General features: G+C 33.6%; 48 protein-coding genes. 16 read left to right on the top strand and 32 right to left on the bottom strand.

All coding sequences use genetic code 11. The features are described 5' to 3' along the window. Window positions 1-38: 38 nt before the first annotated feature. The gene (locus J7K39_10510; GenBank protein ID MCD6180322.1) at window positions 39-830 is read left to right on the top strand and encodes a Fic family protein; all 792 of its coding nucleotides are present in this window, start codon (window positions 39-41) and stop codon (window positions 828-830) included. 119 nt (window positions 831-949) lie between these two features. Beyond that, the gene (locus J7K39_10515) at window positions 950-1,537 is read left to right on the top strand and encodes a methyltransferase domain-containing protein (protein ID MCD6180323.1); all 588 of its coding nucleotides are present in this window, start codon (window positions 950-952) and stop codon (window positions 1,535-1,537) included. Window positions 1,538-1,569: 32 nt separating this feature from the next. On the opposite strand, the gene ispG is transcribed toward J7K39_10515, so the two are convergent. The 13 genes from ispG to J7K39_10580 all read right to left on the bottom strand — a co-directional run bounded on the left by ispG (window position 1,570) and on the right by J7K39_10580 (window position 17,607). Next, on the bottom strand, window positions 1,570-3,450 hold the full coding sequence (ispG, locus tag J7K39_10520) for a (E)-4-hydroxy-3-methylbut-2-enyl-diphosphate synthase (GenBank protein ID MCD6180324.1): 1,881 nt from the start codon (window positions 3,448-3,450) through the stop codon (window positions 1,570-1,572). Window positions 3,451-3,460: 10 nt separating this feature from the next. Further along, window positions 3,461-4,225 carry a hypothetical protein gene (locus J7K39_10525; protein ID MCD6180325.1) on the bottom strand — a complete coding sequence of 255 codons (765 nt, stop codon included), beginning with the start codon at window positions 4,223-4,225 and terminating at the stop codon, window positions 3,461-3,463. Window positions 4,226-4,469: 244 nt separating this feature from the next. Continuing rightward, complete coding sequence (locus J7K39_10530; GenBank protein MCD6180326.1) at window positions 4,470-4,907, bottom strand: hypothetical protein; 438 nt, start codon at window positions 4,905-4,907, stop codon at window positions 4,470-4,472. Further along, entirely contained in the window at window positions 4,907-5,461 is a 555-nt protein-coding gene (locus J7K39_10535; GenBank protein ID MCD6180327.1) for a YceI family protein, read from the bottom strand. The genes J7K39_10530 and J7K39_10535 overlap by 1 nt, the downstream gene beginning before the upstream one ends. Window positions 5,462-5,483: 22 nt before the next feature. After that, a complete protein-coding gene (locus J7K39_10540; GenBank protein ID MCD6180328.1) occupies window positions 5,484-6,383 on the bottom strand; it encodes a hypothetical protein in 900 nt (299 codons plus the stop codon). Window positions 6,384-6,398: 15 nt separating this feature from the next. Continuing rightward, window positions 6,399-6,782 (bottom strand): hypothetical protein, encoded by a 384-nt coding sequence (locus J7K39_10545; protein MCD6180329.1) that lies wholly within the window; start codon window positions 6,780-6,782, stop codon window positions 6,399-6,401. Between the two features lie 106 nt (window positions 6,783-6,888). Continuing rightward, window positions 6,889-8,112 carry a hypothetical protein gene (locus J7K39_10550; GenBank protein MCD6180330.1) on the bottom strand — a complete coding sequence of 408 codons (1,224 nt, stop codon included), beginning with the start codon at window positions 8,110-8,112 and terminating at the stop codon, window positions 6,889-6,891. Window positions 8,113-8,360: 248 nt separating this feature from the next. Next, window positions 8,361-9,701, bottom strand: coding sequence for a sigma-54-dependent Fis family transcriptional regulator (locus J7K39_10555; GenBank protein ID MCD6180331.1), 1,341 nt, complete (start codon window positions 9,699-9,701; stop codon window positions 8,361-8,363). Then, window positions 9,698-11,209: a hypothetical protein gene (locus tag J7K39_10560; GenBank protein MCD6180332.1), complete on the bottom strand. Its 1,512-nt coding sequence runs from the start codon at window positions 11,207-11,209 to the stop codon at window positions 9,698-9,700. The genes J7K39_10555 and J7K39_10560 overlap by 4 nt, the downstream gene beginning before the upstream one ends. Continuing rightward, entirely contained in the window at window positions 11,193-12,110 is a 918-nt protein-coding gene (gene phnD / locus J7K39_10565; GenBank protein ID MCD6180333.1) for a phosphate/phosphite/phosphonate ABC transporter substrate-binding protein, read from the bottom strand. The genes J7K39_10560 and phnD overlap by 17 nt, the downstream gene beginning before the upstream one ends. Before the next feature lie 169 nt (window positions 12,111-12,279). Then, entirely contained in the window at window positions 12,280-13,662 is a 1,383-nt protein-coding gene (locus J7K39_10570; protein ID MCD6180334.1) for an MFS transporter, read from the bottom strand. Window positions 13,663-13,665: 3 nt separating this feature from the next. Next, window positions 13,666-16,452, bottom strand: coding sequence for a DNA polymerase I (gene polA / locus J7K39_10575; GenBank protein ID MCD6180335.1), 2,787 nt, complete (start codon window positions 16,450-16,452; stop codon window positions 13,666-13,668). A 36-nt stretch (window positions 16,453-16,488) separates the two neighbouring features. Further along, the gene (locus J7K39_10580) at window positions 16,489-17,607 is read right to left on the bottom strand and encodes a hypothetical protein (protein ID MCD6180336.1); all 1,119 of its coding nucleotides are present in this window, start codon (window positions 17,605-17,607) and stop codon (window positions 16,489-16,491) included. Between the two features lie 242 nt (window positions 17,608-17,849). Between J7K39_10580 and J7K39_10585 the strand changes: the two genes are divergently transcribed. From J7K39_10585 to J7K39_10600, 4 genes are all read left to right on the top strand, one after another. After that, window positions 17,850-19,400 carry a formylglycine-generating enzyme family protein gene (locus J7K39_10585; protein ID MCD6180337.1) on the top strand — a complete coding sequence of 517 codons (1,551 nt, stop codon included), beginning with the start codon at window positions 17,850-17,852 and terminating at the stop codon, window positions 19,398-19,400. 9 nt (window positions 19,401-19,409) lie between these two features. Then, window positions 19,410-19,997: a thioredoxin family protein gene (locus tag J7K39_10590; protein MCD6180338.1), complete on the top strand. Its 588-nt coding sequence runs from the start codon at window positions 19,410-19,412 to the stop codon at window positions 19,995-19,997. A gap of 360 nt (window positions 19,998-20,357) precedes the next feature. Further along, window positions 20,358-21,320: a tetratricopeptide repeat protein gene (locus J7K39_10595; GenBank protein ID MCD6180339.1), complete on the top strand. Its 963-nt coding sequence runs from the start codon at window positions 20,358-20,360 to the stop codon at window positions 21,318-21,320. A gap of 138 nt (window positions 21,321-21,458) precedes the next feature. Continuing rightward, window positions 21,459-22,061, top strand: coding sequence for a DUF308 domain-containing protein (locus tag J7K39_10600; protein MCD6180340.1), 603 nt, complete (start codon window positions 21,459-21,461; stop codon window positions 22,059-22,061). On the opposite strand, the gene recJ is transcribed toward J7K39_10600, so the two are convergent. Next, a complete protein-coding gene (gene recJ / locus J7K39_10605; GenBank protein ID MCD6180341.1) occupies window positions 22,051-23,844 on the bottom strand; it encodes a single-stranded-DNA-specific exonuclease RecJ in 1,794 nt (597 codons plus the stop codon). The two genes, J7K39_10600 and recJ, sit on opposite strands and share 11 nt — an antisense overlap. A 147-nt stretch (window positions 23,845-23,991) precedes the next feature. Here recJ and J7K39_10610 point away from each other — a divergent pair, with 147 nt between their 5' ends. Next, complete coding sequence (locus tag J7K39_10610) at window positions 23,992-25,080, top strand: bifunctional 3-deoxy-7-phosphoheptulonate synthase/chorismate mutase type II (GenBank protein ID MCD6180342.1); 1,089 nt, start codon at window positions 23,992-23,994, stop codon at window positions 25,078-25,080. A gap of 10 nt (window positions 25,081-25,090) precedes the next feature. On the opposite strand, the gene J7K39_10615 is transcribed toward J7K39_10610, so the two are convergent. The 4 genes from J7K39_10615 to J7K39_10630 all read right to left on the bottom strand — a co-directional run bounded on the left by J7K39_10615 (window position 25,091) and on the right by J7K39_10630 (window position 27,508). Further along, window positions 25,091-25,813: a YdcF family protein gene (locus J7K39_10615; GenBank protein MCD6180343.1), complete on the bottom strand. Its 723-nt coding sequence runs from the start codon at window positions 25,811-25,813 to the stop codon at window positions 25,091-25,093. 58 nt (window positions 25,814-25,871) lie between these two features. Continuing rightward, on the bottom strand, window positions 25,872-26,597 hold the full coding sequence (gene recO / locus J7K39_10620) for a DNA repair protein RecO (protein MCD6180344.1): 726 nt from the start codon (window positions 26,595-26,597) through the stop codon (window positions 25,872-25,874). Between the two features lie 190 nt (window positions 26,598-26,787). Further along, complete coding sequence (gene rpmF, locus J7K39_10625; protein MCD6180345.1) at window positions 26,788-26,973, bottom strand: 50S ribosomal protein L32; 186 nt, start codon at window positions 26,971-26,973, stop codon at window positions 26,788-26,790. Window positions 26,974-26,992: 19 nt separating this feature from the next. Next, on the bottom strand, window positions 26,993-27,508 hold the full coding sequence (locus J7K39_10630; GenBank protein MCD6180346.1) for a DUF177 domain-containing protein: 516 nt from the start codon (window positions 27,506-27,508) through the stop codon (window positions 26,993-26,995). A 194-nt stretch (window positions 27,509-27,702) separates the two neighbouring features. Between J7K39_10630 and J7K39_10635 the strand changes: the two genes are divergently transcribed. The 3 genes from J7K39_10635 (at window position 27,703) to J7K39_10645 (ending at window position 32,644) form a co-directional block, all read left to right on the top strand. Next, window positions 27,703-29,823 (top strand): peptidylprolyl isomerase, encoded by a 2,121-nt coding sequence (locus tag J7K39_10635; protein ID MCD6180347.1) that lies wholly within the window; start codon window positions 27,703-27,705, stop codon window positions 29,821-29,823. 157 nt (window positions 29,824-29,980) lie between these two features. Then, window positions 29,981-31,693 carry a lysine--tRNA ligase gene (lysS, locus tag J7K39_10640; protein MCD6180348.1) on the top strand — a complete coding sequence of 571 codons (1,713 nt, stop codon included), beginning with the start codon at window positions 29,981-29,983 and terminating at the stop codon, window positions 31,691-31,693. 3 nt (window positions 31,694-31,696) lie between these two features. Beyond that, a complete protein-coding gene (locus J7K39_10645; protein ID MCD6180349.1) occupies window positions 31,697-32,644 on the top strand; it encodes a calcium/sodium antiporter in 948 nt (315 codons plus the stop codon). On the opposite strand, the gene J7K39_10650 is transcribed toward J7K39_10645, so the two are convergent. The 4 genes from J7K39_10650 to J7K39_10665 all read right to left on the bottom strand — a co-directional run bounded on the left by J7K39_10650 (window position 32,620) and on the right by J7K39_10665 (window position 36,369). Next, window positions 32,620-33,417 carry an MBL fold metallo-hydrolase gene (locus tag J7K39_10650; protein ID MCD6180350.1) on the bottom strand — a complete coding sequence of 266 codons (798 nt, stop codon included), beginning with the start codon at window positions 33,415-33,417 and terminating at the stop codon, window positions 32,620-32,622. The two genes, J7K39_10645 and J7K39_10650, sit on opposite strands and share 25 nt — an antisense overlap. 7 nt (window positions 33,418-33,424) lie before the next feature. After that, window positions 33,425-34,348, bottom strand: coding sequence for a hypothetical protein (locus J7K39_10655; GenBank protein MCD6180351.1), 924 nt, complete (start codon window positions 34,346-34,348; stop codon window positions 33,425-33,427). A gap of 14 nt (window positions 34,349-34,362) precedes the next feature. Further along, window positions 34,363-34,986 (bottom strand): redox-sensing transcriptional repressor Rex, encoded by a 624-nt coding sequence (locus J7K39_10660; GenBank protein ID MCD6180352.1) that lies wholly within the window; start codon window positions 34,984-34,986, stop codon window positions 34,363-34,365. Between the two features lie 150 nt (window positions 34,987-35,136). Continuing rightward, on the bottom strand, window positions 35,137-36,369 hold the full coding sequence (locus J7K39_10665; GenBank protein ID MCD6180353.1) for a hypothetical protein: 1,233 nt from the start codon (window positions 36,367-36,369) through the stop codon (window positions 35,137-35,139). Window positions 36,370-36,425: 56 nt separating this feature from the next. Between J7K39_10665 and J7K39_10670 the strand changes: the two genes are divergently transcribed. From J7K39_10670 to J7K39_10680, 3 genes are all read left to right on the top strand, one after another. Next, on the top strand, window positions 36,426-36,674 hold the full coding sequence (locus J7K39_10670; protein MCD6180354.1) for a hypothetical protein: 249 nt from the start codon (window positions 36,426-36,428) through the stop codon (window positions 36,672-36,674). Window positions 36,675-36,682: 8 nt separating this feature from the next. Continuing rightward, the gene (locus tag J7K39_10675) at window positions 36,683-37,906 is read left to right on the top strand and encodes an S-adenosylmethionine:tRNA ribosyltransferase-isomerase (protein ID MCD6180355.1); all 1,224 of its coding nucleotides are present in this window, start codon (window positions 36,683-36,685) and stop codon (window positions 37,904-37,906) included. A 128-nt stretch (window positions 37,907-38,034) separates the two neighbouring features. Next, window positions 38,035-38,946: a proline dehydrogenase family protein gene (locus J7K39_10680; protein ID MCD6180356.1), complete on the top strand. Its 912-nt coding sequence runs from the start codon at window positions 38,035-38,037 to the stop codon at window positions 38,944-38,946. A 42-nt stretch (window positions 38,947-38,988) separates the two neighbouring features. Here the strand turns inward: J7K39_10680 and J7K39_10685 are convergent, their stop codons facing one another. The 6 genes from J7K39_10685 to glmS all read right to left on the bottom strand — a co-directional run bounded on the left by J7K39_10685 (window position 38,989) and on the right by glmS (window position 46,323). Continuing rightward, on the bottom strand, window positions 38,989-40,527 hold the full coding sequence (locus J7K39_10685) for a YifB family Mg chelatase-like AAA ATPase (protein ID MCD6180357.1): 1,539 nt from the start codon (window positions 40,525-40,527) through the stop codon (window positions 38,989-38,991). A gap of 64 nt (window positions 40,528-40,591) precedes the next feature. Continuing rightward, on the bottom strand, window positions 40,592-41,728 hold the full coding sequence (locus J7K39_10690) for a response regulator (GenBank protein MCD6180358.1): 1,137 nt from the start codon (window positions 41,726-41,728) through the stop codon (window positions 40,592-40,594). 100 nt (window positions 41,729-41,828) lie between these two features. Further along, window positions 41,829-42,659 (bottom strand): lysophospholipid acyltransferase family protein, encoded by an 831-nt coding sequence (locus tag J7K39_10695; protein ID MCD6180359.1) that lies wholly within the window; start codon window positions 42,657-42,659, stop codon window positions 41,829-41,831. Between the two features lie 50 nt (window positions 42,660-42,709). After that, window positions 42,710-43,669, bottom strand: a complete 960-nt coding sequence (locus J7K39_10700) for an NAD-dependent epimerase/dehydratase family protein (GenBank protein ID MCD6180360.1) — start codon at window positions 43,667-43,669, stop codon at window positions 42,710-42,712. A gap of 27 nt (window positions 43,670-43,696) precedes the next feature. Continuing rightward, on the bottom strand, window positions 43,697-44,158 hold the full coding sequence (locus J7K39_10705) for a pyridoxamine 5'-phosphate oxidase family protein (protein ID MCD6180361.1): 462 nt from the start codon (window positions 44,156-44,158) through the stop codon (window positions 43,697-43,699). Window positions 44,159-44,484: 326 nt separating this feature from the next. Further along, window positions 44,485-46,323: a glutamine--fructose-6-phosphate transaminase (isomerizing) gene (gene glmS / locus J7K39_10710; GenBank protein ID MCD6180362.1), complete on the bottom strand. Its 1,839-nt coding sequence runs from the start codon at window positions 46,321-46,323 to the stop codon at window positions 44,485-44,487. Between the two features lie 256 nt (window positions 46,324-46,579). Here glmS and J7K39_10715 point away from each other — a divergent pair, with 256 nt between their 5' ends. After that, window positions 46,580-47,587 carry a radical SAM protein gene (locus J7K39_10715; GenBank protein MCD6180363.1) on the top strand — a complete coding sequence of 336 codons (1,008 nt, stop codon included), beginning with the start codon at window positions 46,580-46,582 and terminating at the stop codon, window positions 47,585-47,587. Next, entirely contained in the window at window positions 47,571-48,260 is a 690-nt protein-coding gene (locus tag J7K39_10720; protein ID MCD6180364.1) for a hypothetical protein, read from the top strand. Before J7K39_10715 ends, J7K39_10720 begins: the two co-directional genes overlap by 17 nt. Window positions 48,261-48,262: 2 nt before the next feature. On the opposite strand, the gene J7K39_10725 is transcribed toward J7K39_10720, so the two are convergent. The 3 genes from J7K39_10725 to J7K39_10735 form a co-directional block, all read right to left on the bottom strand. Continuing rightward, window positions 48,263-48,661, bottom strand: coding sequence for a GtrA family protein (locus J7K39_10725; GenBank protein MCD6180365.1), 399 nt, complete (start codon window positions 48,659-48,661; stop codon window positions 48,263-48,265). A gap of 34 nt (window positions 48,662-48,695) precedes the next feature. Then, window positions 48,696-50,465: a M20/M25/M40 family metallo-hydrolase gene (locus tag J7K39_10730; protein ID MCD6180366.1), complete on the bottom strand. Its 1,770-nt coding sequence runs from the start codon at window positions 50,463-50,465 to the stop codon at window positions 48,696-48,698. A gap of 135 nt (window positions 50,466-50,600) precedes the next feature. Next, entirely contained in the window at window positions 50,601-50,984 is a 384-nt protein-coding gene (locus tag J7K39_10735) for a hypothetical protein (GenBank protein MCD6180367.1), read from the bottom strand. A gap of 205 nt (window positions 50,985-51,189) precedes the next feature. On the opposite strand from J7K39_10735, the gene truA reads away from it, so the two are divergent. Then, window positions 51,190-51,954: a tRNA pseudouridine(38-40) synthase TruA gene (truA, locus tag J7K39_10740; protein MCD6180368.1), complete on the top strand. Its 765-nt coding sequence runs from the start codon at window positions 51,190-51,192 to the stop codon at window positions 51,952-51,954. Window positions 51,955-51,978: 24 nt separating this feature from the next. Here the strand turns inward: truA and J7K39_10745 are convergent. Continuing rightward, window positions 51,979-54,033 (bottom strand): carbohydrate binding family 9 domain-containing protein (locus J7K39_10745; GenBank protein ID MCD6180369.1); only part of this gene is annotated, 2,055 nt, incomplete at its 5' end.

Below are 54,033 nucleotides of genomic sequence, written 5' to 3' on the forward strand. Positions count from 1 at the left end.
CTGTTTGGGACGAAAAGAACTCCAAGTGGTGGTTCTCGGTGTTGGATATTGTTGCTGTGCTTACCGACCAAAATGATTATACTAAAACCCGCAACTATTGGAAATACCTTAAAGCCAAGTTGAAGAAAGAAAATAGTCAGTTGGTTAGTGTTACTACCCAACTGAAATTAACTGCGGCAGACGGCAAACAGTATAAATCCGATATGTTGGATTACAACGGCATTATTGCCTTAGGCAAAATATTTCCCGGAACAAAAGCCAACCGGTTTATCGAATGGTTTACTTTTAGCGACGAAAGCATTGACGGAAAAAGTAAGACAAAAGCGTATGCCTTATTTGAAAGTTCATTTATCAATAGTATTGAAATTGGCACAATTAGAGGCTTACAACAAATTCACGCTTATTTATTTGGTGGCTTGTATGATTTTGCAGGGCAAATTAGACAAAAAAACATTTCAAAAGGCGGTTTCCAATTTGCTGTATCACGCTTTTTGGGCGAAACATTAAAGCAAATAGAAGCAATGCCCGAAACAACATTTGATAATATTATAGATAAATATGTAGAAATGAATATTGCACATCCGTTTATGGAAGGTAACGGCAGAAGTACCCGAATATGGTTGGATTTGATATTAAAAAAACGCTTGGAAAAATGCGTTGATTGGAGTAAAATAAGCAAAAGAGATTATATGAGCGCAATGATGCAAAGTCCAACAAACAGCAATGTTCTAAAAAGCTTGTTGAAAAATGCTTTAACCAACAAGATAAACGACCGTGAAATGTTTATGAAAGGGATTGACTATTCGTATTACTATGAAGAAAATGACTAAAATTTTGTCGGAATTTGACGCAAAGTTGTTTGCATATTTAATTGTTTGATATTCAAGTAAATATAAAGTTTTTTTAAGATAATGAACGACTTTTTTATAAATGTATAATAGGTTAATTTATGTTTAAACTCTCACCTGAATATTGGGATAAGACTTACGAGACTAATCAAACGGGCTGGGATATTGGATATGTTTCTACACCATTAAAGGAGTATTTTGATCAGTTAAGCGATAAATCTACGCGCATTTTGATTCCCGGAGCAGGTAATGCTTATGAAGCAGAATATCTTTGGAAGCAAGGCTTTGAAAATGTATTTGTACTCGACTTTTCCAGAGCAGCAATACATAGTTTTTTGTCTCGCTTTCCGGATTTTCCAAAATCAAATATTTTGGATGAGGATTTTTTTAAGCATAAAGGAAAATATGACTTGATTATTGAACAGACTTTTTTTACTTCGATATTTCCATCTCAACGAAAAGAATACGTACAAAAAACCGCCGATTTATTAAAGTCGGGAGGAAAATTAGTGGGTTTAGTTTTTAATCATCCGTTTAATTTTGAAGGACCACCATATAGCGGAACGCCCGAAGAATATCGGCAGCTTTTCACCCCTTATTATCATTTAAACATTTTTGAAACGGCTTATAACTCTATCAAACCTCGCAGAAACAGAGAGTTATTTTTTATATTAGAAAAAATTTCTTAGCAGGCGATAATCATATTTGTAAGAGTAGATTATTAAATATCAACCCAATCGCCCTCGGATTTTATTAAAGATACTAAAGCGTTTGAAGCTTCTTTTTCAGGAATATTTTTACGCATTAGGGTTTTAGCTTTATACAGATTTACCTTCGCTTTTCCACTTCCAACATAACCGTAATCAGCATCTGCCATTTCGCCCAAACCATTTACAATACAGCCCATAATAGCAATTTTAAGATGCTTTAAATGCTTTGTTTTTTCGCGAATTTCTTCCAGCCTATCTTCAATATTAAATAGCGTTCTACCGCAGGATGGACAAGCAATATAATCGGTATGTGTTAAGCGAAGTCTACAACTTTGCAATATTCCAAAAGAAACTTGTTTAAGTGTTTCAATATGAATATTTCCTTTGTCTTGCAACCAAATTCCATCACCAAAACCATCGAGTAAAAGAGCTGAATACACTTTTGTGCTTTCCAACAAAAAGGCTTCGTTTTGATCTAGATTAAACAATCGATGCAAAACAACAGGATTTTTCATTTGCTCTTTTTGCAAATAATAAAATGCTTTTCTCCATTCGGTAATTGGATTTTCCGTTTCCGCAGTGAGTACTATAATTGCATTTGATTGATTTTTAATAGCACTTAAATATTTTATTGAGCTTAAATCATCAAGCGAAAGCTTAACATAAACATCTTGATTATCCGCAAAGGAGTTTTCCAAAAGCTCTTTTCCACTCAACAGAGGATAACAATTTGTATGTTCGTTTTCCCAAGCAGCAAAATCCTGAATATATGTCTTATCCGAAGGCAAGAAAATGGGTTTATCACTTCCGAGATATAAAATATCTGGCGGAGGCGTATCAATTTCTTGCATAGGTTTTTTCACTTTACAACTGTTTCGCTGGGCGGCTGTAGAGATAACTAAAGGAGAATTATTCCCGCCAATAATGCCGATGGAAGAAGAAACTCTTTTGCGAAAAGTAAAAGGATTAAACCAAGGTTTTTGTGATTCAAAACCAGAATGTGCTAATTGTATTTTAAACGATTCTCGTAAAGCGAGAGCAACAGGAATTTCATTTTCTGGAGCTTCCGTTAAGGAAACTCGAATAGTATCTCCTATCCCATCATTCAACAAAGTCGCCATACCTGCTATAGATTTTTGTCGACCTTCCAAACCATTCCCCGCTTCGGTTACTCCTAAATGTATGGGATAAACGTGCTTATTTTCTTGCATTCGGGCAGCCAATAAACGGTTGGCATAAACCATGGTTAAAACATGACTCGATTTAAGCGAAATAATCAAATCGTAAAATTCAGCATCCTCAAAAAATTTCACAAATTCCATTGCCGATTCCACCATTCCTTCAGCCGTATTTCCATATTTGCTCATAATCCGGTTGGATAAAGAACCGTGATTTACACCAATGCGAATGGCTGTTTTATGCTTTTTACAAATCGTAATTAAAGGCTTTAATTTTTCAGCAGTGTTAATTAGCGCTTGCTGATATTCATCTTCAGAATAATCTTCTTTTGCGTTTTTCTCCGCATAATTGCCGGGATTAATTCTAACTTTTTCAACATATTGAGCAGCTACTTCAGCCACTTTAGGATTAAAATGAATATCGGCAGCCAAAGGTGTATTATAGCCTTTTGTTATAAGTTCAGACTTAATATTTTTAAGATTTTCTGCTTCAGAAATTCCCTGTACCGTTAAACGAATTAGTTCTCCTCCTGCCTCAATAATTCGCGTGCATTGCTTAACTGTTGCTTTGGTATCCAATGTGTTAGTGTTACACATAGACTGAATAACAATAGGATTTGCAGCTCCTAAAATAATACTCCCTACCCTTACTTCTCGTGTTTTTAAACGTTTATAAGAAAAATAATCAGTTGTATATTTATTTTCAGAATGCATTTCCTTCTTTCTATTTCCAATCAAATTCTGCCATGAGAATTATTTTCTCGTCGTTTTTACGCTGCATTTTATAGCGGACTTTTCCTTGATTTTCTACATTATCTGCATAGATTTCTATTTCATCACCAAAACGAGTTTCTTGTAAAAAATTTACTAAGACTTCATTTAAAGGATGGTTTTTCAGTTGTTCAGGTATATACAAATCGTTTATCCACGCTATATATTTGGCATTATTTACATGACCGTATAAATCTATATCGCTGGCTTTTACGGTATACGTATTTAATAAAAAAGGGAATTCACCTCTGGGTTTTAAACGCGAGATATAATTTATAGGATTTTCAACAAAACGCAAAGAGTCAAAAACATGGTCTAAACGCAGAGGTCTACGGGCTTCGATATCAATCACAACCCAGTTGGATGATCCAACAGCTATCAACTCATTTTTCTCATTTAACATCCTATAATCGCGATTAGCAAATAAGCCGGTAATACCTTTTGGCTGTGTTTGAATAATTAACTTTTCTTGCCAACCCGGTAAGCTTTTGAGTATTTTTATTCGCATTCCAAACAAAACCCAAGCTAATTTAGCCTCGCTCATTTTTTTAAAACCAAAATTCAGTTCCTCTGAATGCTTCCAGGCCGTTTCCTGAGCAAAATTAAAGAGAGAATGTAAACTCAAAAAGCCACTAAAATCAACATCGTGCCAAGAAACAAAATTAGTAGTCTTTAGTTGTGGTATATCAGTTGGAAAAGGAGAAATTAAACGATTCATAGTAATGGGAGTATTAAATGGTAAATTTTAAATGTGTGTTAAATTTTAAATGATTTGTATTAAGTGATAAAATTACAAATCCTTTTCGTTTTTCAAAGTGTTTATATTTTACTAAAAACAAATAAGCGATATCTCCAGTTTGTACAACTAGAGAATACCGCTTATTCAAAGAATTATGAGACAAATTTTTATAAAATGGGGTTTACTAACCTAAGTTCAGTATAAATTTACATTTTAATGATATTTAATTCAATATATAACAACGTGTTAGAACCACACCCATAATCATATCAAAGCCATCGCATTTTCCCTTGAGTGAAACTTGATCTCCTATTTTCAAGTCACTAAGAAATGCTTGATTATGAACTACACTAAGGCTATCTATAGCGCAGTTTACAGCTTCCATTTCATCATTTAAAACAATGGATACCTCAAAGCCGTTGGTTGTAATATCAACGATCTCTCCTTGAACTTGAACTACTTGATTAGCAAATTTTATATTTCCAGCTTCTTCGTCAGAATTATATTCATTAAAAAATGCTTTTGCCGTTAAACTATAGGCGGGTGTCTCGTGCTCAATATCACGATGGGGCATATTAAAAACGTAATATACTGTCGCTAAACCGCCCACTAAACCAATTGCAGCAACAATCAAAAATATTTTCAGGTTCTTTTTCATCATTACTTATTATAAGGTTTATAGTCGAATTTTATCTTTAGCAGAATTTCATCTTTAATGGCTTTCTTATACGACTTTTCTACTTTTACTTTATAATTTTCAAGTGAAATATGGAATTCTGATTCCGCAGATATAAGACCATCTTTTACTGTGATTATCCCTTTTTCTTCAATATCTCTTGTTTCTCCGTGGATGGTAAATTTTCCTTGAAATAGGACATCATAAGAACCATCAATGGAAAAGTTAGCAACATCGAAATTGATTATTTTTCCTTTGAATACCGATTTTGTAAACTTATGAGATTCGATATAATTTTCGTTAAAATGTTCTTCTACTAGGGCTTCTTCAAACTTGAATGAACGCACCAAAGTTGAGGCTACAATATCACCTGTTTCCGTATTTAATATACTGGCTACCTTTTTGTTTATCCCATCAATGGTAAACAAAGGGGTTTCAGAAAAAATCTCAACAGTGCCCGTCTTGGTTATCTGTTTTTGTGCCTGAGCAGTTACGGCTAAGAAACTAATCAAGATTATTAAAAGGAATTTATTTTTCATTATTATATTTTTTAGTTTGTTTTTAATGGCCTGATTTTATGGCGAAAACTCTTGAGATATTGAAACCAAAATAGATTCCTCCATTGAGCCAGTCTCCTGTTGTTTCGCCAATAAAACCATCCTCAACCATAGCCTTTGAATTTGTTGCAAATATTTGAAATACATGGCCTCCTGTTTCAATATCGAATCCTATAGCAAGAGGATTAAAATATGCATTATCCGATTTTGCATGGTTTGTATAGAAGTACTCGAAAGTAACGGCTACTCTACGTATAAATTTATAGCGACCACCAATTCCCATGGCCAAAATATCGTTTTTTTCACCTTCAATGACAAAGTTTCTATGTACAAAAGTTGGGGAGAGCTGTAAAGATAAAGCTTCATTAAATTTATGGGCAATTAACAATTGATGAGTAAATCCCATTCTCGACATATAATCATCAAAAACACCATCTCTCATATCAGGAAGATCTAAATAACCTCTAAGTGTTTTAAGAGATACATCTCCATAATAAGATATAGAAACGGGCATTACTCTTTTTCCTTTTGATTGACGGATTATTGTAAGTTTAAGAGAGCCATCGTAGGTTTTTTTGTTTGTTCCTCGACGTAAACCAAGCATTAACCAATCGTTAATACCATATTCAAAAGAGAAATTGATAAGGGCATTATCTAATCCCCAAAGTTGGTAAGCACCACTATTCAATTGTCCAAAGCGGTGGTTAATCCTAAAATCGAGCTGACCTTTTTGCATTCTTTCAATAGAATGACCGTTAATAATTCTTGTAGATTTGAATGTATAGGCAGTATATTCTATTTCTTCTTCAACTTCATCGTCTAACATATTCATCAAATCATCTTGAGCATATGACTGTGAGAAAAAGAACACAAAAGCTATCGTTAGTAAATACAGTTTTTTCATGATTTTATAATTTATCTAATTATTATTTGCACCTTCTCTAATCCATACTAGCACCTTATCGGTTTGAGTTTTAGATAATATTCCTGAAAGAGGCATTGGACTCTGCAGATCTATCATACGCATATAAAGCTTGCTGTTTTCTGGAGTATCTAAATCTAACTGACCGCCTGTAGTTATTGCTTCAAAGGCATTTCCTTCTGATAAATCTGGCCAGATTCCGTTTACATTATGGCATCCAATAGCATTACAGCTTTGGTTGAAAATAGGAATTAGCTCTGTTTGGAAACTTACGTTCTGAGGTAATTCATCAGGTAGTTCTATTTGTTCGTATTTGCAGGAACTAAAAATTACAGTTAGCAGCATTAGAATTGCAAATCTATTTAGTGTTGATTGAGTCATAATATTTTGAATTGTTAATTAATATTATTGAATCTGAAATATTGAGAATGTAGCAGCTATTTTTAAAGTTTTAAAGACAGCTGCCACATTCATTATGTGTTAATTATTATTCAAACTTCAAGATTAGGTTAGGCTTGATTGCATGTGCAATTGCTGCATTATTAAATATAGCCAAGCCAAAAGCCAATTCTTCTGTCACATCAAATACAACATCATCTGCATCATTTGTATTTAGTTTACGTGTGAACTCGCAAATCCAACCAGTACCTGTGTGTACAGCGGAGATAGAAATATCACCTCTACCTAAAGTAAAAGCTCTAGTTGTAACACTTGGAAAACGTTTGTTGCCTGTAGCATGTTCGTATCCACCATCAGCAGGATCAATTGTTCCGCCATTGTAAGTAAGCACACCATTAGCATCTACTGCTGTTATTAGCTTAGCTGTGCCGTTGTCAATTTCGTCTTGACTAATCCAGTAATAATCTGTTCTGTTAGGAATAATATACAGCGGAACACTCACGTCAGCATTACCATTATTTAAAGTTTGAGAGTTATTTGAATATCCTCCTTCACCTGTTGAATCACCATGTCTTCCATTTGTTCCAGACATTTTAGAAGGATCATCATAAGTCATCATTTGATCATCAACCTGACCGGCATAAGTACCTCTAACACGTTTCCAGTGCCACATATCAATTTTCTCTCCGTCCGTGGTTAAATAATGTCTAGTATGTTTGTCTTTAGCATTTACAATAGTTAGATTTTGATGGCAAGTAGCATAGCACGTTGAAGAACTAAATCCACTTACGTCTCCTATTGGAAATAAGAAAGCAAACTTATCTTCATAGAATTTATCAGAAGCGGTATTCGCATACTTATGCTCACTTTTCCAGAGTTTATCACTTGGATCAAAATACCAAGACTGTCTGTCTTTACTGTCATCTGAATCATCCCATTCTAATAAGAAATAAATATCATTTCCGAAATAACCTGAGCGCATCGTAAATGGATATTTTTCACCAGTATAAGGAGCAAATAAGCCTAGGCCTTCCTCTGTACCTTCACCATCACTATTTAAATACGTTCCTCTGGCAGATAAATTAGGAACTTCTGTGGTTCCAACTAATCTTTGGGCTGTTCCCCACATTTCATCAACGATACCATCTAAAGTAGGTGCCGAAGTAAATTTTTTCACGAGAAGTTCTGATGTACTTTCTCCCGGATCAACAATTGGGTCATCTCCTCCTGTATCATCTTTTTTACAACTGTTTAATGATAGCATTGATCCTAAAAGGAGCAGACTTGCGAAATACTTAAAATACTTTTTCATTTTTTTATAGAATTATGTTCAATTAATTGATTATTGATTAGGCTTTATCCCATTGCAATTAATAGTCCCGTTCTATAATGCAGAAGACAATTATTTATTCGCTTAACTGTATATTTCTGAGTATTAGGGGCAAATTGTTCAGAAAAAAATTAAAAATTATTTTCGGGCAGAAAAAAAAAGAAAAAAAACGACGGGTTCTCGTCGATAAAGACGAAAAACGGTCGCTTAAAATTTTATAAATACAGGGCTTACAGCTTGAATTTTATAACCTTTGATTTTAGAGTAGATGCTGGAAGTCCTAATAGTTCTGCAGCCTTTGCTTTGTTACCATGTGATTTATCCAAAGCGGTAATGACTGCATTTTTCTCAACCTCTTCAAGGATTTCATTTAGCGTTTTATTATCGAAAGTAAAGCAGCTTCGTTTAAAATCGGGAAATTTTATTTCGTAAGGAATGATTTCTGTATCTATCTTGTTATCAGCACTCAACAGTGTTAGTCGTTCCGAAAGGTTTTTTAATTCTCTAACATTTCCAGGAAACGGATATTTTTTTAAAATATCAAATACCTCACTGTCAATTTGCTTTTCGCCATCCTCAGAATAAATCGAAACAAAATGCTTGGTTAAACGAACAATATCTTCAGGTTTTTCTCTTAAAGAAGGCAACTGAATTGGAAATACATTTAGACGATAGAAGAGATCTTCTCTAAACTTTCCCTCGTCTACCATTTTTCTCAAATCTTTTTTGGTGGAAGCAATAAGACGAATGTCAACCTTAATTATTTTACTTCCGCCAACTCTTTCTATTTCTCTCTCTTCAAGTGCTCTTAATAACTTTACCTGCATGTCGAGCGGAATATCATCAATGTCATCCAAATAAAGAGTGCCACCAGAGGCCATTTCAAACCGTCCTATTTTTTCTGAGATGGCTCCAGTAAAAGCTCCTTTTTCATGTCCAAAAAGTTCGGATTCAAATATTTCACGATTCAATATTGCACAACTAACCTTAATCAATGGTTTTTTACTTCGACTACTGTTATAATGAATGATGTTAGTTAACAACTCTTTCCCCGTTCCTGTTTCACCTACAAGCAAAACAGAAGTTGATTTTTGCGCAACGATTTTTACCAAGTTGAAAATTTCATTTACCCTAGCACTTTCGCCTACATAAGACGAAAAATTGTAATTCTGTTTTAATTTTATTTTTAGTTCTTTATTCTCATCCTTAACTTGTTTAAGTTCGATAATACGCTCGATAATAAGAAGTATTTTTTCGTTATCGAAAGGTTTTTCGACATAATCATAGGCGCCTAATTTCATAGCTTCTACTGCTGTGGAAACAGTAGAATATGCTGTCATTAGAACAACAAAAATAGCCGGATTTATTTTTTTTATTCTCTCTAAGAATTCAATGCCATTAATGTCTGGCATTTTTAGATCGGTGATTACAATATCAGGGGTGATGGTTTTCATTTGTTTCAATGCAGAACCGGCATGAGCAAATTCAAAAACCTCATAACCGGCATCTTTTAATTCGTCGGCAAGAGAAACCCGAATTATGCGTTCATCATCTACAACATATATTTTCATAGTTTATTTTTTTTAGAACAAGGCAATTCAATAATAAATTCGGTTCCCACACCCACAGTAGAGCTAAAGGATATTGTTCCTTGATGTTCTTTAATCAAATTAAAAGAAACAGACAGCCCCAATCCGGTTCCTTTCCCTACTTTTTTAAGCGTAAAGAAAGGATCGAAAATCTTATCTTGGCTCGGCTTAGGAATACCAATACCATTGTCCTTTAAATGAATATATACTTTATCATCAATTGGATTGGCGGTTATTTCTATTTCTCCTACCAGTTGAGGCTCATTCTCTTTTCGTTCAAGAATAGCATCGTAACTGTTTAGAATTAGGTTTACAAATATTTGTTCCAAATGATTGGCACTAGCATTTACAAAGTGATCTCTTTGGAATTTACGTTTTACAATTATCCGTTGGTCTGAGAGCTTGTGGCTGGTTAGTTTAATTGCATTTTCGATAACGGTATTCAATTTTGTTTTCTGTAGCAAGATATCTTGCTTGCGACTAAAATTTAACAAATGTTGAACTACATTTTCTATGCGTGTAGTTGCTTCTTGTATCAAAAGAATGTATTTGGTATTTTGCTCAATATTTGCAGGATCTTTAGTGATTCTCTTTGTGCAATTTCTAATTCCTGAGATGGGATTGTTTATTTCGTGGGCAACACCTGCCGAAAGGGTTCCTAAAGAAGCTAGCTTTTCAGCCTGAACCAATGCGCCTTGTGTTTTTTTTAACTCCTGATAACTGTTTTCAAGTCGAACCAACATTTCTGAAAATTTTGTTTCAAGTACATCTAGCTCATCATTGATTTGGAGGTTTAAAAAACGTCTGAATTTACGTTTTGTTACACTATAGTCTTTCTCTAGACCAGTTTTATTTAAATCAAAAATTTGTGCTTTCCGGCTGATGTTTTTAATGGGAGAGGTAATGATGTAAGAGAAGAATAACGCACCGACTAAGCCGAGAATAAAGAAAATGATAATCATTAATATCAAATTTCGAGTTGCCTCCGTAATTTCTTGTTGGATGTGTTCCTCTACAATGCCAAGGCGAACCGTTCCTATATTTCCATTTAGTATAGGATAAGCAATATCTCGGATAACAGGATATTTATAATTATTTGTATTGATAACCAGTATGTTATAGTCCTCTGAATTTAGCTGGTTTATGTTTAGTAATCCCGGTGGGATATTGATATCGTAGGTTTGAGCAACAAGCTTATTCTGACTATTCAATAAAAATATATAGGCTATGCTAGGATCACTTTGTTTTACTTCGTCAAGTATATTATAAAGGCTTAAAGCGTCTTCGTAAACTAATGGTGTCAGTGCTTTTTCTGCAACTATACCGGCAAGTACCTTACAACGCTTGTCTATTTCTTTTTCAAAAGAAGTATAAACAGATGTCCATAAAAGATAAATATTAGTAAGACCAAAGATGAGGACTACAAAAGTAGAAACGATGGCAAATTTCCAAAATAAAGGGAGCCTGATTATTTTATTTTGAAGCTGCATTATTAATCAATTCTTTTAATTGAAAAACACTAGTATATATTGAATCATCTACTCGAACAAATTTGTCGATATTGAGTTTATCGAGCAAGCTTTTTCCTATACTATCAGTATGTAGGTTTAAGAAAATGTCTTGATACTTTTTAAAGCATTTTTCCGACAGCGACGAAGGAACCACCACGGGTGGTATGCCAAAAAATTCTGACTTTTCAATAATTTTGATATTTTCAATTCGTTCTGGATGATGCATTGCAATATAATCATAGATAAGGCCGTGTACCGAAGCGCCATCAACAATACCCCTGTTTACCATCTGGATAGAAATGTCATGCCCATACGTATAAATTGTCTTTTGAAAGAAATTTTCTTCCTCAACGGAAAGTTGTACTAACTCTTTAAACGGATATAATCTTCCCGTATTTGAAAGCGGGTCTGTAAAAGCAAATTGTTTGTTTTCAAAATCTTTAAAAGTGTTGATTTCTGAGTCTTTTTGAGTAATAATGTAAGCTTGGTATGAGGTCTTTTGATCGATTTGTGGAGCTACCAATAATCTTATTTTTCCGCTCGAATATTCCTCAACAAAAGCTCCCGAACATATAAATGCAAAATCTACCTCTGCATTTTCTAAGAGCAGATTAACTTCTTCGTAAGATTTTTTTTGCTTAATAAAAATGGGGTGACCCGATTTTTTTGAGATATAATTTATCAAATCATTATAATAACTGTAGGTTTCTTTGGGCGAAGTCATAGACGCAATAGCAATATACACGGCGTCCGTTTCGCTAGTATTTACGCTTGATTTCTGATTCGAAGTATCGGCAAAATTAACCTGAGCATTTTTATTATTCGTGTTTGTGCAAGCAAAGGTTAAAAACAAAAAGAATAGTGTTGCAATTCGTTTCATATCTACTTATTTAAGTATTTGTAAAGTAAATCAATTTTATAATGAATTTGGAGAAAAATATTGATCTGTTTAATTTTATTTTATCCTTGGTTCTGCTATTGCATAAACTGCACCAAAAAGAAATTGATGTATTTGATATGATTAAAATTTAAACGGATACTTTTTTTGGTTATTCGGAAGATTTTAGGTCATTCTGAAAGAAAAACGAAAATAGAAGTCCGACAAATGCAAGCCCAGCAGCAAAACGGAAAACACTTTGAACGGCTTGAATTTCATTCAAGAACAACACGTTTTCGAACCTTAAATTGAGGTTTTGAAAGAAATAACTAAACAACAAGGCAAAAACCAAAACGCCAATCAATTTACCCATACTTTTTGAAGTGGCAATGGCAGCCGATCCCATACCGTAATTTTTGCGAGGCAAATTTAACATCCCAATTGTTGTTGCGGCCGGATAAAACAAACCCATTCCAATTCCGAGGAGTATCATTGAGAAAACAATAAATAAAAGGCTGCTTTGTTGACTCCAAAAGCTAAAGAAAAGCATAGAAACAAACAAAAAGAAATTGCCTAAAAGCACCACTTTCTTTGTGCTTAAAATGCGCTGAAAATAATCAGTAAATGGTGCGAGAAGAACCATTATTGCGGGCGATATTACCATCAACAAACCCGATAGTTCTGTGTCAAAACCTCTTCCTTCTTCAAAATAAAAGGGGCGCAAAAAGCGCGATCCAACATTCACCACAAAAAATAAAAAGAAACCTAGACTCGCCAACCAAAAGTTTCGTAAACGGAATAAACTCAATTCCAAAATTGGAAAAGAGCATTTTTTCTGTCGATAAAGGAAAATTAAAAATAAAAAGAGGGAAATAAGCAGAAATGGCCAAGCTCCAGACCATCCATAATTCCTTCCTATATTAACTCCAGCGATAAGGCTGGCGAGAAAGGCGAAACTTAAAAAAGCACCCAAAATATCAAATTTTTCTCTTTTTGTTTTATCTGCTTTGAGTCGGAGTTTAAAACTAAACCATAAACCCATAATTACCAAAGGAATATTTATAAAAAACACTGCTTGCCAAGAGAATAAACTTATTAAATAACCGCCAATCAAAGGTCCAACACTTATTCCTATTCCGGTACTCATCATCCATTGGCCATAAGCACTTGCTTGTTTTTCTTCTGAAATATATCTTTTAATTAAGGCTGGACCAATAACATATAAAGCCGCCTCAGCAAATCCCTGAAAAAAGCGCAAGCCAAGTAAAAAATTAAAATCAGTAGTGATGCCACTTAAGAAAGTAGTGAGACCAAAAATTGCAAAACCAGAGATTAGGATTTTTTTAGGTGATGCAATTTGACTTATCTTTCCCATAATCAATGCTGAGCTTGTTGCTGTGAGCATAGAAATCATTAAAACCATAGAAATAAGCGAAACGCTAAATTGAAAATACGAGCGCATTTCGGGCAAAGCAATATTTACTGCCGACAAATCCATTAAAACGACCAAAGCCGCACTATTTATTGCCCAGCGTATTGCTTTTTCGTTAGACATAATTTAATGGGCTTCTAACCAGTTTTTACCGGTATTCATATCTACAACAATGGGGACATTTAGAGAAATAGCTTCTCGCATTTCTTTTTCAACCAAGATTTTTAGTTCTTCAACTTCATCTAAATGCGCATCAAAAACCAATTCATCGTGCACTTGCAAAATCATTTTCGATTGCATGTTTTTTTCTAGCATTCGTTTTTGAACATTAATCATAGCCACTTTTATCATATCGGCCGAAGAACCCTGGATAGGTGCATTAATTGCATTTCGCTCGGCAAAACCACGCACAATGGCATTGGAAGAATTGATATCTTTTAAATAGCGGCGGCGACCTTTTATGGTTTCTACATAACCCTTTTCTCTTGCAAAAATTTTGGTTTGCTCCATATAGTTTTTAATAGCAGGATAACTCTCAAAATAAGTGGCAATAATCTCAGCCGCTTCTTTCCTCGAAATTCCAATATTCTCTGCAAGTCCAAAAGCAGAAATTCCATAAATAATCCCAAAGTTCACACCTTTAGCATTACGACGCATATCTTTGTCAACCTCTTCAATAGGTACATTATACACTTTAGAAGCTGTGGCAGTATGTATATCGATACCATCTTTAAATGCTTGTATCATAGCTTTATCGCCGCTTAGGCTGGCGATAATTCGTAATTCAATTTGAGAATAATCTGCCGCTAAAAGAATATAATTGGCATTGCGCGGAACAAAAGCTTTACGTATTTCGCGCCCTTTTTCCGTTCGGATAGGAATATTTTGAAGGTTGGGATTCGTGGAGCTTAAACGACCAGTAGCTGCTACTGTTTGGTTGTAGCTTGTATGTATTCTTCTTGTTCGCGGATTAACCAATAAAGGTAAGGCATCAACGTAAGTTGACTTTAATTTAGTTAAAGAGCGATAATCTAAAATTGCGCGAATGATAGGATGTTTGTTTTCTAATTTACGAAGTATATCTTCGCCTGTTGAATATTGTCCCGATTTGGTTTTTTTAGCTTTTTCAACAATTTTCATATGTCCAAAAAGAATTTCGCCCAACTGCTTTGGCGATGATACATTAAACTGAACACCTGCCATTTCTTGTATCTGCTTGTTTAGTTTAACAATCTCTTTTCCAAGCTCAAGAGAAAAATCATTTAAAGCCTCTGAATCTAAATTTACACCCTCGCCTTCCATAGAAGCCAAGACTGAAATTAAAGGAATTTCAATTTCATTAAATAAATTAAGTAATCCTGCTTCTTGTAATTTTGGCTCAAAAATATCTTTTAGTTGAAGTGTAATATCAGCATCCTCGCAAGCATATTCTTTTAGTAAATCCAAAGGAACATCGCGCATAGTTTTTTGGTTTTTTCCTTTTTTACCAATCAAATCTGCTATAGGCATGGGCTTATAATCCAAATAGTTTTCGGCTAATATGTCCATAGAGTGTCGCATATCGGGTTGTAAAAGATAATGCGCTATCATAGTATCAAATAAACGTCCTTTTACTTCAATACCATACCATTTTAGGAATGAAATATCAAATTTTAAGTTTTGACCTATTTTCCCAATACTTTCATTTTCAAAAACAGCTTTAAACTCTTGCATCACAGCTTCAGCTTCGGCAAAATTTTCGGGTAAGCAAACATAAAAACCTGAATGATGACCATACGAAAACGACAAACCAACCAATTCATCTGTATTTGGGTTTAAGCCGGTTGTTTCTGTATCAAAACAAAAAGCCATAGATGAAGATAGAGTCTTAATAAGTTTTTCGCGCTTTTCAAATGTATCTACTAATTCGTAATTATGTGTTTGTGTTTCAAGTGTTTTATATTCGCTTTCAGTAGGTATTTCTATGCCGGCAGATCCAAATAAGTCGGCTTGACCACTTTCTGTATTTAATCCTTTTTCAGATAAGGAATTCATTTGTTTTAAAACCCTTGAAGCAAATGTTCTAAACTCTAATTCTGTTGTAATTTCTTTTAATGCTTTAGCGTTGGGCTCTTTTCTTTCAAAGCTTTTTAAATCAAAAGTTACCGGAGCATTAATATCTATGGTTGCTAATTTTTTCGACATTAAAGCATCTTCTTTTGCCGCCTTAACTTTATCACGAAGTTTAGGGTTTTTTATCTCGTCGATACGTTTAAGCATTTCTTCCACACTTCCAAATTGTGCAATAAGTTTTTTAGCTGTTACGGGACCAACACCGGCAATGCCGGGAATATTATCCGAAACATCTCCACTTAAACCAAGAAAATCTATGACTTGTTCGGGGCGTTCCACTCCAAATTTTTCACAAACCTCATCTACACCTAAAATTTCAGCCTTATTACCCATACGAGCAGGTTTGTACATTTTAATATTTTCACTAACCAACTGCCCGAAGTCTTTATCGGGAGTCATCATAAAAGTGAGCAAATTTTCTTTTTCAGCTTTTTTAGCCAAAGTTCCAATTACATCGTCGGCTTCATAATTCTCAACTAAAACAACAGGAATATTAAAGGCTTGAATAAGTTGCTTAATATAGGGAATTGATATGCTAATATCTTCGGGAGTTTTTTCACGATTGGCTTTATAGGCCGGATAAAATTCGTTACGAAACGATCCTCCTTTAGGATCAAAAACAACTGCAATATAATCCGGATTTTCATTAGAGAGTACTTCCCAAAGAGTATTGGCAAAACCTAAAATGGCGGATGTGTTTAAACCTTTGGAGTTAATACGTGGGTTACGATTAAGTGCATAATAAGCTCTGTAAATCAATGCATAAGCATCAAGGAGAAAAAGTTTTTTCTGTTCAGGCATAACTAAAATTATAAGATGACTTGATGATTAAAAAGGCTAAATAGTTTTAATAAAACAACGTCTTCGTTTATGCTGAATAGAGTCGAAATTTTTCCAATTACTAATTACATTATGATTGGTTTCAAAAATACCTGTTGTTTCCATAAACTTAATTCCCTGCTTATGCATTTCACCTAATATTTCATCAAAAAGGACCACGGCAACACCCGCTCTGTCAAATTCAGGCATTACGCCAATTAAAAACAGATCGAGCACTTCGGGCTTTTTCATAGCTTGCAAAATATGATAAAATCCAAAAGGATAAATACTTCCTTTTGCTTTTTGCATAGCTACGGATAAAGAAGGAACAGCAATCATAAAAGCAACAACTGCATCGTCTTTTTTGATAATCCTGACAAACTTAGGGTTGATTATCTTAAAATACTTTTGGGTATACAAATCAACCATTTTATCATTAAAAGAAGTAACAAACGGCAGTTTTTGGAAAGCTTCGTTTAGCACCTTAAACATAGGTTTAACATAAGGCAAAAAATCTTTTGTTTTTTCAAACTTCACGACTTCAAATCCATAACGTTTTTTTACGATAGCAGCACCACGTTTGGCTTTATTCAATGCGTGTTCACCCAAGGTAAGACGAAATTCTATCCAATCTATTTCTTTTTCGAAACCATAAGCATCGAGATGAGTTTTATAGTAAGGCATATGATAAACAGATGCTACAGAAGGTAGATGATCAAAACCTTCAATAAGCATTCCTTGAGTATCTAAATTAGAATAGCCTAATGGTCCGTGAACGATCTCCATTCCGCGTTCTTTTACCCAAGCAACAGCAGTATCCATCAATAGTAGAAAAACTTCTTTATCGTCAATAAATTCGAGCCGGGAAAAACGACCATACTTCTTTCCGGTTTTTTTATTGTATTTTGAATTTATTATCGCACTAATTCTTCCCACAGCTTTGCCATCGCGATATGCTAACCAAAATTCCGACTCGCTATATTCAATAGCAGGATTATATTCAGGGTCTATTGCTTTTAATTCATCTGCTTTAATAGGCGGAACCCATAAGGGTGTGTTTTTATATATCTCAAATTGTAGGTTTACAAAAGCTTTTTTTTGATTTTTACTACGAACGACTTCTATTGTTAATGCCATAATTTTATTTTTTTATATAAACAAATCTACGGAAAAAATACGAAAACAAAGCTGCTTTTAGGTAAATCACAAAAATGAGAAAGTGATAATTTTTACTTTAACAGAACAATATATTTTGTAACTTGCAAACAACTTTTAAATAAGTTTCTTTTCCTATAGCAAGAAAGGTAATATAAGTTTTAATCCGAATAGTATTTTGTAAAAACCGCTTCTTTATTTCATACAATTAAATTTATTGTCAGATGAAAAAATTATTCCTTCTCCTTTTCATATTTATTACAATACAATTAGTGGCAGACGAGTTTACCGTTAAGTTTTTTACTTATAACCCAAATAGCCATATTGCAAGTCGCTATCCGCGTTTAGATCAAAACAAACAAAATTGTGCTTTAATATTAATAGAAACACGTTTGCGTAATATTATTTTTGAGGCTGATCAAGGAATTGTAGGAGATATTAAGCTTAAACAAGGTAAGTTTTATCTTTATGTTCCTACCTCTGTTACCACCTTGAAATTCTCTAAAGAAGGCTTTGATAGCTTTGAATACACGCTTCCTTTAAGTGTTCGTTCATTTGGAGTTTATAATTTGAATTTGGATGCTATTATAACAGAGAAACCGGTTAAAGAAGAAATTGTCGCCGTGCAAGAAGATACGCCACCAATATCGGAACAGACAAAAGTTGAAGAAGAAATATTGCCAGAGGTAGAAAATAAACAAGTAGAACAGCAGCTAAATACATTGGAACCAACTGTTTCTGAAGAGTTGCCAATAGAAAAAAAGGAAAATATAACAGAAGAAAAACAAGAAATTAAGGTAAATGAACAGTCTATAACAAAAGAAGAAGTTATAGAAGAAACTGTTGTAGAAAAATCCGAACCAAAAGAAGAAACTATAAATCAAGAATCTGTAGAAACAGTTGAGCCGAAACAAGAAGGAACTCAAGTAGAGAAAGTCCCCGAACAAATAGTAAAAGAAGTTGTTGAAGAAATACCGGAAGAGCCTGTTGAGGATGTAATGTTAATAAACGATATTCCTTTAAAAGCAGCTCCTGAAATTGAAAATATGATTTTTGTTCAAGGGGGATGTTTTAACATGGGTAGTCATTTTGGAGGAAAAGATGAGCTCCCTGTTCATAAGGTTTGCCTCGACGATTTTTATATTGGAAAATATGAAGTTACCATAGAAGAATATGTCGAATTTTTAAACGGTATAGCTTGTGATTCTACGGGTATACAAGATAATTTAAAGCTGATATCTATAGGTACTGAAATACGATATGAAAACGGTATTTTTGTTTTTGATTCAAAAAATGCACAATTGCCTGTATCAACGGTAACCTGGTATGGTGCAAAAGCATATGCCGAATGGGCGAATGCTCGTTTGCTTACCGAAGCCGAATGGGAATTTGCTGCTCGTGGAGGATTAAAAATGAAACAAACACTTTATGCCGGTAGCGACAGTATTTACGATGTTTGTATGTATGCCAAAAGCAGTGGTAACCACTTACATGCTGTGGGTTCAAAAGATCCTAACGAATTGGGTATTTTTGATATGAGCGGAAATGTTTACGAATGGGTAGAGGACAGATATCATAAAAGTTATTATGCTAAAAGTCCGGAAAAAAATCCGCAAGGATCTCCTTTTGGGCAGTTACGGGTTATGCGGGGTGGTTCGTTTGGTGATAAAGCAGCAGACTGTCGTGTAGCCAATAGACGCAAATATATGCCGGCAAATTCTATGTACTATTTTGGCTTTCGTATTGCTAAATCTTTACCGGTAGCTGAAGAATAAACTATAATTATGTCTCAAACATTTACTATTAAAACTAAACTTGGATTTAAAGCTCCTAACTTTCTACTACCCGATACTGTAACTGGTAAATCATTTGATTATAAGTCGGTTAAAGGTGAAAAAGGAACTCTAATTATGTTTATTTGTAATCATTGTCCCTACGTTTTACACGTAATGGATGAGTTGGTTGAAATAGGTAAAGAATATTTGCCAAAAGGAATTGGCTTTGTGGCTATAAGTGCAAATGATGTAGAAAATTATCCCGAAGATTCTCCTGAATTGATGAAGCAATTCGCTGTTAATCGTGGTTTTCCCTTCCCTTATCTTTACGATGAATCACAAGAAACGGCAAAAGCTTACCAAGCTGCTTGCACTCCTGATTACAATTTATTTGATGCAAATGACAGATGTGTTTATCGTGGTCAACTTGATGGTTCACGACCTCAGAATAATATCCCAATTGATGGAAGAGACTTACGAGATGCTCTGAATAAAGTAATTGCAGGAAAAAAACCCGATGAAAATCAATTGCCCAGTTCGGGTTGTAATATTAAATGGAAAATTCAAGACAAAAATCCTTTAAAACCCTTGCTTTAATTTTAATCGACATTAATCGTTAAATAGAAAATCAATCAAAGTAATTCCAAAGAGAAGTAATCGTTTATAAGGTATTTTTAAATTCGTAATTATACTTTTTTGTTATTTCTAATTTAGGTATAAAACATCTTTATAAACGAAACAGAAGTATAGCGTATTTTATACGGATAAGCCTGTTTCTTAAAAAATTGTTAAGTTTTTATTTGCTCTACAAGCTTAAAAATAAATTATTTTAAACTGTTGATGGTTTAATTTTTACACACTATATTGATTAATAAATTTTTATCTTGCTTCTTTTCATCTGATTTTTATATATTTGCCGCTAAAAATTGTGCAAACCCAAAAGATTGGAAATTAAAAATGAAAAAAATTAGATTAACTTTAATCGCTCTTTTTGTCGGAATGGTATCTTTAACATACGCTCAAGATATTAATGAAGCAGGAGCAAAATTTAACGAAGGTTTAGAATTAGATAAAGCCAAAAATTATGGTGGTGCTATTGAAGCATGGGAAGAAGCTATTTCCGTATGTGATGATATTGGATTTGATGCAGAAGAATTAAAAGCTAATATTCAAAAGAAATTGGGATACACATATTTTAAACAAGGTATTACTCAGTATAAAAAGAAAAAATTCGATGTTGCTATTGATGCATTAAAAAACGCAAAAGAAATCGCAAGTGAAATTAACGATGCTAAAACGGCAAAATCAGCTTCCATATACATCCCTAAAATATATTCTACTAAGGGATTAACATTAATGGCTAAAAAGAATTATGACGAAGCTTTAAGTATTTTTGACGAAGCATTAAAATATAACTCTAAATGTGTTGATGCTTTTTACGGAAAAGGTATGACTTATAAAGCATTGAATAAATTAGATTTAGCTGCCGAAGCTTTTGATAAAGTAATAGCCTTAGGTGTAGGAAAAAAATCAGCAGCAAAAAAAGTAGCAAGCTCTACCATTGCTGCTCAAAAAATGTTTGAAGCAAAAGCAGCATCTGAATTACAGATTGAGCATAGTGCAGTTGCTGTTGACTTATTAAACAAGGCTCTTAAATACTCTCAAAGCTCTCCTAATACTTTTTATTTATTGGCTTTAGCTAATAATAAACTTAAAAAATGGGATGCTACTATTGATGCTGCTCAAAAAGCATTGGCTCTTGAGGGTGTGGATGCTTCTGCCGTAAATTTTGAATTAGGAAAAGCTTTTGAAGGAAAAGGAAGTGCTGCTAATGCTTGCGCTGCCTATAAAAAAGTTATTGACGGACCTAATGTTGAAGCTGCAAAGTTTCAAATCAAAGAGGTTCTTAAATGTAAATAGAAGCTATAAACTTATCTATAATTGAGAAGGCAGCCTTTTGGGCTGCCTTTTTTTATCTATCCTTCAGCAAGACTATTTTTTATTTAGCTTTGCATTATACGGTTTGTTTAAGTATTGCTAATTTAAAAAACAGAAATAATGAAGATGCTTTCTAAGAAATGGGTTTTGATACTAATCAATGCTATACTTGTTATTAGTTTTGGAATAATGCTAATATTTGTTCCCGTCGAAATTTTAAAAAGTCTTGTTTTTATTATAGGAACAGTAATTGCCTTTGTTGGATTAATATTAATATTTGGGGCTTTTAATTATACCAAAGAGAATAAAAATATGATTTTTTGGTTGTTTCAAGGCCTGTTTAATATGGTTGTTGGTGGTATTGTTATGTTTTTTCCCGAAGCCTCTATAAAATTTTTATTAATATTAGCTGGGATATGGGCTATTGTTTTAGGTGTTTATCAATTTTCCGTGAGCTTATTACCTCAAATAGAAATTAATGGAAAAATATGGCATAAGATAAATGGATTATTGGCAGTAATAATAGGGATACTTCTCATCTTTGCTCCTGAAATAATTACGGGTATTGTGTTGGGTGTCTTTGGTTTTTTATTGCTAATAATTGGTTGTGGAATGCTTTATTTTTCGATTTTACTTAAACATCTTGGAGAAATTGAAGAAGTGGAAGAGGAGATTTATACTCAAGATATTGATGATACAATTGATGATGATATTACTCTTTAAAAGCTTTTATGTCTTTTACATTTAATTGTAAATTTTTAGCCCCATTCCATTCATTTTCTTCTAAAGTAAAGCACAAATTAAATACAGTTTGTTTGTCAGAACTACCATGTTTATAATAATCACTACCCGATTTTATTAATCCAAATTTATCAGACTGTTGAAAAGCAATGCCGGCAAAAGGATAGGCTGATGTGTTTTTAGGTATGACTTCTAACTTAATGTGTTTATCTCCTACTATACGTGATTTTCCGGTATCAATAAGCTCACGCACCATAAAAACAGGAAGCATATTTCCGGGACCAAAAGGAGCTAATTGTTTTAAAATACGGTAAAATTTTTGATTAATATCATTTAAACATAGTTCTAAGTCAATTTTTATTTGTGGTTGTAAAGAAGCTTCTGTAATATTTTCTTGTACATATTTTTCAAAACAAGAGGTGAAAGCATCTAAATTTTCCGGTTTTATCGAAAGTCCTGCAGCATATGTATGTCCGCCAAAATGTTCTAAGACAGAGCTGCAATGTTCAATAGCATCATAAATATCAAAGCCGTGTACAGATCGGCAGGAGGCGGTAAGCAAACCATTAGATTTTGTAAAAACAATAGATGGTTTATAATAATGTTCAATAAGTCTTGATGCCACAATTCCTATAACTCCCTTAGACCAATTGGGTTTATAAACAATATTTGCTTTTTTATTTTTTTGTTCCGGGTCGTTTTCGATTATAGCAAGAGCCTCTTCAGTAATTTTGCTGTCCAAATTTCTTCGTTCTGTATTCAAATCGTTAATTTGATCGGCAATAATATCTGCTTCTTCTTGGGTTTTACTAATTAATAAACGTACCGATTCTTTGCCGCTTTCTATACGACCCGCAGCATTTATTCGTGGTCCTAACTGAAAAACTAAATCGCTAACTCCTAATGGTTTGCTAAAAACCTCGCGTGCTTTATTTAGATTGCGCGAACGTGCTTTACGAACACTTGTATATTTTAAAATTGCTTCTATTCCTTTACGAGGTGCATTATTAATTCTTTCTAAACCAAAATATGCCAATACGCGATTTTCTCCGGTAATAGGAACTATATCAGCAGCAATGCTGATAGCAACTAAATCGAGATATTCTTCTAGTTTTTTAAAAGGTATTTGTTTGTTTTTTGCTATGGCTTGTATAAGCTTAAAGCCAACACCGCAACCAGATAATTCTTTATAAGGATAGTCGCAGTCTTCGCGTTTAGCATCTAAAACAGCAACAGCATCGGGAAGTTTATCTCCGGGACGATGGTGGTCGCCAATAATAAATTCTACGCCTTTAGTTTTGGCATATTCTATTTTATCAACTGCTTTAATGCCGCAATCCAAGGCAATAACTAATTTGAAATTATTTTCTGCTGCAAAGTCAATTCCTTGAATAGAAATACCATAACCCTCGGCATAACGATCGGGGATATAGAAATCTATATTAGCATCAATTTTTTTCAGAAAAGAATATACTAAAGAAACGGCCGTAGTCCCGTCAACATCATAGTCGCCATAAACTAAAATCTTTTCTTTCTGACGTATAGCTTTAAGGATTCTACTTACGGCTTTATCCATATCTTTCATCAGAAACGGATCGTGGATTTGATCGTAACTAGGACGGAAAAATGCTTTTGCTTCCTCAAAAGTTTTAACACCACGCTGAACTAATAAATTTGCCAGATGCTTGTTTATATCAAGCTCTTGAGCCAAAGTATTTATAAGTTGCTCATCGCCTTTTTTCTTTATTACCCAACGTTTTTCCATCTTTATTTTATTCAAACAAATGTACGGCTTTTAAATGATACTGATGTTTTTATTGAAGCTTTTTCATTTTCATATTTTATTGAATGAAAAGTTTGGTGTTTTAACATTTTAAAGCTAACAACCAAGCTAAATTTGTACTTTTGTAAGATGAGTAATAAGCTTATAGTTAACCCTCTAGATTCGTGGATTAAAACGGATAATCAAGCCTTAATAATTAGTGGTCCTTGCAGTGCCGAATCGGAAAAGCAGGTACTCGAAACAGCTCAAGAATTAGCAAAGATTGATGCGGTAAAATTATTTAGAGCGGGTATTTGGAAACCACGAACACGACCAAATACATTTGAAGGGCATGGTGAGAAAGCGTTAAAATGGCTTCAAAAGGCACGACAAGAAACGGGTTTGAAAGTAACTATAGAAGTTGCAAACCCAAAACATGTTGAACTTGCTTTAAAATATAATATTGATGTGCTTTGGATAGGAGCGCGTACCGTTGTAAATCCTTTTTCGGTTCAGGAAATAGCCAACGCTTTGAAAGGTGTTGATATTCCCGTTATGGTAAAGAACCCGTTAAACCCTGATTTATCACTTTGGATAGGAGCATTAGAAAGAATTAATGAAGTTGGAATACATAATTTAGCAGCCATTCATCGCGGCTTCGATTTTTTCAAGAAATCTACTTTCCGCAATGCACCTATGTGGGAAATTCCTATCGAATTAAAACGTTTATATCCTTCTTTACCAATTATTACCGATCCCAGTCATATTAGCGGCAAAAGTAGTTTGCTTGCCGAAATAGCACAAAAGTCTTTTGATTTAGAGATGGACGGCTTGATGATTGAAACTCATTGTAATCCTAAAGAGGCACTCACCGATGCCAAGCAACAGATTACACCTTCTGATCTGAATGATTTACTAAATAATTTAGTCGTTCGAGAAAGAAGTGGCGATTTTGCTTTTGAAACTAAACTGGAAGAATATCGCTCGGAAATAGATCGTTTAGATGCAGAGATGATAGATATTTTAGCTCGACGTTTAGATATTATTGATTTGATTGGGAAATATAAAAAAGAAAATAATATTACTATCCTTCAACTTAAACGCTGGTCGAATATTTTACGAGAACGTTTGGAAAACGGTAAAAATCTTGGAATGGATGCGGAATTTTTAGTGAAAATCCTCGAACTTGTTCATAAAGAATCTATTGCTAGACAAGCTCGTATTTATGAAGAAGAATAAATTTTGGTATTTATATCCAACCTTTAAGTTTATAATACGATAAAGCTGCATATTCGCGTAACACCAATAATTCTTTTTGTAGTCCCGCCCACAAACTATAACGAATACCCGGTTGTTTGTCGATATTTGGAATATACTTATTTCCTCCAATTTTTTCCGGACTAAAAGAGGCGTCTTTATTATTTGCTTTTTCGTAAGCAGGAAAACCTCCAACAGTTTCAAAACCTACTTTTTCAAAAACCGAAACAGCTCTTAGCATATGATAGGGAGAACTTACAATTAGTAATTTTGCTTTTAAATTATCCTTAAAAAACTTTTCTTCAATATTAATTGCTTGAGAACGAGTATTAGTGCCTTTATCTTCAAATAAAAATCTGGCCTTATTAACGCCTCTCATTTCCAACTCTTTAGCCATAAGATGTATGGAGCTTGTACTATCGGAAATATCGCTTGGCAAAGCAATTATAACTTTTGCTTCAGGAAACATTTTAGCAGCATAGGCTGCATGATAAGTTCTAATTAATGAAGATTCGCTGGGAATACCGCCGCCGCCAAGAAGTATAACATACTCTGTGTCGGGAGGTGTAAAACGCTTTGCTGCTGCTAATCGAGCTTCTAAACGATAAGGCCAAACGGTATAACTAAAGGTGATTGCAATAAAAAGCAAAACACCACCAAAGATAAAAATACCGAGAATTATTTTTTTTAATAATGTGAAAATTTGTTTTAGCATAAAAAATATGGCTGACTTATTTGAAAGGCAGATATTAACAGAGTAAAATTAATAAAAATCACGATAAAACCGTTTCTAATATTTCCGGAGATTGAGGATGCTTAAAATTGGGTAAGTGAAGTTGATAATAGTTTAAAATATGATATAACATTGTTTTTCGCATAGGCTTAGTAAAAGGTATTTGTTTAAACTCATCAAAGCTTAAAGCAGAAGCATGATAGAAAAATAAACTTTCATTTTCTGTTAATTTATAAAGCCCAAGTCGTTGATTATAATGAAATTTCCCATCAGCCAAATCAAATAAAGAGCTGGTTTTAAAACCGGTATCGGCAGGTCCAAAGCCTAAATACTTACTTAACTGAATAGCAAAATGTAAATGAAAGCCGGAGAAATTACTATCAAGCAAATCTAATAATTGTATGGCATTAAATAAATAATGGAATAAGGCCGCATTAGCTTCTTCTTCGTGTATTGAATTATAAATTAATTCATTTAAAAAAACAGCTATGGAGCTTTTGCTGATATTGTAGGGTAAGCTTTGAAATATATAAGCTTTTTTTAATTCTTTAATATATTGTAAATCTTTGTTTTCTCTATTATACACCTCCATATCTAAAAGAGAAAGTAACTGAAGATTATTAGCTTTTGTTTTTGCTTTACGCTTTCTAACCCCATGAATAAGATAAGATTTTAAGCCAAATTGTTCGGTATATATTTTAGCTATAATACTGGTTTCGCTATAATTAGTTGTCTTTAAGACTATACCTTTAGTTTTTGCAAGCATTGTTCAAAGATATAAAATAGATGGCAAATTTATTTTTATTGTTTGAAAATGCCCGCTACAAATATTAAACCTGATCAGTTTTGTTATGAGTTGTTTAATAATTAATACAGCTCTTATATATTTAAAACACGAAAACCCCGATAGGTAAGTAAGAACCTAATCGAGGTTGTGTTTTTTTAATGAGAAAAAACTATTCTGGTTTAGGAACTATTATTTTTCCTTTATAATAAAGATCACCTTCTACATAATATGCTCTATGGTAGATATGAGCTTCACCGGTAGTTGGACAAATTGCTAACTGTGGAGCAGTAGCCTTATAATGAGTCCTTCTTTTATCTCTTCTTGTTTTCGAAATTTTTCGCTTTGGATGTGCCATTATTTCTATTTATTAAATTTTATTTTAACTTTTTTAATGCATCCCAACGAGGATCCATTTCATTTTCTTGTTCTAACGAATATTTAAATTTATCCAAAACATTAATTTGACAACTAGGGTTGCCATTTTCATCTTCAGGATGTGTAAGTCGCATTGGCAAGGCCAAATTTATATATTCGTAAATAAGCTGAGTCAGCTTTATTTCGTAAGCAGAGTTTGGAAGAAAAATAACCTCATCGTTATCTTCTAGTTCTTTATCACTAAATTTTACTATTAAATTCTCGGTAAAATTTAAAGGATAATCAAAGTCTTCGCCACAACTGTCACAACTTACAGTTACATTACCTTTAAAATTAAGATTGAGTTTTAGCATATTTTCCGCCTTATTCAATATCACTTTTAAAGATAATTCTCCTTTTTCTGTTCTGGAGTATTCAAATGATTCAAAGAACGAATCCGAAATTTGAAAATCAAATTCGTGATCCCCAATTTTTAAACCGCGAAAGGAAATAACATAATCTCTAATATTATCCATTGCTTTTTAGTTTAAAAATTCGGGCTGCAAAAGTAAATATTAATATTTTGAATAACAAATCTTTTACATTGTATTATTTACGATAAAATTTAATTTTACGAAAGCTAAGCTGCTCAACAAAATACAAAAAAAACATTTTTAAATTTCCTAATCTATTGTACATTTGCAGCTTGTTTAAATTTAGATAAAACATCATGGCCGCAATAGGAGAAATTAGAAAACATTATGGACTATTAGTTGCAATTATCGCTATTGCTCTTGGAGCATTTATTTTAGGCGATTTTGCAAAAGGGAATTCACGGACACCAAATAATATTGGTGTTGTTGAAGGAGATGAAATTTCATATAAAGATTTTAGTATAAAAGTTGAAAAAGCAGTAGAAGCTCAAAAGAAAAACAGTGGTAAGAATCAAATAACATCACAAGAATCTTTTAACATTAAACTTAGTGTCTGGAATCAAATGGTTCGTCAAATAATTATGCAAGGAGAATTTGATGAATTAGGACTTAAGGTAACATCTCCCGATTTGTTTGATCAAGTACAAGGAGCAAATCCTCATCGTTATATATTACAATATTTTTCCGATCCCGCTACAGGTAAGTATAATTCTCAAATGGTTTTAAATTATTTACAAAACCTCGATAAAATGCCTCGCGAAAATCAACTGCAATGGTTTGAATTTGAAAAAGCTATTAAAGATGATTACCAAATGATTAAATATAATAATTTGGTTTCAAAAGCATATTACTTACCAAATGCTTTTGCGAAAAAGCTTAACGAAATGACAAACACGCAAGCTAATATTGATTTTGTAGCTTATCCCTACACTTCTATTTCAAACGATGAGGTTACTGTTACTGATGCGGATTTTAAAGCCTATTATGACGAAAATAAAGAAGACTTTAAACAAGAAGAAACGCGTAATGTTCAGTATGTTGTTTTTAATGTTAAGCCTTCGGCAGACGATAGGAAACAACAAAAAACTCTTTTTGATGAATATTACGATGAGTTTAAAAATATTGATATTGCCGAGGCACCATTATTTGCAAATTCAGTATCGGATAAAAAATATGTAGATAAATGGTATACTCAAGGCGAACTACCGGTACAAATAGATTTAACAATGTTTGATGGCGAAATTGGGACAACCGTTGAGCCTTATATGTTCAATAATGCCTATCATACCGCTCGATTATTAGACTCGCAAATGCGTCCTAATGAAATGAAGGCAAGCCATATATTAATTGCTTATGCCGGAGCTATGCGTGCTGCTCCTGAAGTTACCCGTTTAAAAGTAGATGCAAAAGCATTAGCCGATAGTCTATATAAAGTAGTTAGAAAAAACAGAAATAAAATTGAAGAATTAGCAATTGAGTTTTCTGACGATGGTGGTGTTGTAGAAAATAAAGGCCATTATGATTGGTTTCCTGACGGACAGATGGTTCCTGAATTTAACGAAGCTATTGTAAACGGTAAAAAGAACGATGTTGTTTTGGTTGAAACTTCTTTTGGTTTTCACATTATTCGTATAGACGGTAAACGAGATATTACGAAAAAGGTCAAAGTAGCTATGATTGAACGTAGTATCGATCCAAGTAATACAACATTTCAAGAAGTTTATGTAAAAGCTAACGAATTTGCCAGTAAAGGAACATCTCTTGACGCTTTTGAAGCTGCTGTTGAAGAAATGGGACTCACGGCTCGTATAGGCGATAACCTTAGCTCTATGCAAAGTGCTATCCCCGGTTTAAATGAAAGTCGTCAAGTTATTATGTGGGCGTTTAATGATAATACACAGCTTGAGGAAATTAAATTATTTGATAATGGTAATAATTATATTGTTGCTGTCTTATCTAAAATAAATGAAGAAGGTTATAAGAGTTTAGATGAGGTAAAACCAATAATTACGGCTGCGGTTACTAATCGTAAAAAAGCCGCTATGATGGTCGAAAAATTAAATGCTTCATCAAACAGTAAAGATTTAAATAAATTAGCTTCAGAGTTTGAATTAAAAGTTGAAAATTTAGCAAATCTCACATTCGATAGTCGTGGATTTGGAAGTTACGGTCCTGAACCTGAGGTTTTAGGTGCTGTTTTTGCCTTAAATGAAGGAGATGTTTCATCTCCAATTATGGGTAAAAAAGCTGTATACGTTGTTAACTTAAAAAGTAAAATTACAGCTCAAACTACAGATGATTATGCGGCATTTATTTCACAGATGCAAAATCGTTTTGAAGCTCAAGTAAATTATAGCTTATACCGTGATTTAGAAAAAAATACAGAAATAGAAAACAACTGTTATAAATTTTTCTAAACACTAATTTTAAAATATTTAAAAGCCTTCATTCTTTGAGTGAAGGCTTTTTATATAGGTAGATAGGGCCTCATTTTAAGTTAAACACGAACTTTTTATTAGGTTAGAAAAACATATCTTTGCAAAAAAATTAAGAAGAAATAAACACTATAATAAAATGGCACTTAGCGAACAAGAATTAGTAAGAAGGAACTCGCTTAATGAATTAAGAAAATTAGGAATTGACCCTTATCCTGCCCAGGGATATGAAGTAAATGTTACTGCTAAGGAAATAAAAGAAAAGTTTCCTCAAGATAACAGCCTTTTTCAGGAAGTTAGTATTGCCGGTAGAATTATGAGTCGGCGCATTATGGGAGCTGCATCTTTTGCCGAGATGAAAGACCCAACAGCAAGAATACAATTGTATTTTAAACGCGATGATATTTGTCCGGATGAGGATAAAACAATGTATAATATTGTGTTTAAACGTTTACTTGATATTGGTGATTTTATTGGAGTTAAAGGCTATGTTTTTATTACTAAAATGGGTGAAATAAGTATACACGTCAGCTCTTTTCGTTTGCTTTCTAAAGCTTTGCGCCCTCTTCCTGTTGTTAAGGAAAAAGACGATAAAACCTTTGATGCTTTTACCGATCCCGAATTACGCTATCGTAGAAGATATGTTGATTTAATTGTTAACGATCCCGTAAAAGAGATTTTTATCAAACGCTCAAAAATAATTAATTCTATGCGTTCTTTTCTAAATAACCACGGTTATTTAGAAGTTGAAACGCCCATTTTACAAGCAATCCCGGGAGGTGCTTCTGCGCGACCATTTATAACACATCATAATTCATTGGATATTCCAATGTATTTACGTATTGCAAATGAATTGTATTTAAAACGATTGATTGTTGGTGGATTTGAAGGTGTTTATGAATTCGCAAAAGATTTTCGTAACGAAGGAATGGATCGCACACATAATCCTGAGTTTACCCAAATGGAAATATATGTTGCTTATAAAGACTATAACTGGATGATGGGTTTTACTGAGTCTATGTTGGAAAAAATAGCTATGGATGTTCACGGTAAAACCGATGTTGTTTTTGGTGAGAATGAAATTAGCTTTAAAGCCCCATTTAAACGTGTTCCAATTTTACAAGCAATTCAAGATTTTACCGGTTACGATTTAAACGGAAAAAGTACAAATGAAATTTTTGAAGTTGCTAAATCCCTAAATATAGATGTTGATGAGAGCATGGGAAAAGGTAAGCTTATTGATGAAATTTTTGGAGAAAAATGTGAAGCTAATTACATTCAGCCAACCTTTATTACCGATTATCCTGTTGAAATGTCGCCATTATGTAAGCGTCATCGCGAAAATCCGGAATTAACCGAGCGTTTTGAATTAATGGTAAACGGAAAAGAACTCGCTAATGCCTATACCGAGCTTAATGATCCAATAGATCAGTTAGCGCGTTTTGAAGAGCAAGCTCGTTTAGCAGAAAAAGGTGATGATGAGGCTATGTGGATAGATATGGATTTTGTTCGTTCGTTAGAATATGGTATGCCTCCAACATCGGGTATGGGAATTGGTATCGATCGTTTGGTAATGTTTATGACAAATAATTCCAGTATACAAGAGGTTTTATTCTTTCCTCAAATGAAACCGGAGCCTAAAAAGGTGATGCCTAAGCCAGAAGATTTTATCGCTATTGGTATTCCTCAAGAATGGGCACAGCACGTTATGGATGCCGGTTACGAAAGCCCAAAAGCATTGCAAGAACAAAAAGCGACTAAGGTTCATCAAGTTTTGAATGGTTATCGTAAAAAGAATAAATTAAAAATTCCGGCATTAAAAATAGAAGAAGTTGAGGTTTGGTTTAAATAGAAGATGGTATATCTTTTATTAGTTATCGGTCTATTTGTATTAATTAGCAGTGCTAATATTCTGGTGCTTGGTGCGTCGTCTATTGCCAAGAAATTTAATGTTCCAAATTTAATTATCGGATTAACTGTAGTTTCTTTCGGAACTTCTTTTCCCGAATTAATTATCAATATCTTAGCAGGAATAGATGGGCAGAGCGATTTGGCCATTGGGAATATTGTGGGAAGTAATACCATTAATATTTTATTAGTTATAGGCATTTCCGCTTTAATTAAGCCCATTGCCGTTCAGAGTAATACCGTAAAATTTGAAATTCCTTTTAGTCTTTTAGGAATGCTGGTACTTTTTGTTTTAGCAAATGATATGTTGGTTGACGGAGCTGCTCAGTCTGTTTTAAGTCGTATAGATGGTTTAGTATTCTTGGCTTTCTTTATAATTTTTATGTACTACACTTTTATCGTTAGCAAACATGGTATCAGAGAAGAAGGGCACGAAGTCAAAGAACAAAGTATTGTAAAATCAATTTTGTTTTTATTAGCAGGCATTATTGGTTTATATTTTGGTGGTGTTTTAATTGTTGATAATGCTACCGATATTGCTGTAAATTTAGGATTAAGTCAGGCAACAATTGGAATTTTGATAGTCGCATTAGGAACTTCGCTTCCTGAGTTAGCTACCTCTGCTGTGGCGGCTTATAAAGGCAATGCAGATATGGCTATAGGTAATATTGTAGGTTCCAATATTTTTAATGTCTTTTTTGTCTTAGGAACGAGTGCAAGTATTCAGCCTATCGTCTTTAATACGTCTTTAAATATCGATATACTATTTGCTCTTTTCGCAAGTATATTGTTATTTATATTTATTTTCACAAGAAAAGGCCGGCAGATTGATCGGGTGGAAGCGAGCGTATTCCTCGTTTTGTATGTAGCTTATGTAGTCTGGTTGTTAGTGTAATCTAGCTCAATTTGTAATCCATCATAAGCCAATTCAATGTTCTCAGGTAAGCCTTTGTTTATTTCATCGTGTAAACCGATATAATGTCCAAGATGAGTTAAATAGGCTTTCTCGGGTTTTATTTTTTCAATCATTTCAAGAGCTTCTGATAAGCAGAAATGCGATGGGTGTTTTCTTTTACGAAGTGCATTTAAAACTAGGATTTTACTCCCTTTAATTTTTTCTATGGTTTCGTCGGGAATAAAATTAGCATCGGTGATATAGCTAAAATCGCCAATACGAAAACCAAAAACGGGCATTTCTCTGTGCATAACCGGAAGTGGATGAACACATAATCCAGCAACATTTATTTGCTCATTTACCAATTTATGAAGCTCTAGTTTTGGTGCTCCTTGATAATCTCCAGGATTAAAAATATAAGGGAATTCGGTTTTTACATTTTTCAATACCCGATCGCTCAAATAAAGCTGTATCGGTTTTTTCAACATATAATTAAAAGCACGCACATCATCTAAGCCAGCAATATGATCGCGATGTTCGTGTGTAAGTAAGATAGCTTCTAAATCCTTAATTCCTGCCGTGAGCATTTGCATTCTAAAATCAGGACCGCAATCTATCACCACATTTTTATCGCGATAGCTAATTAAGGCAGAAGTACGTAAACGTTTGTCTTTTGGGTTTTTAGAGGAGCAAACTTCGCAGTCGCAACTGATAATTGGAACGCCTATAGAAGTCCCTGTTCCTAAAAATGTGATACGAAGCTTATCATCCATCATATTCTTAGAATTTAATTTTATTGAAGTGAATCAGATCTTTTATCATGGCTGATTTAAGTAAAGTCGGATCCTTTTCAATTTTACTGGGTCTTATAAAACGAATTCGAACAGGCTCTAAATCAGTTTCTTGTTTGGGTAAATCGGGAATATACAAGTCGATAATATTGCCTAAAGTTTCCTTACAACTTGAAATAAGGCAAAGGCCTTTATGTGTTTTTTGCAAATGATCGACAAAAATTAAATAAGAACCACAGGGAGGTAAAAGCTTGTATTTTTCTTCTATCACAAGTTTTTTGGTTTTGTATCCCATCTGAAGAAATTGCGTTTGACCTTTAGCTTGTATTTGTGCTTTTATAAAAAAAGAATGTCCTAAATAGGCTTGTGCTTTTTTAATTTGTCCCTGTAGAATTGCTTCACGAATAAGTGTTGAGCTGATGTCAATATTCTGAATATCTTGCGAAGGAATAAGCTCCAATTCAAAATCGTGTTTTTGACCTAAGATCCTTAATTCGTCAATATCGCCTTCTCTGTTTTTACCAAAATGATGATTGGCTCCTGTTACTATTTTTTTAACCCGTAGTTTATCAACCAAATATGTTTTGATAAAATCCGTAGCAGAAGTAGAGGCAAATTCTTTAGTAAATTTAACGAAGATGATATTATCGAGTCCTGCTTCGCGAAGCAAATCAATTTTTTCTTGTCGGGAATTAATCATCAATAAGTCTTTACCTAAAGTATCAGGATAAAGAACTTGTCGTGGATGAGGATAGAAGGTAATGAGAACGGTTTCGCCATTAATTTTCTGAGCAGTATCGCTAAGGCGCTTTAAAATTAGTTTATGACCCAGATGAACGCCATCAAAAGAACCAGTAGTTACAACGGCATTTTTGATGTTTTTTACTTCATCGAATCCAAAATAGATGTTCACGAGCTTTTTTGGTTTTATTTCTTATTTTTTGCAAAATAAGCAACTTTTTCCAAAGAAGTAACCATATCATACTCTTCAAGGTAAATTTCATCGGGAACATTTACGGGACGTGGTGAAAAATTTAAAATTCCTTTTATCTCTGCTTTAACTAATAAGTCGGCAACAATTGCGGCTTGATTAACAGGAACGGATATAATAGCAATAGAGATATTTTTTTCTTTAATAATTTGTTTTAAATCGTCAATAGCATAAATGTTAATATCGGCATATGAAGTGCCTATTTTCTCGGGATTTGTATCAAAGGCAGCAACAACACAAAGTTTTTCTCTTCTGTCTTTAAAATATTTCATTAAAGCACGACCTAAATTACCAGCACCCACTATTGCTACATTCTGAGCCGTTGGTCGGTCTAATATTTCGCCTATTAAAGCGACTAACTCCCTTACATTATATCCTTTTCGTAACGTTCCGGTATAGCCTATAAGCATAATATCCCGCCTAACTTGTACTGGTGTAATATGATGAATATCAGCTATTTCGTGTGAAAATATATGCTCTTTTCCCTTAGCATCACAAATTAAAAGATTTCTTCTGTATTGACTTAAGCGTTCTACTGTTTTGTCTGGTAATGTACTCATTTTCCTTTTTCATTGTTATTTAACAAACAAAGGTAATTTATTTCATTAAATAATTAACAATTTTTTATAAAAAGGACTGATTTATATGTAATTTTTTTACATATATACTATAACGTTTAATTTTTAGGCTATTTCAGTACTTTAATTACCTTATCCAAAAAACAAATAAGCAATAAAAATAGCAGCTATAATTCCTGCAAAATCGGCAATTAAACCGGCTGTTACTGCATAGCGAGTATTTTTAACAGAAACAGAACCAAAGTAAACAGCGAGAATATAAAAAGTGGTATCTGTTGCGCCTTGGAAAGTGGCGGCTAATCTCCCCGCAAAAGAATCAACACCGTAAGTTGTCATCGTTTCTATCATCATTCCTCTAGCACCACCTCCGCTTAATGGTTTCATAAAAGCAGTTGGCAAGGCAGCAACAAAATCGGTATTAACACCTAAAAAAGCAAAAAATGTTCCAATCCCATTCACCATATAATCTAAAGCTCCCGAAGTACGAAAAACGCCAACCGCAACTAAAATAGCTACCAAGAAAGGAATAATTTTTATGGCAATTGTAAAGCCTTCTTTTGCGCCTTCGATAAAAGTATCGTAAACATTTACTTTTTTTCTAATCGCCATCAAAAGAAACAAAGTGATAATGCTAAACAGAATTACATTGGCAATTACTGTAGAATAAACAGAAGCTTGTGTTTGTGGAAGTGCCACAAATAAATAGATGATTCCTGCAACTAAAGTGGAAAACCCGCCGAGATAAGCAAGTATTGTTTTATTGAAAAGGTTTATTTTTTGATATACAGAAACGGCAATAATCCCCGCAAGTGTAGAGAAAAAAGTAGAAAGTAAAATGGGTAAAAAGATATCGCTAGGGTTGGCAGCACCCAATTGTGCGCGGTATACCATCACACTAATAGGGATAAGTGTAAGTCCCGAAGTGTTTAAAACCAAAAACATAATCATTGCATTGGAAGCCGTATCTTTCTTGGTATTGAGCTCTTGCAGTTGCTCCATTGCTTTTAATCCCATTGGAGTTGCGGCATTATCGAGGCCGAGCATATTGGCTGCCAAGTTCATCATAATGCTTCCGTTTACGGGATGATTTTTTGGAATTTCTGGGAATAATTTTTCAAAAAAGGGACCGACAGCTCTGGATAAAAGACGAACAACACCACCCTTTTCTCCTACTTTCATTAATCCAAGCCAGAGAGTCATTACACCTGTTAAGCCTAAAGAAAGTTCAAAACCTGTTTTGGCATTAGCGAAAGTGCTATTCATAATAGCAGGGAAAATCTCTGTGTCGCCAAAAAAAATCAAGCGAATAAGTGCAATAACAAAAGCCGAGAGAAAAAAGAAAATCCAAATATAATTTAAGGCCATTACTTTTTTTAACAAAGATAAAAATTTACAATTCTAAATTGCCGTATCTTTGCCGCATGCCAACAAAAGAAGCTTTTTTACAATTATCTACTGTGCAGCAAATGGTGCTGATTATGGAAAAGGGCTATGCTTTATTGGTTAGAAAAGAAAATCCTTTAAACATTAAATTATTTGAACTGAATGGTTTTTATGTTGAAGTGAAATATCATTTTATTGAAAACAAAATTGTTTCGATAGAGCTTGTTAATCTCGAAGATGTTACTGACGATTATTTAGCTAATATTCAAATTGATAACTTATTCTAAAACAATCAATGCACAAACCCGATACAGTTTCTATTGAGCATTACGATTATCCCTTACCACAGGATAAAATTGCACAATATCCCTTATCCAAAAGAGACGAATCAAAATTATTGGTTTATAATACCACTCCTCAAACAGCTAAGTTTGAATCTCTTGCCGATTTTTTGCCCGAAAAATCACTCTTGATTTTTAATGATACCAAAGTTGTTCAGGCTCGCTTAAATTTTCAAAAAGAAAGTGGAGCTGCCATTGAAATTTTTTGTTTAGAACCCCATGAACCTACTCGAGAAATTCAAGAAGCCTTTCTTTTAAAGGAAACATCTGTTTGGAAATGTTTGGTGGGAAACAGGAAAAAATGGAAAAGTGGTATTTTAAAAATGGATTTTGAGCTTAATGGAGAAAAAGCACAATTAACTGCAGAACGATTGGGTGATATTGAAGAATCTTCTTTTATTCGTTTTCGTTGGCTACCTAAAAATTTTACTTTTTCTGAAATTTTAGAACAAAGCGGAAAAGTACCCTTGCCTCCTTATATGCACCGTAAAGCAGAGGATGAAGATCGTAAGCGTTATCAAACTATTTATGCTCAATATGATGGTTCCGTTGCGGCACCAACAGCCGGTTTGCATTTTACAGATACTGTTTTTAATAGTCTTAAAAAGAAGTCTATAAGCTTCGATTATGTCACTCTACATGTTGGAGCGGGTACATTTAAACCCGTATCAAGTAAAACTGTTAGTGAGCATCAAATGCATAAAGAACAAATATTAGTTAATCGCAGCCTGATAGAAAAGCTAATCAATAAAACAGAAAAATCTTTAATTGCCGTTGGAACAACAAGCATAAGAACACTCGAAAGTCTATTTTGGTTAGGAACAAAAATGTACTACTTCCCTAATCAGGAAAACTATGTTCTAAGTCAGTGGGAGGCTTACGACCTATCTGAAAAACCCTTATTATCCCGAGAGAAAGCTTTAAATAGTATTCTTAATTATCTCGACAAAAAGCAAGAAGATGTATTTCATTCCGAAACTCAAATATTAATAGGTCCGGGTTACGAATTTCAAATTATTGATGCTATGATTACCAATTTTCATCAACCTAAAAGCACTTTATTATTATTAATTTCAGCTTATCTTGGTGATGCATGGAAATCTATTTACGATTATGCTTTAAAAAATGATTTTCGTTTTTTAAGTTATGGTGATAGTTGTCTGTTTATCACGCATTAAACCGCATTTTTATCTCTTTTTACAATTACTGTTATTTTATAAACAATTATCTGATTTCTGATTTGAAATTCACGAAGTTTATATACATTTGCAAAATAATTTACCAAATAAAAAGAAATATTAAAAGGATGTTTAACAAATTAATAGCAGGCATTTTACCGTATATGCCACAAAAATTGGTTTGGCAATTTTCCAAAGAATATATTGCCGGAGAAACACTTCAACAAGCAATTACAGTTGCAAAGGCATTAAATGCCGAAGGTTTATTAACCACATTAGATGTTTTAGGAGAATTTATTGAAAATTTAGATGAAGCAGAAGCTAATAAGCAAGAATATCTTAATGTTATAGAAACGGCAGAAGCAGAAAAGATAAATGGTAATTATTCCTTAAAACCAACTTCTTTTGGTTTATTAATTGATAAAGAAGTTGCCTATAAACATATTAGAGAAATTGTTGCTAAAGCAGCTTCTTACAATAATTTTGTTCGTATTGATATGGAAGATTCTCCTTGTACGGATATGGAAATAGAGTTGTTTAGAAAGCTTAAAGCTGAATTTCCGAAAAACGTTGGTTTGGTAGTTCAATCTTATATGCGTCGTACTCTTGATGATGTTAAAGGTCTAACAGATTTAAACACTTCTGAAAACCCTTTGAATTTTCGTTTATGTAAAGGTATTTATGTTGAACCGGTAAGTGTTGCTTATAAAAAATACGAGGAGGTAAATGAGCATTTTCTAAAGAACTTAGATTATATGCTAGAACAAAAAATGTATCCTGCTATTGCTACACACGATAAACCCTTGGTTGAGGGAGCTTACAGGCTACTCGATAAATACAAGCCTTCTAAAGATGAGTATGAATTTCAAATGTTATATGGAGTAACACCGGCTTTACGAAAATCTATTGTAGAAAAAGGGCATAAAATGCGTATTTATGTTCCTTTTGGAAAAGATTGGTTTGGTTATTCTACTCGTCGTTTAAAGGAAAATCCCAAGATGGCAAGCTTAATTATTAAGGCTATTTTTGTAAAAGGATAAGATACATCTAATTATTGTGCATCTTTAATTTTTCAATTATTATTAGTTTCCCCAGCTTTCTCTATCTAAACTTCGGTATTGGATAGCTTCTGCCAAATGATGATTTTGAATATTTTCGGAATTATCTAAGTCAGCTATTGTACGAGAAACTTTTAAAATACGGTCGTAAGCTCGAGCAGATAATTGCAGTTTCTCCATTGCGTTTTTTAGTAACTGATACCCATCTTTTTCGAGTTTACAATATTGCTGCATTTGTTTTGTATTCATTTGTGAGTTTGCATGCATTCCCTCTAATTTCTTAAAACGTATTTCTTGTATTTTTCTGGCTTTAATAACACGTTCTCTAACGACTTCGCTTTTTTCAGAAATCGGCGATTCAGCAAGATCGCGAAAAGGAACAGGAATTACTTCTATTTGAATATCAATCCTGTCTAATAGAGGACCCGAAATTTTATTTAAGTATTTTTTTACAACACCCGGAGCACAAACACATTCTTTTTCAGGATGATTATAATATCCGCAGGGACAAGGGTTCATAGCAGCCACAAGCATAAAATTAGATGGATATTCTATAGAAATTTTAGATCGGGAAATTCGTACTTTTCTATCTTCCATAGGTTGGCGCATAACCTCTAAAACAGTGCGTTTAAATTCAGGTAATTCGTCTAAAAACAAGACTCCGTTTTGAGCTAAACTAATCTCTCCTGGCATAGGATAACTTCCGCCTCCAACGAGTCCGGCATCAGAGATTGTGTGATGAGGAGCTCTGAACGGACGAATGGAGATAAGCGAATCGACATTTCCTAAATTTCCGGCTACAGAATGTATTTTTGTTGTTTCTAACGCTTCCTTTAAGTTAAGTGGCGGTAAAATACTTGGAATTCTTTTAGCGAGCATTGTTTTACCTGCTCCCGGAGGTCCGATAAATATAACATTATGTGATCCGGCTGCGGCAATTTCCAGAGCTCGTTTAATATTTTCCTGTCCTTTAACATCGGAAAAATCAAATTCATAATCACTTAATTGAGAATAAAACTCCTTTCGGGTATCTACCAAAGTAGGTTTTAATTCTTTCTTACCATTAAAGAAATCTATGGCTTCAGAAATATTCTCGATTCCATAAACATCTAAATTATTTACTATTGCTGCTTCTTTAGCATTTTTTAAAGGGAGAATAAAGCCTTTAAACCCTTCTTCTCTTGCTTTTATGGCTATTGAAAGAGCCCCTTTTATTGGTTGCAAACCACCATCGAGTGAAAGTTCACCCATAATTAAATAATTCCCAACAGTATTATTTTTTATCTGTCCCGAAGCCGCCAAAATACCAAGAGCAATAGTTAAATCGTAGGCTGAACCTTCTTTTCTAATATCGGCAGGAGCCATATTTACAACTATTTTCTTACCCGGAATTTTATATCCAATATGTTTTAATGCAGCTTCTATACGTTGGTGACTTTCACGGACAGCATTATCAGGTAAGCCAACCAAATACCAATTGATTCCCTGTTCTATACTTACTTCTACAGTAATGGTAATAGCATCTACACCAAGAAGTGCGCTACCAAATGTTTTTACTAGCATAACAAATTTATTTAAGAAGATATTGAACTGCTTATGCAGATTATTTACGAATCAAGATATATTTTTAATCTGTATGTTTCCTGAATTTAGCAGTAAAACAAAAGCGAGTTCCATCGTTTATTTTACTACTAAAAGTAAGGTCACCGCCCAAAAGGTTGGCTAAATTTTTGGCAACAACTAAACCCAAACCGCTTCCTCCATATTTTTTTGTAATACTTTGATTAAGTTGAGAAAAAGGCTTAAACAAATCAATTTGTTCTTCTTCCGGTATACCAATACCATTATCGTGAACGCAGGTTTTAATCAAAAAATGATCTGAAGTTTCTTCTAATAAATCAACTGTCAGCTTTATTAGTCCGTTAGTAGTAAATTTATTGGCGTTACCAATAAGATTTAGTAAGATTTGTTTATAACGAAGTGTGTCGCCTAAAACATTTTCAGGAATACTAGAGTCTACTTCTAATTCAATCTTATTAGATTGTGTTTTACATAAAATTTTATTTGCTTTTATAATAAGCTGAAGCTCTTTTCTTAATTGTAGAGGTTCTTCAACAATATTCAAAGCAAAAGATTCCATTTTACTTAAATCAAGCAAATCGTTAAGTAGATTATACATATGATGAGCCGAGAAATCAATCATTTCCATTCTCTCCATCCATTTGGGAGAAAGCTCTTTAGAGTCGAGTAAATCTACAATTCCTATAATGGCACTAAGTGGATTTCTAATTTCATGACTTATCTTAGCCAGAAACATCATCTTTTCTTCTTTAGCTTTTTCAGCTTCATTTTTTGCTACCTCTAATTCTATTTTGGATTTCTCGAGTTGTAGAAATACCTTTACTTTTGATTCTAAAATCTTGAGGTTAACAGGTTTTACGATATAATCGACAGCACCTGTTTCATAACCTTTAAAAATACTGCTATCGTCGAAATAAACCGCTGAAATAAAAATAATCGGTGTGTGACGATTACTCTTTGCAATATGAATTAATTTTGCCAGTTCGAAGCCATTCATTTCGGGCATATGAACATCAAGAATAAGTAAGGCAAAATCATATTCTTGAGTTAAATTATAAGCTTCTATAGAGCTGGTAGTTGTTATAATTTCAGCATCTAAATGCTTTATTGAGCCGGAAATTCTTAAAATATTTTCGGGTAAATCATCGACAACTAAAATGCGAGGTTTTTTTTGCGTTTCCATAAACGGAGTTTAAACACTACCAAAGGTAGAGAAAAAATTCCAAATTTGCATAATCATTATTATAACGATTGGAAAATAGAGTTAACAGACTAAGTTAATTTTATTTTGCGAAAGACGCGTGTTTAAAACGTCGGTGCGACCATAAATAATATTCAGGAGCATTTTTAATGTCTTCTTCCATTAAGCGAATATATTCGGAAGTTATCCAACCATCTTCTGTTTCTTGAGGGGAAACGGTAATAGGGATAATTTCTGCGGTATATTTACTTCTTGCGATTTTTTTAATTCTACCATAAAAAACGGGTAAATTATATTTTTTGGCATAAGCTTCCGGACCGATAAAAAAGGGAACCTCTTTACCTAAAAATACAGCGCGGTATTTATAATCTTTGCGTGGCGATTGGTCAGACATCAGACAATTAACAAATTGCGTTCCTTTTTTATTATAGCGTACAAGTGTGCTGGCTGCCTTTTTCGACGGAACAACTTTAAAGCCATAGCGTTCTCGGTTTGTCACCATAAGTTTATCAAAAATACGGTTGCTTAAAGGTGTATATGCTGCCCAACTTAATATTTTTGTAATTTTTCTCAAATAAAAAAGCCATTCCCAGTTTCCATAATGACCGGTAACCATCATTAAGCTTTTACCGGCTTTAATTTGTTCAAGAGCTAAATGTTCGTTAATATAAACATAGCGTTTTTGTAATTCTTTTTCGGATATGCTAAGTGTTTTTAACGATTCTATCAGAAAATCAGCAAAATGCTTAACAAATTTTTTGGCAATTTTTTTGTTTTCTTTTAAAGAATTATTGGGAAAGGCTATAGATAAGTTACTTAATATCACTTTTTTACGATATCCAATAACATAATAAAGTAATAAATATAAAAAATCAGAAATTAGATGTAAACACCAAAATGGTAGCCGTGACAATAGTTTTAAAAATACGAAAATAATTTTATAGGCCATTAACAATAATGCATTTACTCAATTTCTCCTAATTTCTTTTTTACGCCATCAAGCATTGACTGTGTAAGCTCGGGTAGATTATATTTATATTCTAATCCCCAATCGGCTTTAGCTACACTATCGTCGATAGTGGCCGGCCAAGAATTAGCAATAGCCTGACGAAAATCCGGCTCATAATCAATTTTAAAATTTGGAATATGCTTTTTAATTTCTTCTGCAAGTTCTTGCGGGTTAAAACTAATGCCGGCAACATTGTAACTAGAGTGCAAACTAAGCTTTTCTTTATCGGCTTCCATTAAATCGATAGTGGCTTTTATGGCATCCTCCATAAACATCATTGGCAACTTAGTTTCTTTTGATAAAAAAGAAGTGTAACTGCCTTTTTTAACCGCGTCATAAAAAATCTCAACAGCATAATCGGTTGTTCCGCCTCCGGCTTCTGTTTTATACGAAATTAAGCCGGGATAACGGATGCTCCTGACATCAACACCATAACGTTTATGAAAATATTCGACCCAACGTTCGCCGGCAAGTTTACTAATTCCGTAAACGGTATTTGGTTCGGTAATGGTATATTGTGGTGTGTCAAAACGTGGTGTTGAAGGTCCAAAAACAGCAATAGAACTTGGCCAAAATACTTTTTTAATAGCGTCTACCTCTTTTGCCAAATCTAGAATATTCATCAAAGAACGCATATTTATATCCCAAGCTTGTACGGGGATTTTTTCGGCATTTCCCGATAATACAGCAGCAAGATGGTAAATTTGAGTAATCTTATGTCTAATTACAAAATGAATAAGACGATTACCATCCATAACATCAAGTATTTCGAAAGGACCGCCATTAACAATATCTTCGGAAGCTTGTTTTATATCAGTAGCAAATACTCTTTGCGTTCCATAACGTTTCCGTAGTTCCACAACCAATTCCGATCCAATTTGTCCGGCGGCTCCAATTACCAAAATATTTTCCATAGGTTTATATGTTTTAATTGTGTTTTTCTAAAATCCGTAGGCTCTACCTTCCATCTTATTAACAGGCACTTTTATTAACTGAACCTCCTCGAGAGAAGGTTTACTATATTTAAATTCTTTTGGAGAATAGTTTTTCATAAAATGGTGAAGTAAGCTTCGCTTTTCTTCGATATCATCAATAAAGTTTACTTTTCCATAAACCAATACAGAACGGTATTTCATGCTCCAACTACAAGCAACATTTTCATTCTGCCAATATAATTGATGGTCGGTACTAAAAACAATACAAACATTAGGATTGTGTTTTAGTATATCTATTTTTTTTCCTTGCTTTGCTCCATGCAATAATACGGTATTGTCGGCAAAACCAAAATTCATCGGAAGAACGTAAGGTTTATTTTCTTTATCAACCATAGAAACATAACAAACGTTACAATTTTGAATAATATCAAGAAGATCACGTTGGTTATTTAGTACTCTGTTTTTCATATTTCTCTGATGAATTTTATCTCGCAAAAGTACTAAACTCAATGAAATAGTTTATGCTTTTTATATTTTTATTGATAATAAAATAACAACAATTTATTTTACACTTACATTAAGTATACTTAATTTATTTAGTATACTTGCGTTACAGATAAAGTATATTTAATCTATAAAAGATAACCACAGAAAAATAGTTGTTAGTATGGATGATATAGCCGGAGGAAACCTAGAGGGTATTGAGCATATCCATCTAAGAGAATTTTTAAGTACTATTTTTTAACTTTTTAGTCCTATCACAAATTAATTACTAGAATCATTTTGCCAAATAATTATTCCACCGTAACCGATTTAGCCAAATTTCTTGGCATATCCACTTCGCAATTACGAGCAACGGCAATATGATAAGCTAATAACTGCATAGGAATAGTAGCCAAAAGCGGTACAAGCATTTCTTCAGTTTCAGGAATTTCTATAACATAATCTGCCAAACGTTTAACTTCAGTATCGCCTTTAGTTACGATGGCTAAAATGATTCCTTTACGTGCTTTTATTTCTTCAATATTACTTACTACCTTTTCGTAGGTTCCTTTGTTTGTAGCAACAACTACCACAGGCATATTTTTATCGATAAGTGCTATTGGTCCGTGTTTCATCTCAGCTGCCGGATAACCTTCGGCATGGATATAAGAAATTTCTTTTAGTTTAAGAGCACCTTCTAAAGCAACGGGGAAATTATATCCTCTTCCTAAGTATAAGAAATTACGTGCATTTACAAATGCTTTAGATATCTCTTTAACTTGTTCATTTATGCGTAAGGCTTCTTCTACTTTAAAAGGAATTTCTTCTAATTCGTGTAACAAATGATGGAATTTTGAACGCTCGATAGTCCCTCTCATTTTTGCTAATCGCAGAGCCATTAATGTAAGAACAGACACTTGAGCGGTAAATGCTTTTGTAGAAGCTACTCCTATTTCCGGTCCGGCATGGGTATAACTTCCGGCATGAGTTTCTCTGGCAATACTGGATCCAACAACATTACAAATACCTATTATTGTCGCTCCTTTTTCTTTTGCCATACGAATAGCCGCCAATGTATCAGCAGTTTCTCCGGATTGCGAAATAGCAATAACTACATCATCTTCGTTTATAATGGGGTTACGGTAACGGAATTCTGAACCATATTCCACCTCAACAGGAATACGTGCAATATCTTCAAATAAATATTCTCCAACAAGAGCAGCATGCCAAGAAGTACCACAAGCTACCATAATAATTCTTTTGGCAGCAGCCATCTTATCCTCGTATTCAGAGATACCTCCTAAAGAAATTGTTTCCTGATCTAAACGTAAACGCCCACGCATACTATCTCTGATAGAAAGTGGTTGCTCATATATTTCTTTCATCATAAAATGATCGTAACCACTTTTTTCTATAGCCGACAGATTCATTTCCAATTCTTGCACATAAGGTATTTCCTCATGATCAGCAATAGTGATAATTCTCATTTCTCCCTCACGTGGAATAATTGCTATTTCTTCATCATTAAGATAAACCACATGTTTTGTATATTCTATCAATGGAGTTGCATCAGAAGCAATAAAATGTTCATCTTCTCCAATACCAACAACTAATGGACTTCCTTTTCTGGCAGCAATTAATAAATCGGGATCTCCTTTAGATAAAATAGCTATGGCATAAGCACCAACAACTTGATTTAAAGCAATACGGACGGCTTCAACTAAATCTAGACCTTCTTTTTGTTGAACATCTTCAATAAGGTGAATTAAAACTTCAGTATCTGTTTCGCTTAAAAAATTATGCCCTCGCATTTGCATCTCTTCACGCAAAGAAGCATAATTCTCAATAATTCCATTATGAATCATTGCAAGCGTTTTATATTGAGAATAGTGAGGGTGAGCATTAAGTTGATTGGGTTCTCCGTGAGTAGCCCAACGAGTATGACCAATTCCTATGGTACCACTAATGTCTTTTCCTTTAACACTAGCTTCAAGGTCTTTAACCCTACCTGCTGTTTTATATAGTTTTAAATCTCCATCGGCAAGGGCTATTCCGGCACTATCGTAACCTCTATATTCTAATCTTTTTAATCCTTTTATTAAAATGGGATAAGCCTCTCTGGGGCCAATGTATCCGACAATTCCACACATATCGTTTTATTTAGGGATAAGATTCTGGCGTTAATCATTTGTTAAGTCGAGCAAAATTAAAAAATAAAGTGTTTTGAAAAAAATATTGACTAATCTCACTGTAACGATATTCAAAAATACACTATTAATTTCAATTTTGATATTCAAATTCATATTTATTTGCTTGCTTATTTTCTATCTGCCATATTTTCTGTATTTTTAGAGAGTTATACATAGAGCTAATTATTTTAAATTTGTGTTTAATACTTAAGTTATAATGATAAAACATTTTACTATACCTATTTTTATTCCTGAATTGGCCTGTCCGTTTCAGTGTGTTTTTTGTGATCAACGAAAAATATCAGGGTCTATTAAAGTCCCTGATTTAAAAGAGGTAGACGATATTATTCAAAAACATTTAAGTACATTGCCAACAGAAAAAGTACAAATTGAGATTGGTTTTTTTGGTGGAAATTTTACCGGAATACCTGAATCCGACCAGCATAATTTTTTAAAGATTGCTCAAAAATATGTAGATAGCGGAAGGGTTGATTCCATCCGTCTTTCTACTCGTCCCGATTATATATCCGATAGTATTCTTTCTCTTTTAAATGAATATTCTGTTAAAACAATAGAGTTAGGTGCTCAATCGATGAACGAGGGCGTGTTGATTAAATCGGGGAGGGGGCATACGGCTCAAGATGTTATAGACAGCTCCAAATTAATACAGGAAGCCGGATTTAATCTTGGTTTACAAATTATGCTTGGGTTACCCGGCGACACCAAAGAAAAATGCTTAGAAACAGCAGAACAAATTGTTGCTCTTCAGCCACATGACATCCGTATTTACCCAACATTGGTTATTAAAGGTACGGAATTAGCAGAACTTTTTAAAAATGGAAGGTACGAACCTTTGAGTTTGCAAACTGCTGTACTTTGGTCTAAAGATATTTATAGTATTTTCGATAAAGCAGGTTTAAATATTATCCGTGTTGGCTTACATCCTTCGGAGGAATTAACAGATAGCAAATCCTTACTCGCAGGACCTTATCATCCTTCTTTTCGAGAATTAGTATTAACTGAATTATGGAAAGATCGTTTTTTAGAAAGACTTGAATTTTCAAAATCTAAGTCTCTAATAATTTATGTTGCTGCATCAGAACTTAATTATGCTATTGGTTATAACAGTACCAACAAAAAATTATTAGAACAAAAATTTGAGGCTGTAAAAATAAAAATCGACCAAAAATTGATTAACTATTCTTTTTATGCTGATTATTATTGATAAGCGTATCCCAAAAGAAGCCAAAAAACGCTTATCTTATTTTGGTGATTTAGTAGAATTATCGACCCAAAATATTACTTATTCGGCTATTTCGGGTCATCCTGATATTTTTCTTTGTCAAACTCCAAAATCTTTAATTTGTGCTCCCAACTTACCGGAAAATTACCAAACTATCTTCAAAAACAAAGGGATTGATTTTATCCTAGGAAATAATCTTGTAGGATCAAGTTTTCCCGAAACCAGCTTTTATAACTGTTTAGTAACCGAAGACTATCTTTTTCATAAAAAAGGACATACAGACAAGCAGATTCTTAAACAGTGCGAAGAGATAGAATTTATTAATTTACCACAAGCCTATACCAGATGTAGTTTGATTGCTATTTCGCCGCAAAATTTTATAAGCTCCGACAAAGGCATAGAAAAGGCATTGCGAAAACACAGGCTAAATGTACATTATTTTTCATCTAAAGAAATCCTTTTGCCCGATATGCCACACGGATTTATTGGTGGTGCTTTGGGCTTACATTCTAATAAACTTTTTGTTATTGGAAACCCTGATTTTCATTCTTGGGGGAATGAGTTTAAGGCACTCATTAAGCGGCAAGATATTGAATTAATTTCTCTTTATAATGGATCTTTTTTTGATGGTGGTGGAATTTTCTTTTTAGAATAAACTCAAGAGAATGTGATATATGCATTAGCAAGAAAGTTCCAAATAGTTACAAATCCAATAGCAAAGAGTTTCGATAAATAAAAATTCCAATGCATTTTATTTACTATCAGCCAAAGAACTAAGGTATTCAAACCTAAGCCTATTAAAGAGATTAATAAAAACTGCGAATATTCAACTAAAATCTGTGGGTTTTCGCTTTGAAAAGTCCATATTCTATTAAACAAATAATTTGAGCTTGCAGCAAGAGTAAAACCCAAAGCGTTGGATAAATATTTTTGAAGCTTTACCTTTTCTTTAAAAAGATAAGTAAACCCAAAATCGATAAATAAACCCGAAAAACCTACCAAAACAAATTTGATAAACTTATGGATTAAAGCTTCGCTTATTTGAAATAAAAGCATAGAAAAAAGAGTCGTTAAAATACGGCTCTATATTTTATAAATTAACCAATAAAACTACTTTCTCATTATTACGAATAACATCAACTGTGGCTGTTGTACTTGCTTCCAACTTTTTTAAGCGACTCATATATTCGTATATATTACTTACCGGCATTCCGTTAATAGCAACAATACGATCGCCTCTTTTCATTCCGGCAGCTTCGGCCGGACCGCCTTTACTAACAGCATCAACACCTAAGCCGTTATTTTCTGTAGAGGTAAAGTTAGGCATAATACCTAATGTTATTTTATATCTTCTACTACCGTTGGCTCTTTGTTTTGGTCCTGCCTCTTTAAAAGTCAGATTCTCTTCTCTATTAATAAGATTCAACATTAGATTATAGGTATAATCGGCAATTGATTTGGTACCCTCGAGATTAATCTTATCGGGGGTATCAAAAGGTGTATGATAATCAGGGTGAGCACCGGAACTCAAGAAAAATACAGGAATATCTTTAGCGTAAAAAGATGCGTGGTCTGATGGACCAAATCCTTCTTGTTGCATGCTAATTGCAAAAGTAGAATCTGTATTTAAACTATTTAAAATATTCTCAGATTCGGGAGACGTTCCCGTTCCTCCAATCATTAAACTATTGTCTTTTTTTAAGCGTCCAATCATATCAATATTAACCATGGCTTTTAATTGCTTAAGCTCAAATAAAGGATTTTCCACAAAATAATTTGATCCTAAAAGTCCCATTTCTTCGGCACCAAAAGCCATAATCAATACGCTTCGTTTTAAATCTTTTTGAGTAGCGAGTTTTTCAGCTATTTCAATAATTCCGGCTACTCCTGAAGCGTTATCGTCAGCACCATAATGAACAGCTACTGTATCGGGCATACGAGAGCCGGAACTTGGACCTCCAAAGCCCAAATGATCCCAATGAGCTCCTAAAACAATTATTTCGTCTTTTAATTCATTACCTTCTATAAAAGCCAAAATATTTTCCGTTTCAACCTTTTTTTGTTTTACATCGGTAGTAGCATTCAAAGTTTTTCCACTAGCAAAAGAAATAGGCGTATGTTTTTCGTTAAGATTTTTTTCAAGTTCTCCAATAGTGGTTTTTTCTAAAAAGGCATTTGCAAATTCTCTTTTTATATTAATGACAGATATTCCCGCATTAGATCGTGTTTTATCAAAATTTAATCCAATAAGTTTATCGCCTTTATCGAACTTAGGTCCGTTTACAAACAAAACTCCGGCAGCACCTTTATCTTTTGCCGTAATAACCTTATCTCGCTCTCCTGCATATTTGGCAAATTCGCTATTTTCATCATCACCTTCAGGATCGCCCATTAATACAAGGACCCATTTATCTTTTACATCAACAGTAGCGTAATCGTCCCACGAAATTTTATCTGTTTCTATAGAAAAACCATAACCGACAAAAACAACCTCAGCTTCTAAGCTCATATTTTTTGTGTAGGAAAAAGGGGCGAAATCTGTATTTAAGACCCCTTGTGTATCGCCAAACTGTATGGTGTTATTTTCGCCTGCAGTGATGGCAGTTACAACTTCAAACTTTTGAAACCCGTTATCACCTAAGAGTTCCAAACTCCCTTTAACAAAATTATATTTAATATAATTAGCGGCAATTTTACTTTCTTCTGTTCCGGGATAACGCCCTTTTAAAGAATCTGATGCTAAATATCGAATATGTCCGTCAAGTTCTTTGATTGTGATTTCGGGATTCTCAACATTACAAGAATCAAATAAAAAAAGAGCCATTAGGCCTAATAGGGTATAATTTAATTTCTTGAACATAAGCTTGATTTTAGTGCTTTATAATTCACGAAATTACAAGAAAAAAATTGATTCTGTAGGAAATACATATAAAAAACCCGACTTTCAGGGGTTCAGAAGAAGTCGGGTTTTAAATGTGTGTAATTTAGGGGTATCTTAAATGCGATAACTTAAAACTAGTCGAGCCCCTATTCCACCGTCAACCCAAACGGTATAGTTTCCTGCTCCTAATTTTAAACTTGATAATTTTGCTCCACTTTCTTGAACTTTTCCATTTCCATCTCTATTATATCGATAAACGATATTACCGTTTGCAGCTTTAATTACAAATCCTTTATTAGTAAATGCGGCTCCACTATAGCAGTTATTACCTGCTACCAATGTGTTTATAACAAATGCTGATGCGGTTTTACCACTTGGGACAACTAAATTAGCGGGTTGAGAAACGCAAGAAGAGTTAATACTTGCATTTATTTTATGCTGTGCCTGTACGGTAAAACCTAAAAAAACAATTAAAATAACTAATACTACTTTTTTCATAATGATGAATATTTAATACCTATCAAAGGTAGTGTAGTAAACAGATGAGTTTATACCTAAATACTGATTCGTAGCATTTGAATCCATATTCGATAAGGTTGAGAAAAAATCCGATTAATATCTTGAGCTAAAAATATTGCTAAAGATGATTTTTACTTTGTAGAATATTGAAAAGCTGTACTTTTGTAAATAATTGATTTGGTTTATGAGCAAGCGCTATTTTATTGAACTAGCATATAATGGACGGAATTTTCATGGATGGCAGATACAGCCTAATGCAATTACTGTTCAAGAAACACTACAAGATGCTTTAAAAATATTATTAAAACAAAAAATAGATGTTATAGGTTGTGGAAGAACTGATACCGGTGTTCATGCTCGTCAGTTTTTTGCTCATATGGAATTGGATTTAGATACTATTGAGGTAAGCGTAGATCAACTAACCTATAAATTGAATCGTCTTCTAAATAACGATATTGCTATTTTTCGCATTTTTATCGTAAATGATGCTGCGCACACTCGCTTTGAAGCATTAAGTAGAACATATGAATATCGTTTGCGTATGGATAAATATCCTTTCGATCAGGAATTTACTTATCGTTCAACATATCCTAAGCTTGATTTTGAACTTATGAATAAAGCAGCTGCTTTATTGTTTAATTATACCGACTTTACAAGTTTTTCAAAAACAGGTACCGATGTTAAAACTAATAATTGCAAGATAATGCAAGCCGACTGGAAAAACGTAGATGGGGTTTGGATATTTACTATAAAAGCCGATCGTTTTTTAAGAAATATGGTGAGGGCTATTGTTGGAACACTTTTAGAAGTAGGTAGTGGAAAAATAGATTTAAACAATTTTACACAAATTATCGAAAGCAAGAATCGTAGTAATGCGGGATGGTCAGTTCCTGCTCATGGCTTAGCTTTAATTAAATTAGAGTATCCCGATTGGATTTATTCTGTATAAACCAACCAACTTGAGTTAATAATGTTAAATAGCAAACCTCCAAACAAACTTAGTCATTACCGTAGTTCCTTCAAGAGTTAATTTATCATCAGCAGTAGATAAAGACTGATTAACGATAAAGAAAAAATCAGCTCCTATTTTAGGAATCCAATTAAAACGGAAATTAAGCAAAACCTCCTCCTCTTCACTATTCCATTGTCCGAAAATACCACTGTTTAATTTGGGACTGTAAGCATAGGATATTCGACCACTTAACTCAGTTGCGGTGGCATCTTCTCCTGCAAGATGAAGATAGTTTTGCGACCAACCGCTGGCGAAATTCCAATGCTTATTTATGTTTAAAGCAATGCTTCCTCTAATAGACTCTCGTTTACCTGTATAAAAATCACCAACACTTGCACTTAATCTTCCTGAAATTTTTCTGGCACTGTATGATCTGAATTGTACTTCCAGTCTATTATCCAAATAATCACCTACAGGAATATTTATTGTATCTAAAATATCAAAACTTTCTGTAAGTCGATCAAAATTGTGTTGTACATTGAATTCAACAAACTCACCACTTTTAAACATAATGCCTAAAGGACGCCATTCGTAATTAATACTTTCCAATTCGTTGGTGGCACTATTTACATAATAAGAAATATCTATTGGCTTGAGTTCTAAGTTTCTGGCAAAACCGATAAATTTTGGACGTGGATTAAACTGTAATTCAGTACTATATCTTCTTGCATTATTTCTTCTAATATATCCAATTTCAGGATTAAAATTGGCTTGTACATCATTAATACTTAAATCAAACTCAACCCAATCGTTGGGAAAAGAAAGAGATATGTCGTAAGCAGTATTGTCTTTATTTGTTGAGTCGCTGGTGAATGTTTGTGCAATACCAGAAGTAATTATCAAGTTTTTATTTCCTAAAAAAGAGCTGGTAGCGTATTTAAAATCGGCACCATAAACAAAGTTTGAATGACCGTTTTGAATTTTAGACGTTACGATAAAACCTATGCTGCTTTGTTTCCAGATATCCTGATTTACGCGTAAAACAGAAAAATTAGTTGTTGGAACAGAGTCTATTTCCGCCGTTTGGATATTTAAGAAACCAATATTTGTTTTGTTATGCTTACCGAAAATACGAGCTCCGACAATAATTGGAACATCCTGTTCAGTATCGCTGTCATTTCCTATTCTTCGTGAATAAAATAATTGATTCCCATGTCCTAGATTCATTTCAAACTGATTACTTCCTTCTAGAAAAAACTCACGTTTTTCGCGATAGTATAAAGAAAATCGCGATAAATTTATTCTTGCCTGATCGTCTTCTACCTGTCCAAAATCAGTTTTAGCTGTTAAATTTAGTTTTAATGTTGGAGTAATATTAATATTTACATCCCCTCCATAATTATAAATAAAGTCTGTTTTATTACCATTTATTTTTTCAATACCGGCGGCAGCATAGGGCTTTATCTCTATTCTTTCTTTGGCTTTTATGTTTTCTAAACCGGATAATTTCCCCGCTTGCGATATTGTTTCAATCTCAAACTGCCTACTCCAGCCTTTCCACATTACTTGTTCTCTTTTGTGTCGAATATTTCGCTCTATGTTTAAAGCCCAAATTTGCTTTTTTTGGTTTGGAAATTTCAAAGTAGAAAATGGTATCTCAAATTCAGCAAACCAACCCTCTTCCGTTATTGTAGTAGCCACATCCCAAATGCCATTCCAGCTTTTATTAAAACCGGCACCTTCGTTAGAAATCATTACATCGGCTCTTGCGCCATTAGGATTGGTAACAAATAAATACCCATTTCTATTATCATTAAAAGGACTAAATATTAATTCGATATTATCATCTCCTCTCCAATTAAAATCACGTTTCATTTGAGTAGCCCGGATTTTATCGGGATTGCTTTCGTAAGCCCAAACGGCTACATACATTTTGTTAGTAGTGTAAATAATAGCGACTTCCGTTTTTTCGGTTGCAGCTTCACCTTCTGCCATTTCGCGCTGTGTAAAATTAGAAATACGCATAGCTTTATTCCATACTTCTTCGTTAAGTCGTCCGTCTAATTTTATTTTTGC

This window comes from Bacteroidales bacterium, assembly GCA_021157585.1.
Classification (GTDB): Bacteria; Bacteroidota; Bacteroidia; order Bacteroidales; family UBA12170; genus UBA12170.

Coding starts and splice junctions, on each gene's coding strand:
- J7K39_10515 (MCD6180323.1), top strand. CDS start 950: ATGTTTAAACTCTCACCTGAATATTGGGATAAGACTTACGAGACTAAT.
- ispG (MCD6180324.1), bottom strand. CDS start 3,450: ATGCATTCTGAAAATAAATATACAACTGATTATTTTTCTTATAAACGT.
- J7K39_10525 (MCD6180325.1), bottom strand. CDS start 4,225: ATGAATCGTTTAATTTCTCCTTTTCCAACTGATATACCACAACTAAAG.
- J7K39_10530 (MCD6180326.1), bottom strand. CDS start 4,907: ATGATGAAAAAGAACCTGAAAATATTTTTGATTGTTGCTGCAATTGGT.
- J7K39_10535 (MCD6180327.1), bottom strand. CDS start 5,461: ATGAAAAATAAATTCCTTTTAATAATCTTGATTAGTTTCTTAGCCGTA.
- J7K39_10540 (MCD6180328.1), bottom strand. CDS start 6,383: ATGAAAAAACTGTATTTACTAACGATAGCTTTTGTGTTCTTTTTCTCA.
- J7K39_10545 (MCD6180329.1), bottom strand. CDS start 6,782: ATGACTCAATCAACACTAAATAGATTTGCAATTCTAATGCTGCTAACT.
- J7K39_10550 (MCD6180330.1), bottom strand. CDS start 8,112: ATGAAAAAGTATTTTAAGTATTTCGCAAGTCTGCTCCTTTTAGGATCA.
- J7K39_10555 (MCD6180331.1), bottom strand. CDS start 9,701: ATGAAAATATATGTTGTAGATGATGAACGCATAATTCGGGTTTCTCTT.
- J7K39_10560 (MCD6180332.1), bottom strand. CDS start 11,209: ATGCAGCTTCAAAATAAAATAATCAGGCTCCCTTTATTTTGGAAATTT.
- phnD (MCD6180333.1), bottom strand. CDS start 12,110: ATGAAACGAATTGCAACACTATTCTTTTTGTTTTTAACCTTTGCTTGC.
- J7K39_10570 (MCD6180334.1), bottom strand. CDS start 13,662: ATGTCTAACGAAAAAGCAATACGCTGGGCAATAAATAGTGCGGCTTTG.
- polA (MCD6180335.1), bottom strand. CDS start 16,452: ATGCCTGAACAGAAAAAACTTTTTCTCCTTGATGCTTATGCATTGATT.
- J7K39_10580 (MCD6180336.1), bottom strand. CDS start 17,607: ATGGCATTAACAATAGAAGTCGTTCGTAGTAAAAATCAAAAAAAAGCT.
- J7K39_10585 (MCD6180337.1), top strand. CDS start 17,850: ATGAAAAAATTATTCCTTCTCCTTTTCATATTTATTACAATACAATTA.
- J7K39_10590 (MCD6180338.1), top strand. CDS start 19,410: ATGTCTCAAACATTTACTATTAAAACTAAACTTGGATTTAAAGCTCCT.
- J7K39_10595 (MCD6180339.1), top strand. CDS start 20,358: ATGAAAAAAATTAGATTAACTTTAATCGCTCTTTTTGTCGGAATGGTA.
- J7K39_10600 (MCD6180340.1), top strand. CDS start 21,459: ATGAAGATGCTTTCTAAGAAATGGGTTTTGATACTAATCAATGCTATA.
- recJ (MCD6180341.1), bottom strand. CDS start 23,844: ATGGAAAAACGTTGGGTAATAAAGAAAAAAGGCGATGAGCAACTTATA.
- J7K39_10610 (MCD6180342.1), top strand. CDS start 23,992: ATGAGTAATAAGCTTATAGTTAACCCTCTAGATTCGTGGATTAAAACG.
- J7K39_10615 (MCD6180343.1), bottom strand. CDS start 25,813: ATGCTAAAACAAATTTTCACATTATTAAAAAAAATAATTCTCGGTATT.
- recO (MCD6180344.1), bottom strand. CDS start 26,597: ATGCTTGCAAAAACTAAAGGTATAGTCTTAAAGACAACTAATTATAGC.
- rpmF (MCD6180345.1), bottom strand. CDS start 26,973: ATGGCACATCCAAAGCGAAAAATTTCGAAAACAAGAAGAGATAAAAGA.
- J7K39_10630 (MCD6180346.1), bottom strand. CDS start 27,508: ATGGATAATATTAGAGATTATGTTATTTCCTTTCGCGGTTTAAAAATT.
- J7K39_10635 (MCD6180347.1), top strand. CDS start 27,703: ATGGCCGCAATAGGAGAAATTAGAAAACATTATGGACTATTAGTTGCA.
- lysS (MCD6180348.1), top strand. CDS start 29,981: ATGGCACTTAGCGAACAAGAATTAGTAAGAAGGAACTCGCTTAATGAA.
- J7K39_10645 (MCD6180349.1), top strand. CDS start 31,697: ATGGTATATCTTTTATTAGTTATCGGTCTATTTGTATTAATTAGCAGT.
- J7K39_10650 (MCD6180350.1), bottom strand. CDS start 33,417: ATGGATGATAAGCTTCGTATCACATTTTTAGGAACAGGGACTTCTATA.
- J7K39_10660 (MCD6180352.1), bottom strand. CDS start 34,986: ATGAGTACATTACCAGACAAAACAGTAGAACGCTTAAGTCAATACAGA.
- J7K39_10665 (MCD6180353.1), bottom strand. CDS start 36,369: ATGGCCTTAAATTATATTTGGATTTTCTTTTTTCTCTCGGCTTTTGTT.
- J7K39_10670 (MCD6180354.1), top strand. CDS start 36,426: ATGCCAACAAAAGAAGCTTTTTTACAATTATCTACTGTGCAGCAAATG.
- J7K39_10675 (MCD6180355.1), top strand. CDS start 36,683: ATGCACAAACCCGATACAGTTTCTATTGAGCATTACGATTATCCCTTA.
- J7K39_10680 (MCD6180356.1), top strand. CDS start 38,035: ATGTTTAACAAATTAATAGCAGGCATTTTACCGTATATGCCACAAAAA.
- J7K39_10685 (MCD6180357.1), bottom strand. CDS start 40,527: ATGCTAGTAAAAACATTTGGTAGCGCACTTCTTGGTGTAGATGCTATT.
- J7K39_10690 (MCD6180358.1), bottom strand. CDS start 41,728: ATGGAAACGCAAAAAAAACCTCGCATTTTAGTTGTCGATGATTTACCC.
- J7K39_10700 (MCD6180360.1), bottom strand. CDS start 43,669: ATGGAAAATATTTTGGTAATTGGAGCCGCCGGACAAATTGGATCGGAA.
- J7K39_10705 (MCD6180361.1), bottom strand. CDS start 44,158: ATGAAAAACAGAGTACTAAATAACCAACGTGATCTTCTTGATATTATT.
- glmS (MCD6180362.1), bottom strand. CDS start 46,323: ATGTGTGGAATTGTCGGATACATTGGCCCCAGAGAGGCTTATCCCATT.
- J7K39_10715 (MCD6180363.1), top strand. CDS start 46,580: ATGATAAAACATTTTACTATACCTATTTTTATTCCTGAATTGGCCTGT.
- J7K39_10720 (MCD6180364.1), top strand. CDS start 47,571: ATGCTGATTATTATTGATAAGCGTATCCCAAAAGAAGCCAAAAAACGC.
- J7K39_10725 (MCD6180365.1), bottom strand. CDS start 48,661: ATGCTTTTATTTCAAATAAGCGAAGCTTTAATCCATAAGTTTATCAAA.
- J7K39_10730 (MCD6180366.1), bottom strand. CDS start 50,465: ATGTTCAAGAAATTAAATTATACCCTATTAGGCCTAATGGCTCTTTTT.
- J7K39_10735 (MCD6180367.1), bottom strand. CDS start 50,984: ATGAAAAAAGTAGTATTAGTTATTTTAATTGTTTTTTTAGGTTTTACC.
- truA (MCD6180368.1), top strand. CDS start 51,190: ATGAGCAAGCGCTATTTTATTGAACTAGCATATAATGGACGGAATTTT.